Annotated in this window: 52 protein-coding genes and 4 pseudogenes (2 of these 56 cut by a window edge); 18 read left to right on the forward strand and 38 right to left on the reverse strand. The window is 69.3% G+C overall.

What is annotated here, in order from left to right; genetic code table 11:
* From FE633_RS05445 to FE633_RS49970, 7 genes and pseudogenes are all read right to left on the reverse strand, one after another.
* Positions 1-887, reverse strand: the 5' portion of a protein-coding gene (locus tag FE633_RS05445; protein WP_138044096.1) for an MFS transporter. The gene continues 481 nt to the left of window position 1, outside the view; only the first 887 of its 1,368 coding nucleotides appear in the window; it begins with the start codon at positions 885-887; its stop codon lies beyond the left edge, outside the window.
* Between the two features lie 482 nt (positions 888-1,369).
* Complete coding sequence (locus FE633_RS05450; RefSeq protein ID WP_246113434.1) at positions 1,370-2,308, reverse strand: carbohydrate ABC transporter permease; 939 nt, start codon at positions 2,306-2,308, stop codon at positions 1,370-1,372.
* The gene (locus FE633_RS05455; protein WP_138043939.1) at positions 2,308-3,192 is read right to left on the reverse strand and encodes a carbohydrate ABC transporter permease; all 885 of its coding nucleotides are present in this window, start codon (positions 3,190-3,192) and stop codon (positions 2,308-2,310) included. The genes FE633_RS05450 and FE633_RS05455 overlap by 1 nt, the downstream gene beginning before the upstream one ends.
* 10 nt (positions 3,193-3,202) lie before the next feature.
* Positions 3,203-4,534 (reverse strand): ABC transporter substrate-binding protein, encoded by a 1,332-nt coding sequence (locus FE633_RS05460; protein WP_138043940.1) that lies wholly within the window; start codon positions 4,532-4,534, stop codon positions 3,203-3,205.
* An 867-nt stretch (positions 4,535-5,401) separates the two neighbouring features.
* Positions 5,402-6,490 (reverse strand): LacI family DNA-binding transcriptional regulator, encoded by a 1,089-nt coding sequence (locus FE633_RS05465; RefSeq protein ID WP_138043941.1) that lies wholly within the window; start codon positions 6,488-6,490, stop codon positions 5,402-5,404.
* 311 nt (positions 6,491-6,801) lie between these two features.
* A pseudogene (locus FE633_RS05470) lies at positions 6,802-7,035 on the reverse strand (SRPBCC family protein); the annotation flags it as partial.
* Complete coding sequence (locus FE633_RS49970; protein ID WP_484422044.1) at positions 6,945-7,214, reverse strand: hypothetical protein; 270 nt, start codon at positions 7,212-7,214, stop codon at positions 6,945-6,947. The gene FE633_RS49970 and the pseudogene FE633_RS05470, both read right to left, overlap by 91 nt.
* Here FE633_RS49970 and FE633_RS49155 point away from each other — a divergent pair.
* The 4 genes from FE633_RS49155 to FE633_RS05485 all read left to right on the forward strand — a co-directional run bounded on the left by FE633_RS49155 (position 7,155) and on the right by FE633_RS05485 (position 10,642).
* On the forward strand, positions 7,155-7,289 hold the full coding sequence (locus FE633_RS49155) for a hypothetical protein (RefSeq protein WP_281291130.1): 135 nt from the start codon (positions 7,155-7,157) through the stop codon (positions 7,287-7,289). The genes FE633_RS49970 and FE633_RS49155 overlap by 60 nt on opposite strands.
* 214 nt (positions 7,290-7,503) lie before the next feature.
* The gene (locus FE633_RS05475; protein ID WP_138044098.1) at positions 7,504-8,697 is read left to right on the forward strand and encodes an acyl-CoA dehydrogenase family protein; all 1,194 of its coding nucleotides are present in this window, start codon (positions 7,504-7,506) and stop codon (positions 8,695-8,697) included.
* Positions 8,694-9,764: a phosphotransferase family protein gene (locus FE633_RS05480; RefSeq protein ID WP_138043942.1), complete on the forward strand. Its 1,071-nt coding sequence runs from the start codon at positions 8,694-8,696 to the stop codon at positions 9,762-9,764. Before FE633_RS05475 ends, FE633_RS05480 begins: the two co-directional genes overlap by 4 nt.
* Positions 9,765-9,883: 119 nt before the next feature.
* A complete protein-coding gene (locus FE633_RS05485) occupies positions 9,884-10,642 on the forward strand; it encodes an SDR family NAD(P)-dependent oxidoreductase (protein WP_138044099.1) in 759 nt (252 codons plus the stop codon).
* Between the two features lie 29 nt (positions 10,643-10,671).
* Here FE633_RS05485 and FE633_RS05490 read toward each other — a convergent pair whose 3' ends face one another.
* A complete protein-coding gene (locus FE633_RS05490; RefSeq protein ID WP_138043943.1) occupies positions 10,672-11,262 on the reverse strand; it encodes a TetR/AcrR family transcriptional regulator in 591 nt (196 codons plus the stop codon).
* Positions 11,263-11,416: 154 nt separating this feature from the next.
* On the opposite strand from FE633_RS05490, the gene FE633_RS05495 reads away from it, so the two are divergent.
* On the forward strand, positions 11,417-12,436 hold the full coding sequence (locus FE633_RS05495) for an aldo/keto reductase (RefSeq protein WP_138043944.1): 1,020 nt from the start codon (positions 11,417-11,419) through the stop codon (positions 12,434-12,436).
* 206 nt (positions 12,437-12,642) lie between these two features.
* Here FE633_RS05495 and FE633_RS05500 read toward each other — a convergent pair whose 3' ends face one another.
* From FE633_RS05500 to FE633_RS05585, 18 genes are all read right to left on the reverse strand, one after another.
* Entirely contained in the window at positions 12,643-13,683 is a 1,041-nt protein-coding gene (locus FE633_RS05500; protein WP_138043945.1) for an MBL fold metallo-hydrolase, read from the reverse strand.
* A gap of 90 nt (positions 13,684-13,773) precedes the next feature.
* Positions 13,774-15,372: a class I adenylate-forming enzyme family protein gene (locus tag FE633_RS05505; protein ID WP_246113435.1), complete on the reverse strand. Its 1,599-nt coding sequence runs from the start codon at positions 15,370-15,372 to the stop codon at positions 13,774-13,776.
* Between the two features lie 112 nt (positions 15,373-15,484).
* Complete coding sequence (locus tag FE633_RS05510; protein WP_138043946.1) at positions 15,485-15,805, reverse strand: EthD family reductase; 321 nt, start codon at positions 15,803-15,805, stop codon at positions 15,485-15,487.
* A 95-nt stretch (positions 15,806-15,900) separates the two neighbouring features.
* The gene (locus FE633_RS05515) at positions 15,901-16,278 is read right to left on the reverse strand and encodes a hypothetical protein (protein WP_138043947.1); all 378 of its coding nucleotides are present in this window, start codon (positions 16,276-16,278) and stop codon (positions 15,901-15,903) included.
* Positions 16,275-16,646 carry a nuclear transport factor 2 family protein gene (locus FE633_RS05520; protein WP_138043948.1) on the reverse strand — a complete coding sequence of 124 codons (372 nt, stop codon included), beginning with the start codon at positions 16,644-16,646 and terminating at the stop codon, positions 16,275-16,277. Before FE633_RS05520 ends, FE633_RS05515 begins: the two co-directional genes overlap by 4 nt.
* A 206-nt stretch (positions 16,647-16,852) precedes the next feature.
* Positions 16,853-17,476, reverse strand: coding sequence for a TetR/AcrR family transcriptional regulator (locus FE633_RS05525; protein WP_138043949.1), 624 nt, complete (start codon positions 17,474-17,476; stop codon positions 16,853-16,855).
* Positions 17,477-17,562: 86 nt separating this feature from the next.
* A complete protein-coding gene (locus FE633_RS05530; protein ID WP_246113455.1) occupies positions 17,563-18,720 on the reverse strand; it encodes an acetyl-CoA C-acetyltransferase in 1,158 nt (385 codons plus the stop codon).
* Positions 18,721-18,804: 84 nt separating this feature from the next.
* On the reverse strand, positions 18,805-19,599 hold the full coding sequence (locus FE633_RS05535) for an enoyl-CoA hydratase/isomerase family protein (protein ID WP_171059812.1): 795 nt from the start codon (positions 19,597-19,599) through the stop codon (positions 18,805-18,807).
* Positions 19,596-20,369 carry an SDR family NAD(P)-dependent oxidoreductase gene (locus tag FE633_RS05540; protein ID WP_138043952.1) on the reverse strand — a complete coding sequence of 258 codons (774 nt, stop codon included), beginning with the start codon at positions 20,367-20,369 and terminating at the stop codon, positions 19,596-19,598. Before FE633_RS05540 ends, FE633_RS05535 begins: the two co-directional genes overlap by 4 nt.
* Positions 20,366-21,163, reverse strand: coding sequence for an SDR family oxidoreductase (locus FE633_RS05545; protein WP_138043953.1), 798 nt, complete (start codon positions 21,161-21,163; stop codon positions 20,366-20,368). Before FE633_RS05545 ends, FE633_RS05540 begins: the two co-directional genes overlap by 4 nt.
* Positions 21,160-22,452, reverse strand: a complete 1,293-nt coding sequence (locus FE633_RS05550) for an acyl-CoA dehydrogenase family protein (RefSeq protein WP_246113436.1) — start codon at positions 22,450-22,452, stop codon at positions 21,160-21,162. The genes FE633_RS05545 and FE633_RS05550 overlap by 4 nt, the downstream gene beginning before the upstream one ends.
* Positions 22,453-22,489: 37 nt before the next feature.
* On the reverse strand, positions 22,490-23,464 hold the full coding sequence (locus tag FE633_RS05555; RefSeq protein ID WP_138043954.1) for a phosphotransferase family protein: 975 nt from the start codon (positions 23,462-23,464) through the stop codon (positions 22,490-22,492).
* Positions 23,461-24,723, reverse strand: coding sequence for an acyl-CoA dehydrogenase family protein (locus tag FE633_RS05560; RefSeq protein WP_246113437.1), 1,263 nt, complete (start codon positions 24,721-24,723; stop codon positions 23,461-23,463). The genes FE633_RS05555 and FE633_RS05560 overlap by 4 nt, the downstream gene beginning before the upstream one ends.
* A gap of 30 nt (positions 24,724-24,753) precedes the next feature.
* Entirely contained in the window at positions 24,754-25,899 is a 1,146-nt protein-coding gene (locus FE633_RS05565; protein WP_138043955.1) for a thiolase family protein, read from the reverse strand.
* Complete coding sequence (locus FE633_RS05570) at positions 25,896-26,303, reverse strand: Zn-ribbon domain-containing OB-fold protein (RefSeq protein WP_246113438.1); 408 nt, start codon at positions 26,301-26,303, stop codon at positions 25,896-25,898. The genes FE633_RS05565 and FE633_RS05570 overlap by 4 nt, the downstream gene beginning before the upstream one ends.
* Positions 26,288-27,076 carry an enoyl-CoA hydratase/isomerase family protein gene (locus FE633_RS05575; RefSeq protein ID WP_138043956.1) on the reverse strand — a complete coding sequence of 263 codons (789 nt, stop codon included), beginning with the start codon at positions 27,074-27,076 and terminating at the stop codon, positions 26,288-26,290. The genes FE633_RS05570 and FE633_RS05575 overlap by 16 nt, the downstream gene beginning before the upstream one ends.
* Before the next feature lie 272 nt (positions 27,077-27,348).
* Positions 27,349-28,503 (reverse strand): acyl-CoA dehydrogenase family protein, encoded by a 1,155-nt coding sequence (locus FE633_RS05580; protein WP_138043957.1) that lies wholly within the window; start codon positions 28,501-28,503, stop codon positions 27,349-27,351.
* A 182-nt stretch (positions 28,504-28,685) separates the two neighbouring features.
* Positions 28,686-29,489, reverse strand: a complete 804-nt coding sequence (locus tag FE633_RS05585; RefSeq protein WP_246113439.1) for an SDR family NAD(P)-dependent oxidoreductase — start codon at positions 29,487-29,489, stop codon at positions 28,686-28,688.
* 95 nt (positions 29,490-29,584) lie between these two features.
* Here FE633_RS05585 and FE633_RS05590 point away from each other — a divergent pair, with 95 nt between their 5' ends.
* The 6 genes from FE633_RS05590 to FE633_RS05620 all read left to right on the forward strand — a co-directional run bounded on the left by FE633_RS05590 (position 29,585) and on the right by FE633_RS05620 (position 38,421).
* Positions 29,585-30,625, forward strand: coding sequence for an NAD(P)-dependent alcohol dehydrogenase (locus FE633_RS05590; RefSeq protein WP_138044104.1), 1,041 nt, complete (start codon positions 29,585-29,587; stop codon positions 30,623-30,625).
* 57 nt (positions 30,626-30,682) lie between these two features.
* Positions 30,683-31,435: an SDR family oxidoreductase gene (locus FE633_RS05595; protein ID WP_138043958.1), complete on the forward strand. Its 753-nt coding sequence runs from the start codon at positions 30,683-30,685 to the stop codon at positions 31,433-31,435.
* Positions 31,436-31,441: 6 nt separating this feature from the next.
* Positions 31,442-33,898, forward strand: coding sequence for an FAD-binding protein (locus FE633_RS48090; RefSeq protein WP_246113441.1), 2,457 nt, complete (start codon positions 31,442-31,444; stop codon positions 33,896-33,898).
* Between the two features lie 414 nt (positions 33,899-34,312).
* Entirely contained in the window at positions 34,313-35,377 is a 1,065-nt protein-coding gene (locus FE633_RS05610) for an extracellular solute-binding protein (RefSeq protein WP_138043959.1), read from the forward strand.
* Positions 35,378-35,483: 106 nt separating this feature from the next.
* Positions 35,484-36,677 carry an ABC transporter ATP-binding protein gene (locus tag FE633_RS05615; protein WP_138043960.1) on the forward strand — a complete coding sequence of 398 codons (1,194 nt, stop codon included), beginning with the start codon at positions 35,484-35,486 and terminating at the stop codon, positions 36,675-36,677.
* A gap of 4 nt (positions 36,678-36,681) precedes the next feature.
* Entirely contained in the window at positions 36,682-38,421 is a 1,740-nt protein-coding gene (locus FE633_RS05620) for an ABC transporter permease (RefSeq protein WP_138043961.1), read from the forward strand.
* Positions 38,422-38,428: 7 nt separating this feature from the next.
* On the opposite strand, the gene FE633_RS05625 is transcribed toward FE633_RS05620, so the two are convergent.
* Entirely contained in the window at positions 38,429-39,730 is a 1,302-nt protein-coding gene (locus FE633_RS05625; RefSeq protein WP_138043962.1) for an MFS transporter, read from the reverse strand.
* A 206-nt stretch (positions 39,731-39,936) separates the two neighbouring features.
* The gene (locus FE633_RS05630) at positions 39,937-40,584 is read right to left on the reverse strand and encodes a TetR/AcrR family transcriptional regulator (RefSeq protein WP_138043963.1); all 648 of its coding nucleotides are present in this window, start codon (positions 40,582-40,584) and stop codon (positions 39,937-39,939) included.
* A 201-nt stretch (positions 40,585-40,785) separates the two neighbouring features.
* Between FE633_RS05630 and sthA the strand changes: the two genes are divergently transcribed.
* Together sthA and FE633_RS05640 are read left to right on the forward strand one after the other, a co-directional pair.
* Positions 40,786-42,189, forward strand: a complete 1,404-nt coding sequence (gene sthA, locus FE633_RS05635; RefSeq protein WP_138043964.1) for a Si-specific NAD(P)(+) transhydrogenase — start codon at positions 40,786-40,788, stop codon at positions 42,187-42,189.
* Between the two features lie 74 nt (positions 42,190-42,263).
* Positions 42,264-42,884, forward strand: coding sequence for an L-threonylcarbamoyladenylate synthase (locus FE633_RS05640; protein WP_171059814.1), 621 nt, complete (start codon positions 42,264-42,266; stop codon positions 42,882-42,884).
* Positions 42,885-42,923: 39 nt separating this feature from the next.
* On the opposite strand, the pseudogene FE633_RS05645 reads toward FE633_RS05640, so the two are convergent.
* A pseudogene (locus tag FE633_RS05645) lies at positions 42,924-43,439 on the reverse strand (MFS transporter); the annotation flags it as partial.
* Positions 43,440-43,501: 62 nt separating this feature from the next.
* Here FE633_RS05645 and FE633_RS05650 point away from each other — a divergent pair.
* The 3 genes from FE633_RS05650 to FE633_RS05660 all read left to right on the forward strand — a co-directional run bounded on the left by FE633_RS05650 (position 43,502) and on the right by FE633_RS05660 (position 46,800).
* Entirely contained in the window at positions 43,502-44,149 is a 648-nt protein-coding gene (locus FE633_RS05650; protein WP_212747162.1) for a LysR family substrate-binding domain-containing protein, read from the forward strand.
* Positions 44,150-44,209: 60 nt separating this feature from the next.
* Entirely contained in the window at positions 44,210-45,718 is a 1,509-nt protein-coding gene (locus FE633_RS05655; RefSeq protein ID WP_138043967.1) for a metallophosphoesterase family protein, read from the forward strand.
* A gap of 227 nt (positions 45,719-45,945) precedes the next feature.
* The gene (locus FE633_RS05660) at positions 45,946-46,800 is read left to right on the forward strand and encodes a hypothetical protein (protein WP_138043968.1); all 855 of its coding nucleotides are present in this window, start codon (positions 45,946-45,948) and stop codon (positions 46,798-46,800) included.
* A 65-nt stretch (positions 46,801-46,865) separates the two neighbouring features.
* Here the strand turns inward: FE633_RS05660 and FE633_RS05665 are convergent, their stop codons facing one another.
* The 4 genes and pseudogenes from FE633_RS05665 to FE633_RS05680 all read right to left on the reverse strand — a co-directional run bounded on the left by FE633_RS05665 (position 46,866) and on the right by FE633_RS05680 (position 48,803).
* Positions 46,866-47,633 carry an NPP1 family protein gene (locus tag FE633_RS05665; RefSeq protein ID WP_138044107.1) on the reverse strand — a complete coding sequence of 256 codons (768 nt, stop codon included), beginning with the start codon at positions 47,631-47,633 and terminating at the stop codon, positions 46,866-46,868.
* A gap of 206 nt (positions 47,634-47,839) precedes the next feature.
* Positions 47,840-48,049, reverse strand: a pseudogene (locus FE633_RS05670) (2-phosphosulfolactate phosphatase); the annotation flags it as partial.
* A gap of 11 nt (positions 48,050-48,060) precedes the next feature.
* A pseudogene (locus FE633_RS05675) lies at positions 48,061-48,546 on the reverse strand (alpha/beta fold hydrolase); the annotation flags it as partial.
* A gap of 95 nt (positions 48,547-48,641) precedes the next feature.
* Complete coding sequence (locus FE633_RS05680) at positions 48,642-48,803, reverse strand: hypothetical protein (RefSeq protein WP_171059807.1); 162 nt, start codon at positions 48,801-48,803, stop codon at positions 48,642-48,644.
* Between the two features lie 137 nt (positions 48,804-48,940).
* On the opposite strand from FE633_RS05680, the gene FE633_RS05685 reads away from it, so the two are divergent.
* On the forward strand, positions 48,941-49,978 hold the full coding sequence (locus tag FE633_RS05685; RefSeq protein WP_138043970.1) for a questin oxidase family protein: 1,038 nt from the start codon (positions 48,941-48,943) through the stop codon (positions 49,976-49,978).
* Between the two features lie 127 nt (positions 49,979-50,105).
* Here FE633_RS05685 and FE633_RS05690 read toward each other — a convergent pair whose 3' ends face one another.
* The 3 genes from FE633_RS05690 to FE633_RS05700 form a co-directional block, all read right to left on the reverse strand.
* Positions 50,106-51,311, reverse strand: a complete 1,206-nt coding sequence (locus FE633_RS05690; protein ID WP_138043971.1) for an MFS transporter — start codon at positions 51,309-51,311, stop codon at positions 50,106-50,108.
* 256 nt (positions 51,312-51,567) lie between these two features.
* A complete protein-coding gene (locus tag FE633_RS05695; protein ID WP_138043972.1) occupies positions 51,568-52,308 on the reverse strand; it encodes a class I SAM-dependent DNA methyltransferase in 741 nt (246 codons plus the stop codon).
* A 102-nt stretch (positions 52,309-52,410) separates the two neighbouring features.
* The gene (locus FE633_RS05700; RefSeq protein WP_119103277.1) at positions 52,411-52,653 is read right to left on the reverse strand and encodes a DUF6296 family protein; all 243 of its coding nucleotides are present in this window, start codon (positions 52,651-52,653) and stop codon (positions 52,411-52,413) included.
* A 327-nt stretch (positions 52,654-52,980) separates the two neighbouring features.
* Here FE633_RS05700 and FE633_RS05705 point away from each other — a divergent pair, with 327 nt between their 5' ends.
* On the forward strand, positions 52,981-55,797 hold the full coding sequence (locus FE633_RS05705; RefSeq protein WP_171059815.1) for a SpoIIE family protein phosphatase: 2,817 nt from the start codon (positions 52,981-52,983) through the stop codon (positions 55,795-55,797).
* Positions 55,798-55,989: 192 nt separating this feature from the next.
* On the opposite strand, the gene FE633_RS05710 is transcribed toward FE633_RS05705, so the two are convergent.
* Both FE633_RS05710 and FE633_RS05715 read right to left on the reverse strand, forming a co-directional pair.
* Positions 55,990-56,316 (reverse strand): MmcQ/YjbR family DNA-binding protein, encoded by a 327-nt coding sequence (locus tag FE633_RS05710; RefSeq protein WP_138043973.1) that lies wholly within the window; start codon positions 56,314-56,316, stop codon positions 55,990-55,992.
* A protein-coding gene (locus FE633_RS05715; RefSeq protein WP_138043974.1) for an MmcQ/YjbR family DNA-binding protein crosses the window boundary here: on the reverse strand, positions 56,313-56,399 show its end. It continues 309 nt past the right edge of the window; only the last 87 of its 396 coding nucleotides appear in the window; its start codon lies off the right edge, out of view; its stop codon occupies positions 56,313-56,315. Before FE633_RS05715 ends, FE633_RS05710 begins: the two co-directional genes overlap by 4 nt.

Below are 56,399 nucleotides of genomic sequence, written 5' to 3' on the forward strand. Positions count from 1 at the left end.
AACGGCTGCAACACCGCGAAGAGGGCGAGGGCGGTGAAGCTCACCAGCGTGGCGGTGGTCTTCGCCATGCCCGCGCTGCCGACCAGATACTTGGTCAGATAGGTGGTGTACGTGTAGTAGGCGACGGTGCCGCCAAGGGTGAGCGCCATGACCAGGCCCGCCTGACGGCGGTGCTGCCACAACGCCTTCAGCGTGCCGCGTGCGTCGTGGCCACCCTCAGCGGACGCCTCCTCAGCGAAGGCATCGGTCTCCTGCAGTCGGCGCCGCAGCCAGAACACCACCACCGCGAAGAACGCCCCGAGCAGGAACGGGATTCGCCATCCCCAGCTCTCCAGCTGGGCGGTAGTGAGCGTGTGCTGCATCGTGATCAGCATGCCCAGGCCCAGCAGTTGGCCGCAGGTCATCGACACGTACTGAAAGGACGAGCCGAGGCCACGCCGGTTGCGGGCCGACGCCTCGGTCAGATAGGTGGCGCTCGCGGCGTACTCACCGCCGATGCTCATGCCCTGAAGCAGCCGCGCCAGCAGCAGTACCACCGCACCGAAGTAGCCGGCCTGGCCGTAGGTCGGTGCGGCGGCGATCAGCAACGCGGCCACCGACATCATCGTGACGGTGAGGGTGAGCGCACTCTTGCGTCCGTGCCGGTCCGCGGCCCGGCCGAGCACCCAGCCGCCCACCGGCCGCATCAGGAAGCCGACTGCGAAAATCCCGGCGGTGTTCATCAGCTGCGTGGTCGGGTTGTCGCCCGGGAAGAAGGAGTCGGCGAAGTAGATCGCGAAGCTGGCGTAGACGAACCAGTCGTACCACTCGACAAGATTGCCGAGGGATCCGCCGACGAGAGCGAGGCGGCGTTTCCGGCGGAGGTCCTGTGGCGTGCTTCCGGGCATGACGGAGGACGGGGACATGGCGGCTCCAGAAGGAAGTCCCAGTTGGGAGACGGGGAGTTGCCCTTGAGTAGGGACGCGCACGAGCATGCGGTCGGCCTCCACGCCCGGACAAGGTCCGGCACACAGATCTAACCTCCCGCTAAGGAAGCTCGCCCCGTCGAGGAAGAACCGCGCGGCAACTCGGGTACGCCACGAGGTGAAGCCGGTTCCAGAGCTGTCGCCACCTGCTGCCCGGGCAGGCTCCGCCGGCCGCTGGGCCATCCCATGACGTCCGCCCCCATACAGGAGACGTCGGTCTCCGGGAGCACATCCAGGTCCTGGAGACCGACGTCGGGTCGGCATGAATCAACGGCTGGGACGAGCCGCCCCGCGGTGAGATGCCGTGTGAAGGTGCAGGTGCGCGTCGTCGACCAACTGGCGGGCTTACGCGTGCGGGTCGGGATCCGGGGCGAAACCACGAGTGACGGGGTCGCACGTCACGGTCACTTGAGAGCTCCCAGGGTGACGCCGGTCCGCCAGTAACGGCGCATCGCGACCATCATGATCGCCATCGGCACGATGGACAACAACGCGCCCGTGAGGACGAGACTGGTCACGTCGATGCCCGACTCCAGCCGCTTCCCGGTCCAGTTGTACAGACCCAGGTTGAGCGTCCAGTTCTCCTCGCCACGCAGGACGGTCAAGGGGAGGAAGAAAGCGTTCCAGGTGTTGACGAAGGCGAGCAGAAACACCGTCGCGCCGCCCGTGGTCATCATCCGCAGCACGATGCTGAAGAAGATCCGCAGCTCACCGGCGCCGTCGATACGGGCTGCCTCCAGCAGCTCGAACGGGATCGTGGCCTCGGTGTAGACCTTGGCCAGGTACACGCTGAACGGGTTGATCAGACACGGGATCAGCATGGCCCAAGGGGTATCGACCATCCCGATCGCCGAGAACAGCAGATACAGCGGCAGGGTGAGCAGCGCGATCGGGATGAGGAAGGACCCCACCACGGCCGCGAACACAGCACCCCGCCCTGGGAAGTCGAACCGGGCGAGCCCGTAGCCCGTGGCGAGGGCGATGAGGGTGCCGCCGAGAGAGCCGACCCCCGCGTACAGGAACGAGTTGGCGGTCCAGCGCAGGAAGATGCCGTCGTCGTACGTGAACACCTGCTGCAGGTTGTCCCACAGGTGCCAGCCGGAGAACCACAGCCCGTTGCTCTGGTACAGCCCCACGCGGTCCTTGGTCGCGGCGATGATCAGCCAGTACACCGGGAACATGCTGTAGGCGCTGGCCAGGGCCAGGCCGACGAGGAGGAAGCGCTGGCCGCCCCGGGAGCGTGCGGCCGGGTCCGGGCGGGTGAGCCGCCGCACGGTGCGCCCGCGGGGTGGCTCGCCACCGTTTTCCGTGCCGGTTTCCTTACGGTTTTCCGTCAGCGCCATCAGTCCGCCTCCCTCGAGGTCAGCCGGTAAAAGAGGAAGGACGCGACGCCGAGGATCAGGGCGAGCAGCACCGACAGGGCCGCGGCGTAGTGATAGTTGGCGGCGTTGAACGCCTGGTTGTAGATGATCATGATCGGGGTGAAGCTGTCGCTGACCGTCTCAGGGGTCACGTTCCGGAACAGTGCGGGCTCGTTGAAGATCTGCAGCATCTGGATGATCGACAGCAGAGCCGTCAGGACGAGCGCCCCGCGCACGAACGGGATCTTGATGCTCAGCGCGATGCGCAGCTCCGAGGCGCCGTCCAGCCGCGCGGCCTCGAACAGCTCACGGGACACGCCCTGGAGCGCCGCGTAGATGATCACCATGTTGTAGCCGATGCCGTGCCAGGTCAGCAGGTTGCCAATGGCCGGCCACACCATCGAGGGCGCGAAGAAGTTCCAGTCGAACCCGAACAGCTTGCCGATCGGCGTCAGCGGGCCCACATCGGGGCTGTAGAGGTTGACCCACACGATGGCCGCGACCACCCCGGGGATCATGTACGGGATCAGCAGGAGGATTCGGAACCTGCCGGCCACCTTGGAGGTGACCGCGTCCAGGAGCAGCGCCAGCACGAGGCTGATGAGCAGCATGAACGGGATCTGGACGCAGGCGAACACCACCACCCGCAGGATGGAGGTCATGAACGCCGAGTCGGTCAGGCCGTTCTGGTAGTTCTCCAGGCCGACGAACTCCGTGGTCGCACCGCCGAGACCGAGACCGGACTGTTTCTGAAGGAACAGCGACTGGTAGACCGCGTAGCCGATCGGAAGCAGGTAGAGAAAGACGAAGCCGAGCTGGAAGGGCACCGTGAACGCGGCACCCTTCCAGCGCAGTGAGCGAATCATCGAGTGTGCCTCAGCCCTTGACGCTGATGCCGCGCTGCTTCAGGTCATTGACCGTCCACTCCTGCATGTGTGCCAGGAGGTCGGTGACCTTCTGCTTCTTGCTGACGACCTTGGCCCACTCGTCCTGCATCTCCGTGAACATCGCGGTCCAGTTGGGGCCGAACGTCCAGTCGGTGGTGACGGTGCCCAGGCTGTCCGTCACGACCTTCTTGGCCGGCTCATAGTTCTTGCCGAGCAGCTTCTCGGAGATCGCCTCTGAGACGTACGAATCGCTGTCGGCCAGCGCCGGCATCACACCGCTGCCGGTCTCCGGGCTCGCCATGGTCTTGACCGCTCCGGTGTCGGTGGACATCCACAGCGCCGCCTCAGCGGCCTGCTCCTTGTGCTTGCACTGCTCGCTCACCAGCGTCAGGTTGCCGCTCTGGTTGGTCCCGGCCGGCGTCTTGGGTGCCTCGCCCTCGAAGGTCGGCCAGGGGGACAGCGCCCAGTCGCCGAAGGACTTGGTGAAGTTCTGCACCATGCCGGACATCTGCCAGGTGGAGATCTGCCGGGTCGCGGTGCCGCCGTTGTCGTAGTTGCGCTGCACGGCGGCGTAGTCCGCGAACGAGAGCTTGGAGTTCAGGTCGTTGTCGACTATCTCCTGGATCACCTTCGCGGCCTTGAGGCTTCCCTCGTCCTCGAAGTTCACCTTCCACGCGTCGCCGTCGACGGAGTACCAGTGCGCCCCGGCCTGCATCGCGAGCACCTCCAGGGTGCTCGGGTCCTCACCGGCGTAGTTGGTGATCTTGATGTCGTGCTTCTTCAGTTTCTTGCCGGCGGCGATGAAATCGTCCCAGGTCGCGGGCGCCTCCAGACCGTACTTCTTGAAGATGTCGGTGCGGTAGATGGTGAAGGCGGGCGCCGAGGCGGTGGGGACGCCGTAGACCTTGCCCTGGACCTGGCCGGTGGCCCACGAGCCGGTGTTGAACTTGTCCTTGCTGGACTCGACGTACTTGGTGATGTCGGCGAGTGCGCCCTGCGAGACCCAGCTCGTGACGTACTCGCCGGTGTTCTGCAGCATGCAGGGCGCGTTGCCGGCCTTGACGGCGTTGGTCAGCTGCTTCTGCATGGTCAGCTGGTCGGTGACCTTGGTGTACTTCAGCTTGACGTCCTTGTGGCTGGCGTTGAACGCCTTGACGACGGCCTCCTGGCCGTTCGCCCAGCCCCAGAAGTCGAGGGTGACCGGGCCGGTGGACTTGGGGTCGTCGGAGCCCGATTCGCCGCACGCGGAGAGCAGGCCTGCCAGCGCCAGGGCCGCGGCGGCGGCACTCACGAGCTTTCTGCGCGGACTGGTGGAGTTCATGGAGCAGTCATCCTTCTGGCTGAAAGGGATCGCGGAGGAGGGCAAGAACGTGTCTTCGGGGCGTTCGCTGGGGGCCGACGCGGAAGCGCGGGGTGCCGGGTTTCCGGCACCGGGAGGGGAAACCGGTTGCTGCCTGCCCGACCCGAGGCACGGGGACGGCGCTGTCAACGCCGCTGGGCCGTGGCGTGGCGGTGCGGGCCTTCACCGTGGTGATCTAACCCGCACCCTCTGCCGAGGACGAGGGACAGGGACTGACAGGGCGGCGCCTGGTCCACATCGCCGCCGACGGAGGCGATCACCGAGTCGGTCGGGTTGCCGGGAAACGGCGCCAGGCAGGAGGTCTTCCCGGTGGGCGTCCGACGTGGGGAATCGCCCGGATACGATGGGCCGCCGACCGGGATCGTCGGGACGCTGCCGGATTCGCCCGGGCACGGCTCGCTCTTCATATGCGGGCTTCCTCCCTTCCTGGTGGCGCGGGTGGCGGTGCCACGCGCAGGGAAAGCGGCCAGGTGATCGCCCTCGGGGCCTACCTGCCGGTACAAGTGGTAGTAACCGGTTGCTGTGAAACGTAAGCCGGTCGCGGATCCCAGGCAAGAGTCACGAGACGATTTGTTGCGAGCGATTTTCTGCGATGTTGCCGCTCTCTGCTGCCCCGTCTGCGCTGACAGGCGGAGTGTTTTCGCATGTCAGAGGCTCTGGAGGCGCGCCACGTCCTGCGCTCGGAGTGGGCGGTGACGTCGGGGCCACACCCGCATAACGTTTTCGAAACCGGTTACTACCGATCCTCGGACATGGCTTCTGAGCTGCCACACCGCAGACGGCGCAGGTCAGGCGAAACTCATACGCCCCACCGCGCGTCAGGTCTGTCTACGGCCGACGGGCCGGAGGCTGGACGGACTGGCGCACGACGACATGCGTTCCCAGCACCACGTGGTCACCCTCCCTGGCCTTTCTACGGCCGCCGCGCTCACGCTGGTCGGCCACCGCGCGCACCGCGACGCGGCCCATCTCCTCATAGGGCACGTGGACGGTCGTGAGCTGCGGAAACAGTTGGGATGCGAGCGGAATGTCGTCGTAGCCGACGATCGAGACATCGCCGGGCACGGTGAGCCCGGCTTCTCGCACCGCCTGCATCGCGCCCGCGGCGACCACATCGGTACCGGCCAGCACCGCCGTGAAGCCCAGCTTGTGCCGCAGTCCCTCCTGGACCGCCTGGTATCCGTATTCCGGGGAGTACCCCCCGTGGTGGTTCACCATCCCGGGGTCGAAGGGCACGCCGTGCGCGGCAAACGCCCTGCGCGTGCCCTCCAGACGGCCTTGCGCCGTGGTGAAGTCCGAGTGGCCCGGCAGGATGAGGATCTTGCGGTGGCCCGCGGACAACAGGTGGCTGGCCATGGCGTAGGCGCCGCTCTCGTTGTCGTAGTCGACGGCGGTGGCCGGCACATCGCCGTCGAGCGGTGGCCTGCCGACCAGCACAAGACGCGAACCCGCCGCGTCCAGGGACCGGGCGAAACGGGCCATCCGCAGTTGGTAGTCCTCGACGTCGTACGCGCCGCCGAGCAGGATCACGGCGGCGACACCTTGCTGGCGCATGAGGTTGACCAGGGCGAGTTCCCGTTCGGGATCGTCACTGGTGGTGCACACCATCGAGAGCCAGCCCCGGACCGAGGCCGCGTTCTCGACGCCCTGGGCGATATGCGCGAAGGCGGCTCCGGTGATGTTGTTGATCAGGATCGCCACCGTCGGTGTTCCGCCTCCGGCGAGGGAACGGGCATGCGCGTTGGTGACGTAGTCCAGCTCCCGCACGACCTTCATCACGCGGGAACGCAACTCGTCCGACACCGGATAGTTGCCGGACAGGACGCGCGACACGCTGGCGACCGACACACCGGCCCGTTCCGCCACGTCACGGATGGTGGCGCGGCCGGAATCCGCAGACGCTTTGTGCTGACTCACCGCAACGGCTCCCTCTCAGGGCGGGCAGCGGACCGCCCGCGAGTGGGGAAACCGTATCCCATTGTTTCTTCCCACCGGCACCGGTGTGGGTCGGTGCCGGGCCGGTGCCGGGCCCGTGAGGCACGTACACGCCACCGACCTGCCCTGTTGGACGCGCTGTGCCAGGTCGGACGGGTGTCGGCGTGCGGTGTCCCCGCACGCGAGAAGTCCCGGCTCCGAGCTCAGGATCCTTGGCGGTGCCGCCGCGTTCGTGATCACTGTTTCGGAAACTTCGGAAACAGAAACAGAATCCCGGTCGGCGTTCGCGGTTTTCAGCGTGTGGGATTCTCCAGGGTCGCCGCCACGTCGGCTAGGTCCTTCGTGATCGTCCTCGCCACCGCCCTGGCGCCGATGCCGCCGAGGAACCTGGCCAACAGTCCGGTGACACCACCTCCGGAGGACGTGGCGGTGAAGGTCATCCGCACGGTGGTGGAACCGGGGCCCTCCTCGGACAGGGCCCACTCCGAGACGTAACGCGTGCCTTGCGCGTGGGCCTCGACCACGTAGCGGGAGGGTGGCTCGCACGCCGTGACGCGCATCTCCTCGGTCGCCTGCTTGCCGAACATACGGCGGGTCTCGCGCCAGCGGGTACCACGGTGAACGGGCCCTCGGTGAGGACCTCGACATGGTCCACGCCACTCAGTACCGACGGCATGCCGTCAAGATCGGTGAGCACTTCCCACACCGGCCCCGCGGACGCGGCGATCCGCCGTTCGACGACCACTCTCGTATCAGCCACGGCAACCTCCTGCTCCCATGAGAGCAGGAGGCCACGGAGTCCGCGTGCCATGCCGCCGCCGTGCCGCGGCGGGGTCGAGCGGGCGTCCGGATGCACGGACGAGCTCCCTACGAAGCTATTAATGATTAGCCAAGTCCCTCCTCACCTTCTCCGCGAGAAGCGCCATCCACCTTGACACGCTGCAGCCTTGCCCCTTGAGATGGCTAATGACTAGTAGCCGATTGCGAGGGTCATGATGTCCATCGGGTTCGAGATCGACGAGAGGGTCGCCGCCCTCGCGCGGCGCACCACCGAGTTCGTCCGGGACGTGGCGCTGCCCGAAGAGCAGGCGTGCGACGGGAACGTCCATGACGGGCCGGAGCCGTTGCGGCGCCGCCTGCAGCAGGCGGCGCGGGCCGCGGGGGTGTTCGCTCCGCATGTCGGCACGGAGTGGGGCGGGCTCGGGCTGGACCTCTGCGGGCAGGCGGTGGTGTTCGAGGCTGCGGGGCAATCGCTGCTCGGCCCGCTGGCGCTCAACTGCGCCGCGCCCGACGAGGGGAACATGCATCTGCTCGAAGTGGTCGCCACCGAGGAACAGAAGGAACGGTATCTGCGTCCCCTGGCGACCGGCGAAGTGCGTTCCTGCTTCGCGATGACCGAGCCGGCGCCGGGCGCCGGGTCGGACCCCCGTGCGCTGGTCACCACCGCGACGAAGACCGAGGGCGGCTGGCGTATCGACGGCCGCAAGTGGTTCATCAGCGGCGCCGATGGAGCCGCCTTCGCCATCTGTATGGCCCGCACCAGCGGCGGCCCCGGCGACCCGGGCGGCGCGACGATGTTCCTCGTCGACGCAGGCAACCCCGGCATGAAGATCGTCCGGAACATCGACACCCTGGATCGGGGCCTGTTCGGCGGGCACAGCGAGGTCGTCTTCGACGGCTGCGAGGTCGGCGACGGCGCCACGCTGGGCGAGGTGGGCCAGGGCTTCAGGCATGCACAGGTGCGTCTCGGCCCGGCCCGTATGACGCATTGCATGCGCTGGCTCGGAGTGGCGCGCCGGGCGCAGGACATCGCCCTCGAGCGTGCGGCGGATCGCTCGGCATTCGGCGGGCCGCTGTCCGAACTGGGCATGGTGCAGCAGCTGTTGGCCGACTCCGAGATCGACATCGAGACCAGTCGGGCGGTTCTGTGGCGGGCCTGCTGGGAACTGGACCAGGGCCGCTCGGCCGCCCAGCACACCTCGATCGCGAAGACGTACGTCTCCGAGGCGGTGAACCGGGTGGTCGACCGGGCCGTGCAGGTGTGCGGCGCGCTCGGTATCTCGGGGGACGCCCCGCTGTCGAGGCTGTACCGAGAGGTGCGCCCGTTCCGGATCTATGACGGTCCGTCCGAGACCCACCGCTGGGCCATCGCCAAGCGCGCGGTGCGGGAGCGGAGGAGCGCGCGATGACCACACCCGAGTCGCCCGCGACCCATCCGAAGACGGTGACGCCCCGCCAGGAGACGGCCGTGGTCGGCATCGACCGGCAGGCCCTGCAACGCTACTTCGCACGCCATGTGCCGCAGTGCGCAGGCCCGTTGGAAGTGAAGCCACTGCACGGTGGACGCTCCAACCTCACCTATGAAGTAACCGACGGGACACACCGGTGGGTACTGCGGCGCCCTCCGCTGGGCGTGCTCACACCGACCGCACACGACATGGACCGCGAATACCGCGTCGTCGCGGCGCTCGGCGCCACCGAAGTGCCGGTCGCCGAAGCCGTGCTGTCGTGCCAGGACCCGGCGGTGATCGGGGCGCCGTTCTGTGTCGTCGACTTCGTGGCGGGCACCGTGCTGCGCGACGGTGACGAGGCCGCCACCGTGCCGCGGGCCGACGCACGACGCAGTGCCGAGGCGCTGGTGGATGCCCTGGTGGCCCTGCACTCGGTCGACGCCGCCGATATCGGGCTCGGCGACTTCGGCCGTCCCGACGGCTACCTGGAGCGCCAGGTACGGCGATGGCGCAGCCAGTGGGACAAGGTCGCCACCCGTGCGCTGCCCGACGTCGACACGCTGCACGACCGGCTCGCGCGCGCCGTGCCGGTGAGCGCCACCCCGGCTATCGTGCACGGCGACTACCGCCTGGACAACACCATCCTGGCGCCCGGCGACTTCGGACGGATCGCCGCGATCGTCGACTGGGAGATGGCCACGCTCGGCGATCCACTCGCCGACCTCGGGATGCTGCTCATGTACTGGGATCCGGTCTGCGAGCCGGTGCTCGGGGCACGCCACGTCCCGACGGCCAACCCTGGTTTCCCCTCGGGCCGCGAGCTGATCGAGCGGTACGCCGCGCGATCCGGCAGAGACGTCGAAGACCTGGCCTTCTATCAGGCGCTGGGCTGCTTCAAACTTGCCGTCATCGCCGAGGGCATCCACGCCCGCTATCGCGCGGGGCAGACCGTCGGCGTCGGCTTCGACCGGGTCGGCTCCGCGGTTCCGGCGCTGCTGCGCTCGGGATTGGAGCTGCTGCCGTGACGGCCATGGACACCGACGACACCGATGACACCAACGACACTGGCGACACCACCGACACCGACCACACGGAGCACACCGACCCCACCGTCCACACTGACCCGCTCAGCGAAGGAGAACCCGTGCGAGACCGGCTGTCCGAAGAGATCGCCCTGATCACCGGCGCGACCGGCGGCATCGGCGACGCCATCGCGCGTCGGCTGGCCGCCGAGGGTGCCGCGGTGGTGGTGACCGACGTGGACGCCGGCCGCTGTCAGGCGCTGGCGAAGGAGCTGACGGACGGCGGGGGGCGGGCGCTCGGCCTGGCCCTGGACGTCAGCGACGAGGAGGCGTGGCGCAGCACGGTCGAGCGGGTGGTCGCCGAGCTGGGTGGCCTGTCGGTGCTCGTCAACAACGCGGGCATCGCCGAGACGCGGACCGTGGAGACGGAGACCCAGGAGTCCTGGGACAAGGTCATCGCGGTCACCCAAACTGGGGTCTGGCTGGGCATGAAACACGGCGGGCCCGCGATCGAGCGCTCCGGTGGCGGCTCGATCGTCAACATCGCCTCGATCTTCGGCACGGTCGGCGGCTTCGGCAGCCAGTTCTCGTACCACGCCGCCAAGGGAGCGGTCCGCCTGATGACGAAGAACGCCGCGCTGCACTGGGCCACGCGCGGTGTGCGCGTCAACTCGATCCACCCGGGCTTCATCGAAACGCCCCGTTCCCGCGAGCTGTGGCGGGGCACGCCCCGGCACACCGCCATGGTCGAGGGCACCCCTCTGGGGCGGCTGGGCCGGCCCGACGAGGTCGCGGGAGCGGTGGCGTTCCTCGCTTCGCAGGACGCGAGCTTCGTCACCGGCTCCGAGCTGTACGTGGACGGGGGCTGGACAGCACGCTGACCCGCCTGCATCCGCTGCCCGGCCCATGGTCAGTGCGGTCGGCGTAGTCCGGCGATGAGGAGTTCGACCAGTCGGCGTGCGTCGTAGCGGGGATCGCTGTCCGCGCCGATGCAGAGGTTCCCGACGCCGCGCATGAGTTCGTAGGCATCCGTGTCGGAGCGGATCTCGCCGGCGGCGGCTGCGGCTTCGAGCAGCTGGGTGCACACGGGCACGAGGCGGTCGAGGAAGTAGGCGTGCAGCGTGTCGAAGCCGGCGTTGTCGGACTGGAGCACGGCGGCGAGCCCGTGTTTGGTGACCAGGAAATCGACAAAGAGATTGATCCATTGCCCTAGTGCGGCGTGCGGAGTTGCGCTGGTCGCCAGCAGGGCTGGACCGGCCTCGGCGCAGGCGTCGACCTGGTGCCGGTAGACGGCGATGATGAGATCCGCCCGAGTCGGGAAGTGGCGGTAGATCGTGCCCAGCCCGACGCCGGCCTTGGCCGCGATGTCGCGCACCGGCGCTTCCACGCCGGACGTGACGAAGACCGCGGCGGCCGCGTCGAGCAGAGTTTCCTTGTTGCGCCGGGCGTCCGCCCGCTTGGACTGCGCCGCGCGCCCCGCACCCTCGTCGCTGTCGCTCACCGCGCCACTCCCTCCTCTACCGTGCTTGCTAAACGGAACAGCGTTCCGTATCGTTCCGGAACGGGGTTCCGCTTAGGCATGATGCCAGAGCAGGGGCCCCGCCACCAAGCCACGCATTGGCACCTCGCTTGATCCACAATGGAGGAACACGGTCATGCAGTACCGCACCTTGGGCCGCACCGGTGTGCAGGTGAGCTCCCTCGCGCTCGGCGCGATGAACTTCGGCAAGATCGGGCGCACCACCCAGGACGAGGCCACCGCCATCGTCGATGCCGCTCTCGCAGCCGGGATCAACCTCATCGACACCGCCGACATGTACAGCGACGGCGAGTCGGAAGAGATGGTCGGCAAGGCCATCGCCGGCCGCCGCGACGACATCGTGCTGGCCACGAAGGCGAGCCTGCCCATGGGCGAAGAGCGCAACCATCAGGGCAGTTCGCGCCGCTGGCTGGTCACCGAGCTGGACAACAGCCTGCGCCGGCTCGGTGTCGACCACGTCGATCTCTACCAGATCCACCGGTGGGACCCGAGCACCAGCGACGAGGAGACGCTGTCGGCTCTGACCGACCTGCAACGCGCGGGAAAGATCCGTTACTTCGGCTCCTCGACCTTCCCGGCATACCGCATCGTGCAAGCCCAGTGGGCCGCCCGCGAATACCACCTGAGCCGTTACGTCACCGAACAGCCCAGCTACTCGATCCTGCAGCGCGGCATCGAGACCCACGTGCTGCCCGTGGCTGAGGAGTACGGGCTTGGTGTGCTGGTATGGAGCCCGCTGGCCTCGGGGTGGCTGTCGGGCGCGATCCGCGAGGGCCAGGAAATCACCACCAGCCGCTCGACGTTCATGCCGCAACGCTTCGACACCACCATTCCGTCCAACCGGGCCAGGCTCGATGCCGTCGAGCAGTTGGCCAAGGTCGCCGACGGGGCCGGCCTGACGATGATCCAGCTGGCGCTCGGTTTCGTGACCGCGCATCCCGCCGTGACCAGCGCGCTCATCGGTCCCCGCACGCCGGCCCACCTGCACTCGCAGCTCGCCGCCGCCGACACCGTGCTCTCCGCCGACGTACTCGACGCGATCGACGCCATCGTCGCCCCCGGTGTCGACCTGGCCGCGGACGAGAAGTACGACACTCCGCCCGCGCTGCTCGACCCGTCACTGCGGCGCCGCTGACCGTCCGGGGACGGCTCCACGTCCTCTCCCGCAGCTCCCGAGTCCGCGGGAATCGCGCAGGTGCCCGGCGAGAAGCCGTTCTCCAGCTCGCCGGCGCCCGCCGAGATGGATGTGCCGCAGCTCGTCGCGGGTGAACGCCACGTCTTCGCTGCAATCGCCCAGGCGAACCCAGTCCCGCACCCTTCCGGAAGGGTGTTCCGCCGGCGTCACCACACGCGTGTGTACTGGTTCACGCCGCCCAGGAACTCAACCTCCACCTGCCCCCGCAGCACGAGGACGTCCAGGTGGGCCGCCGTCTCGTTGACCGCGAGCATCTGGTTGAAGGCGTTGAGTTCCCCGAACGGAACCGCCCGGCGCGTCCATCCGAGCTTGCGCGCCACAGCGTGGGCGTCGAGCGTGTCCTCCCCCAGCGCCGTCAGGCTCTTGGCCAGGCGGTCGTCGTGGTGGGCGAGCAGTTCGCCCACCCGGCTGTGGGCGCTGTCGGCGACCGGCCCGTGCGCGGGCAGCAGACGGGCGTCGGCGTACCGGGTCATCAGCCGCAGCGAGTCCAGGTAGTCGGCGAGCGGACGGCCACCCGGCTCGGCCAGCTCGAAACCGATGGACGGGGTGATGTGCGGCAGGACGTGGTCCCCGGAGAACAGCAACTCCCGCTGCTCGTCCAGGAAGACCACATGTCCCTTGGTGTGTCCGGGAGTCGGTACGACCCGCAGCTCGCGGTCGCCGAAGCGGAGGGTCTCGGCGCCGAGCCAGCGATCCGGGGCCTCCCACACGCTCGGGTCGTATCCGCCGTGGTCCATCGCCTCGATGCGGTCGGCGAGTTCATCGGCTCCTGCCCTGCGCAGGGTCCGCAGTGAGCCGACGGGTTGGTCGCTGCGCAGGCGGTCCAGCATTTCCAGGCCCGGGCGTTCCCCCGCGCCGAGACAGACGCGGGATCCCAGCAGCCGACGCAGTTCCACCGCCTGCGTGTAGTGGTCGCGGTGGATGTGGGTGACCAGGATGTGGCTGATGTCAGCGAGGTCGCGGCCGATGGCGGCCAGGGCCTCCTCCAGGGCCTTGCGTGCCTCGGGGATCGCCCAGCCGCCGTCGATCATGACGATGCCACCGTCGTCGGCCAGGTCCTCCAGAAGGTAGACGTTGACGGCATGCAGGCCGTCGTTGGGAAGTGGCAGAGGAACGCGGTGCACCCCGGGCTGTACGGTCTGGACTCCGGCTGCGGCCCACGGGCCCTGGTCGAACCGCGCTGTCATGTTCCTCCTCATTGATCCTTCATTGATGGACCGCCATGGATCAGGCCGAATGGCGTGCGTGGCGGCACAGTTGACGAATGTGTCGCCCAGTCAGGCCTGATCGATCTGTGGGATCTGATCGGCCTGGTGAGCCCGGTCGGGCTGATCGGGCTGACCGGGCTGACCGGGCTGACCGGTCTCGGCGGACGTACGGGCGTGGAGTCTCATCGCCAGGTCCCGGGCCCCGCCCCGGTCGAGTTTGCCGACCTTGGTCTGGGGCAACTCCTCGATGCCGTACACGTACTCGGGCCACTTGGTCTTCGACAGACCGACGCTCTCCAGGTGTCCGGTCACCTCGGTGAGGTCGATGCCACCGCCGTCCTCGGTGACGACGAGAAGCGCCACGCGTTCGCCGAGGACGTCGTCGGGAACCGCCGCGACACAGGCCCTCGCCACGCGCGGGTACCCGGCGACAGCGCGCTCTATCTCGGTGATGTCGATATTGCGGCCGCCGCGGATGATGATGTCCTTCTCGCGGCCCATGATGCTGATGGTGCCGTCCTCGTGTGTCATCAGCAGGTCGCCGGTGGGGAGATAGCCGTCCTCCGTCAACGTCGGCGGATCGACCTTGCCGTCGCGGGCGTAGCCGAGGAAGAGGGACGGGCCGCGCACCTGGGCCCGGCCGGTCACGCCCGGTCCGGCTACCTGCCCGTCGGGGGTGAGCGCGCGCACATCCGTGCCCGGGAAGGGGCGGCCGTCTCTGCCGAGCCGGATCTCCTCGGGATCGTCGGGGCTCGGCGAGGTGTGGCCGAGGCACTCGGACATGCCGAAGACGCGGAGAATCTTCGTGCCCAGGGAGCGTTCGGCCCTGCCCAGTGCGCCGCGGTCCATGGGCCCGCCGCCGACAGTGATCGCCCTGGTCCCGCGGAGAATGCCCGAGCCGGCCGCCTCGGCTCCCATCTGCAGCGCCATGGTCGGCACGCACATGGTCCAGCGGGCGTCGGCATCGGCCATCCGCCGCAGTGCGACGGCCCTGTCCCACTTGCCCGTCATGACGAGCGGCCCGCGCAGCAGCAGGGAGAGGTACACGCCGAAGCAGTACGCCGCCGTCGACGACAGCGGCACGATCGCGGCAACGGCATCGCCGGGCGACAGACCGTTGATGGCGATGGTGCTCCGGGCGGCATAGCGCAGTGCCTGCTCGGACTGTACGACCCCTTTCGGGCGCCCGGTCGACCCGGAGGTAAGGCCGATCAGGGCGCCGCCCGACCAGCGCGACACCTCACGCCTGTGGGGTGTCGACAGGCACTTCCAGCCGCCGAGAACCGTCTGTGCCGCTCCCGGCAGCCGTTCGGGCACTGCCCACTCGTCCATCGCCGAGGGCTCGGCGACCACGGCGTCCGGGCGGATGTCCTCCCAGGCCGCGGTGAACTCGGCGGGCGTGGTGTGCCGATTGACGACCGCGATGACACCGCCGTCCCCGCCGCTCAGACCGACGGCGAGGGTGGCGGCGACAGTACGCCATGAGTTGTCGGCCTGGACCATGACGGTGCCGACGGCTCTGTCGGCCTTTCCGGTGGACAGCGCCCCGGCCAGTAGCGTCGCCTCGTCGAGCAGCTGCCGTGCCGTATGGCTGCCCGCATCGTCGATGACGGCGACGAAGTCGGCCTCGTCCGCCCTCTGTTGGAACTCCCGCACTACCTGTCGCATCTCGTCCCTCGCTGCGTGCCGAATTGCGCTGTGCCGAACTCCGTCTACTGAACGCTGGGGTGCTTGCCATGCCGGAGAGCCGGGATCACCCGGCGAGAGGCCAGGGGAAACCTCAGGCGAGGAACATCTCCGCCTCGTGCCCCATGACCGCGATGCGGCGGCCTTTCATGTCGCCGACCTGTGCGACCGCGTCGGCCCACTCGGGGCTCGCGAGAGCCTTCCGCAGGTTCTCCGGAGAGTCGAAGCCGAGCACGGAGATCCCGTCCCAGCCTTCGGAGCGCGGCTCCAGAGCGGCGTCGATCTCGGTGTGCCGCCAGGCACGCAGTCCGGGCAGGCGGCAGGTCAGCTCGGCGTGGTCGCCCCGCCACCACTCGATGAACTGCTCATGCGTCCACTCCGGCGGCCGAGCTGCCAGCAGGACGAGGTTGTACATGGCGGTCCTCCGCACTGGGTCGGTTGAACGAACGTGGTCGGTGGGACATGCGTACTCGGCCGGGCGGACGATCACGCTCGGGCCGACGAACGTGATCAGGTGAAGCGGATCTCGGACGAGCGCCCGATCAGCAGGCGCTGCAGTCGGCCTTCGCCGTTCACGCGGCCGGCGGCGACGAAACTCGCTTCGGGGACACCAGCGCGTCGCACCTCCCCCAGGAAGAGCTCGTCCTGGCCGAGCGTGGTCGCCGACAGTCGATGGTGGGTGCGGGTGCCCTTCTCACGCTGCTCCAGGTAGCCCACGAGGGCGCCGCGGCCCCCGGCGAAGTCGGTGGCGTTGCCGTCGCCGGTGGAGAACAGGATGGACAGCGAGAAATCGTCGCTGATCAGGTCGAGGATCCGGGACGGCTCGTCCCCGTCGAGGATCTCGAACCATGCGGTGAGGAAGGGGGCCCCGGTCGAGGTGTCGGTCATGCCCGGCTCCTGTCCTGCCCGGACCAGTCGACCAGCTCGAACGAGGTGGTGAAGAAGGACTGGTAGCGCGCCATGAGTCCGCCGGGTGAGATCACCGCGGCCGAGAGGAAGGAGCCGGTGTACCGCCCGCCCTCCGTCACCACTCCGTAGACGGTCTCGAGGTCGCCGTCCCGGCTGTAGCGCAGGATCTCGTGCGCCCGGTCCACGGGATTACGGCCGGCGATGTACGCGGCGAAGTCCTCCTTGGACTTGCCGATGATCTCCTTGCCGGGCAGGGCTATGAGGAAGCGGAAGTCCGGTTCGAGCAGGTCCAGCGTCCGTTCCGGTTGCCGACTGTCCATGCCGGCCATGTACGCGCGCAACGCCATGAGTGAGCCCTTTCGGTCGGCGGCCGCAGTCCCTCAGATCAACCTGAGTCAAGTTCAATTCAGTTAGGATGGTATTCCGGTGGAAACACGCCTGGCAATAGTGCTTCACGGAGCTACCTCGACGGCAGGGGCGCCGGCACAATCGGCACGACAAAGCCCCCCGACGGAACCGCCGGGGGGTGGGAAGAACCGGGACACTCAGCGGGTCACGTGGCGACCATCCGCACGCAGGCGCCCTCGATCAGTTCGCTGACCTCCGACAGTGGGGTGGGCCCCGACGGCCGGTACCACCGCCAGACGCTGACGATCAGGCCGAGCACGCTCGCGCCCAGCAGTTGCGCGTCCCGCAGCGGGAACGCTCCCTGGGACATGCCCCTGACCAGCAGGTTCGTCCAGTCCCGCTCGACGAGCTGGACCAGCTGGCGGGCCGCGACGCGCTCGGCCTCCTCCCGCTTGGACTTGCGCGGGCCGGAGAGCAGGTCCATGTGGTTCTGCAGGATGCGCATCTGCAGGACCTCGTGGTCGGAGACGTCGTAGGCCGCGTGTACGGCCGCCCGGAGCGCCTCGACCGGCTCCGCGGTGTCCGGGGTCGCCTCCGTGAACTTGTCGTGGGAACGCTGGAGTTCCAGCCGCATGATGGTGAGCAGGCAGTGGGTCTTGGACTCGAAGTAGTGGTACAGCGCGGTCTGCCCGATGCCGACCCGCTCGGCCACGGTGGACCACTTGGTGGCCTCGAAGCCTGTCTCACCGAAGCAGTCGACGGCCGCCGCCAGAATGGCGGCGCGCTTCGACCTCGGTCCCGCTTCCGGTTCAACGATCCTTGTCGCCATGACTGCCCTGTCTCCTGGCTGCCGCCCGCCTCGTCCGTACCCGAGGGTAGCCCCAAGCTGAACTCAGTTGCCAATCGACTTTCAGGTCAAAGGCGCTCCAGCACGGTCGCGTTCGCCATGCCGCCGCCCTCGCACATCGTCTGCAGACCATAGCGTCCGCCGGTCCTGCGCAGCTGGTGGACGAGCGTGGTCATGAGCCGGGCGCCGGTGGCGCCGAGCGGATGCCCCAGCGCGATCGCGCCGCCGAAGGCGTTGATCCGTTCCTCGGCGGCGCCGGTCTCCTTCTGCCAGGCGAGGACGACGGAGGCGAAGGCCTCGTTGATCTCGACCAGGTCGATGTGGTCGATCGACAGCCCGGCCCTGTGCAGGACCTTCTCGGTGGCGGGGATCGGACCGGTCAGCATGTGGATCGGATCGGAGCCGACCACGGCCATGGTGTGCACGCGCGCGAGCGGCGTCAGAGCGTGGCGGCGCAGCGCCTCCCCGGAGGCGATCAGCAAGGCGGCCGCGCCGTCGGAGATCTGGCTGGAGACTGCGGCGGTGAGCCGGCCGTCCTCGGTGAGGGTCTTCAGGCCGGCCATCTTCTCGAGGGTGGTGTCGGCGCGCGGGCCCTCGTCGGTGGTGAGCCCGAAGGCCGGGGCGATCTCGTCGTCAAAGGAACCGGCGGCCTGGGCGGCCAGCGCCCGCCGGTGGCTGGCGAGCGCGAACCGTTCCATGTCCGCGCGGGAGATGCCCCATTTCTCGGCGATCAGCTCGGCCCCACGGAACTGTGAGACCTCCTGGTCCCCGAAGTGCTCGCCCCAGCCGTCACCCGCGTACGGGCTGCCCATGCCGGCCTGTTCGCCGACGTACATGGGGCTGGCGATGGGCACGAGGCTCATCACCTCCACACCACCGGCGACCACCAGGTCCGCGGTGCCGGAGCCGACCGCCTGCGCGGCGAAGTGCACGGCCTGCTGGGAGGAACCGCACTGGCGGTCGATGGTGGTGCCGGGGACGTGCTGCGGCAGCCCCGCCGCCAGCCAGGCGGTGCGTGCGATGTTGCCGGTCTGTGCGCCGATCTGGCTGACGCATCCGAAGTACACGTCGTCGACAGCGCCCGGATCGGCGCCGGTGCGCTCCAGCAGGGCCCGCAGTACATGAGCGCCGAGATCGGCGGGATGCACGCCGCTGAGCGTGCCCTTCCGGCGGCCGACAGGGGTGCGGACGGCTCCGACGATGAACGCTTCCGACGCGGTGGGCACGGTGGGCACGTGAGGCTCCATGAGGGCTCGGGGCTCGGGGGCTCGGGGGCTCGGGGGCTCGGTGTTACGGATGCGGGTACGGGATCAGGTCCTGCGCGAGGCGCGCGTGAAGTCGGGCGTCCGCTTGCCGAGGAAGGCGGCGACGCCCTCACGGCCCGCGTCGGAGGCGGCCGCGGCGACCAGCGCACGGGCTTCGCGGTCCAGGTGCCGGCCGAGGTCCGAGGTGAGCCCGGCGGCGACGAGGCGGCGGGTGGCGCCGAACGCGGCGGTGGGTCCACGGCGCAGGGTTTCCGCCGTACGCGCCGCCTCGCCGGCCAGCCGGGCGGCGGCGACGACCCGGCTCACCAGTCCGATGTCCGCCGCATCCGCCGCCGGTATCCGACGGTTCGTCAGCAGCAGGTCCAGGGCTCGCTTGGGGCCGATGAGACGGGGCAGGAACCAGCTGACTCCGGCGTCCGGTGAGTAACCGATGGCGGTGTACGCGGCGGTGAACGTCGCATCGTCGGCGGCGAGGGTCACATCGGCGGCCGCGGCCAGCCCGATGCCCGCGCCCGCGACGGCTCCCTGCACGGCGGCCACCACGGGCGCATCGCTCGCGGCGAACGTCCGCAGGGCATCGTGCAGTGCGTCGGTCACCTCGGTGAGGTGCTTCTCCAGCGCCTCGCCCGAGAGCCGGGAGAACTCCCTGAGGTCGCCGCCGACACAGAAGGACTTCCCCTCGCCGGTGAGCAGCACCGCCCGTACGGCCTCGTGTGCGCAGGCCCGTGCCGCGTCCAGCAGTCCGCGCGCCATGGTCAGGTCGATGGCGTTGCCCGCCTCGCCCCGGCGCAAGGTGATGCGGGCCAGCCCGCCGTCGTCGATCTCGATGGCGACGCTCATCGCGCCGTCCATCCGCCGTCGACGGTCAGTACCTGTCCGGTGCAGTACGAGGAGGCGTCCGAGGCGAGGAACAACAGTGCGCCGTCGAGTTCATGGCCGTCGCCGCCGCGCCGCAGCAGGGTGTTGCGCTCGACCCAGTGGCTGGAGCGCTCGTCGTCGAAGAGGTCCGCGGTCATCTCGGTGCGGAACCAGCCCGGGGCGAGCGCGTTGACACGGGTTCCGCTCGGGCCCCACTGTCCGGCCAACTCACGGGTCAGTCCGATCAGTCCGGCCTTGGACGCCGAGTAACTCGCGCCGCCGAGGGGGGCGGCGGTCACCAGGCCGAGGATGGAGGACACGTTGATGATGCTCCTGCCGCCGGCGTCACCGGGCGCCTCGGCGGTGAGGCGGGCCAGGTGGAAGGGCGCGGTGAGGTTGACGTCGAGGACGTCGGCGAAGGCCTCCGGCGGTTCGTCCTCGGCACGGGTCTCGCCGGAGGTGGCCGCGTTGTTGACCAGGATGTCGATGCGGCCGGTGGCGGTCAGCGCGGCCCCGGCCAGCCGCGTACGGTCGTCGGACCGCGAGACGTCGCAGGCCACGGGGTGGATGCGGGCATGGGAGTCGGCGAGTTCCTTCAGCCGGTCGATGCGGCGGGCCGCGGCGAACACGGTGGCGCCGGCCTGTGCGAGGACCGCGGCGAAGCGTGCGCCGAGCCCGGCGGAGGCGCCGGTGACCAGGGCTGTCCTGCCCTGGAGCGAGAACAGCTCGGCGGCGGATCGCGGCGCGCTCATTCGTCCACCCCGATCGGCAGGGCGGTCGCGCCGCCGTCGAGCACCAGCGTCTGGCCGGTCATCCAGGAGGAGGCGTCGGAGGCCAGGAACAGCGCCGCGTGCGCCACGTCCTCCACCGTGCCGAGGCGCCGCAGCGGCAGCTTGGCGGTGAGGAGGGGCTCGCGGACCTCCCACACCGCCCGCGCCAGCTCCGTCTTGATCAGACCGGGGGCGATGGCGTTCACCCGTACCCGCGGCCCGAGTTCATAGGCGAGCTGACGGGTCATGTGCAGCATGGCGGCCTTGGTGGCGTTGTAGTAGCCGATGTGCGGGTCGACGATCAGCCCGCCGACGGAGGCGATATTGACCACCGCTCCCCCGTGCTCGGCCATCCAGGCCCGCCAGGCGTACCGGGTCCAGGCGATCATGCCGTACTGGTTGACGCGTACGGTCTTCTCCGCGCGCGGCAGGTCCAGGTCGAGCAGATCGCCGTGGTACGGGTTGGTCGCCGCGTTGTTGACGAGGATGTCGACCCGGCCGAAACGGGCCATGGTCTCGTCGACGCAGGCCTCGGCCTGCTCGGGCTCGCCGGCGTTGGCCACCACCGTGTGCAGGTCGCCGTCACTCTTGACGCGCAGCAACTCCTCGCGCGCCTCGGCGAGTCCGGCCGCCTTGCGGGCCGCGATCACCACATGCGCGCCGGCCGCTCGGTAGGCGGTGGCGATGCCGAGCCCGATGCCGCGGGATCCGCCGGTGATGACGGCGACCCTGCCGTGGAGGGCGTGGGCACTGCCCTCTGGGGTGTTGGCGCTCACGCTGCCCCTGCCTTCGTGTCGGTCTTCCGGTGCGGGGCCTTCTCCTGCTCGGCCTTCCGCTGCGTGGCCGCCTTGTCCTGCGCGGCCTCCTTGTACTTGGCGAGTTCCTGGCGGGCCACCGTCCGCAGATGCACTTCGTCGGGGCCGTCGGCGATGCGCAGCGCCCGGGTGATGGCGTACAGCCGGGCCAGTACGGTGTCGTCACTGACCCCCGCCGCGCCATGTGCCTGGACCGCGCGGTCGACCACCTTGTGGGCGACCTCCAGCGCCGCGACCTTGATGGCGGCGACCTCCGTACGGGCGGCGGCGTTGCCGACGGTGTCCATCAGCCAGGCCGACTTGAGGACCAGGAGGCGCACCTGTTCGATCTCGATGCGGCTGCGGGCGATCCACTCCCTCACCACGCCACGGTCGGCGAGCGGCCCACCGAAGGCGACGCGTTCGGTGACGCGCTCGCACATCAGCTGCAGGGCGCGCTCGGCGAAGCCCACGGCGCGCATCGCGTAGTGCATCCGCCCCGGGCCGAGCCGCCCCTGGGCGAGGGCGAACCCCTCCCCCTCGCCCCTGAGGATGTTCTCCGTCGGCACGCGCACGTCCTCGAAGAGCACGTCGCCGTGTCCGAGCCGGTCGGTGTAGCCGAACATCGGCAGGTCGCGCAGCACCGTGACGCCCGGTGTGTCGCGGGGAATGAGCAGCATGCTCTGCTGCCGGTAGGTGGGCGCGTCCGGATCGGTCTTGCCCATCAGGATGATCAGTTCGCAGTCGGGGTCGAGGATCCCGGAGGTGTACCACTTGCGGCCGTTGACGACGTAGCTGTCGCCGTCACGGGTGATCCGGGTCCGGATGTTGCGGGCGTCGGAGCTGGCGACCTCGGGCTCGGTCATGGCGAAGCACGAGCGGATCTCCGCGTCCAGCAGGGGCCGCAGCCACCGCTCCTGCTGCTCGGGCGTGCCGTACAGCGCGAGCAGTTCCATGTTGCCGGTGTCGGGCGCCGAGCAGTTGAACACCTCGGGGCCGATGATGGAGCGGCCCGCCAGCTCGGCGAGCGGCGCGTAGTCGAGGTTGCTGAGTCCGGCACCCCAGTCGCCGTGCGCCATGAAGAGGTTCCACAGGCCCTCGGCGCGCGCCTTCCGCTTCAGTTCGGCCATCACGGGCGGCAGTGCGTGCGGGTTGTCGCCATCGGCGAGCTGCCGGTCGTAGACGGCTTCCGCGGGGAAGACGTGCTGTTCCATGAACGACCGCATGCGGCCTTGGAGTTCACTCGCGCGGGGCGAGAATCCGAAATCCACGATTGCTCCTGTCCGGGATTCGTGTGGTCGGTCCGGATCAGCCGAGGATGTCGCGTGCCGTGCGGATCATCGCGGCGATGGTGGGCGGCAGTCGCTCCTGGTCCGGGTCGTGGTGCTTGCCCTCGCGATGCCGACGCAGGTTGTGGCCCATGATCGCGGCCATCTTCAGGCGGCAGAGCGCACGGAACCAGTCCATCGCGGGCAGCGGCGGCCGGCCGTCGAGGTAGGCGTCCAGCAGTTCGGCCTCGCTGGGCAGGCCGGGTACGGCATGGCCCACCTGGGGGAAGTTGCGGTGGTCGGTGAAGAGCAGGAACCAGCCGAGGTCGATGCGCGGATCGCCGACGCTCCAGATCTCCCAGTCGACGACGGCCACCGCGCGCTCACCGGCGCACAGCACGTTGCCGAGCCGGAAGTCCCCGTGCAGCAGCACCGGTGAGCGGCCGGCGGGCACATCACGAGCGAGGCGTGCCAGCAACTCCTCGCCACCCGGGCGCAGTTCGGCGGGAACGGCGTGCAGGGTGCGGCTCCACCGCTCCAACTCCCCCGTCACGTCGAGTGGTTCGGGCGCGTCGAGACGTGGTGTGTGGATGTCGGTATCGTGCAGCCGCCGCACGACGCTGGCGATCTCCAGCATCCGGGCGCGGGCCGTCGCGGCGGGCACTTCGGACTCGTCAAGTACGGGTTCGACGGCCTCGCCGACCGCGAAGTCCATGGCGAACCATGCCGGTTGTGTCGTGTCGACAGCCACTACGCCCGGCACCGGGACCGCGGACCCGGTCAGCGCGCCCAACACCCGTGCCTGGCGCAGCACGTCGTTGCGTCCCACGGGCCGCTGCCCCGGGGGCACCGCCTTGACGACGTACCTGGCATCGCCTGCCGCAACCGAGTACGTCAGCCCCGAGTGGCCGCCCGGCAGCACCTTCAACTCGCCGATCGGAGCGCCCGGATGACGGCGGGCGAGCCGGTCGCGGACCCGGACGGCCAGCGGCGGCACCTGCGTGGCCGTACTCATCGGACGGGCTCCTTGGGCAGGCCGAGCACGCGTTCGGCGAGGATGTTGTGCTGGATCTCGTCGGTGCCGCCCGCGATGCTGTAGCCCGGGGCACCGAGCACGTGCTCCGTCCAGGCATAGGTACCCCACTCCCCCGTGTCCGCGACGAGGCGCGGTCCCAGGAGCTCGGAGACCAGGTCGCTGGTGCGCCGCATGGTCTCGGTGGCGTAGAGCTTGCCGACCGAGGCTTCCGCGCCGGGCTCGCGTCCCGCGACGAGGGCGGCGGTCACCCGCAGACCGATGAGCCGTTGGACGAGGGTGCGGAGGTAGAGGTCGGCGGCGCGCTGCTGTTCGCTGCCGGTGAGCGGGCGAGGCAGACGCCCGGCCAGTTCGAGCGCTCGGTCGGCGTTGTCCAGGCCGAGGTTGCCGGAGTCCAGCCGCTCCGCGGCCAGCACACTCAGCGTGACCCGCCAGCCCTCGCCGACCGGACCAAGCCGGTCGGTGTCGGGCACCACCACGCCGTCGAGGTAGACCTCGTTGAAGCTGGTGCCGCCGGTCATCTGCCGTATGGGCCGTACGGTCACGCCCGGCGCGTCCATGCGCACCAGGAAGACGGTGATGCCCGCATGCTTGCGTACGTCCGGGTCGGTGCGGCACACCGCGACGCCCCAGGTCGCCACGCGGGCGCCGGAGGTCCACACCTTGTGCCCCCGCAGCACCCAGTGGTCGCCGTCGCGCACCGCCCTGGTCCGCACCGCGGCGAGGTCGGAACCGGCCTCGGTCTCCGAGAACAACTGGCAGGCCAGCTCGTCGGTGCGCAGCATGGGCCGCAGCCAGCGCCGCTTCTGCTCCTCGGTGCCCCAGATGCCGATCGCGGGAGCGACCAGCTGCTGCGTCACCGGGAAGATCTCGGTGCGGTGCGGCACGTCGAAGGCCGCCTCTTCGGTGCGGTAGAGCTGCTCGTAGTACGCGGGCAGGCCCGGGCCTCCGTATTCCTCCCGCCAGTTGAGCGCACCCCACCCCTGGTCATAGCGGGCGCGTTCCCACTCCTGGGTGCGGGAGGTGTGCTCGCGCTCCTGCTCGTCGGTCCAGTTCTCGAACACGGCAACGGAGTCGGAGCCGCTGCCCCACTGCTCGTCGGCGGCGCGGGGCCTGGCGACTGTGGCGAGCCACTGCCGGGCACCGGCGCGGAACTCCTCGGGCTCCGGGACCGGTTCCGGGATGCGTTCCGAGACGGGTTCTGGCACGGGTTCTGGCACGGGTTCTGGAATGCCGCTCATCTCTTCTGCCACCTCCGATCGGCGAGAGGTTCAGCTGGACAGCACCGTGCAGGCGCTCACACCTGGGGCGCCGTACACATGGGTGAAACCGACTCTGGGGCGGCCCGGGACCTGGCGTTCGCCGGCCCGGCCGCGCAGTTGCTGGACGATCTCGTGGACCTGGCGCAGCCCGGAGGCACCGATGGGTTCGCCATTGGCGATGCAGCCGCCATCGGTGTTGACCGGCAGCGTTCCGCCGATCTCGGTGGCGCCGGAGGCGACCAGCCGCTCCTGCTCGCCGTCCTCGCAGAACCCGCACTCGGCCATGTGCATGACCTCGGCGCCGCTTTCGGTGTCCTGCAGCTGGCAGACGTCGATGTCGCCGGGGCCGATTCCCGCCTCCTCGAACGCGGCTGCCGACGCGTCACGGCTGACGCTGGTCAGCTCGCCGCCCGGGATCGAGGGGCTGAAGACCTCGAACGAGCCGAAGCGCCGGGTACGCACGGCCACCGAGCGCAAGGTGACCGGCGGGCCGTCCAGGGTGCGGGCGGCCTCGGGTGAGCAGAGCACCAACGCGACCGCGCCGGCTCCCGGGGAGCAGAACATGTAACGGGTCAGCGGGTCGCTGACCATGCCGGAGTCGAGGACCTCCTCGGCCGAGAGCGGCTTGCGGCGCCACGCCTCGGGAGTCAGGCCACCGTTGCGGTACGCCTTCTCGGCGACCATGGCCAGGGTCCGCGGGGTGATCGCGTGGTCGTACATGTAGCGCTGGATCTTCATGCCGAAGAACTGGGTCGTCACCATCAGCCCGTCGCTGCCGTACTCCGCTCCCAGCCCCCAGTCCTCGGGGCGGGGGTCGAAGGCGCCGCGCGGGTGTTTGTCGAAGCCGACGGCGAGGACGACGTCCGCCATGCCGGAGCGGATCGCGTTCACGGCGGAGACCAGTGCGCTGCCGCCGGTGGCGCAGCCGTTCTTGACATTGACGAACGGCAGCCCGGTGAGGCCGAGTTGGGTCACCAGAGTGTCGGCGAGGCCGGCACTGTCACTGCCGCCGAACGCCGCTCGCACCCGGGACCAGTCGATCCCGGCGTCCGCCAGCGCGGCGTTCACCGCGCTGACGGCGAGCTGTCGGCCACTCGCCTCCGACCGGCCGAACGGGGTGCGCCCGGCGCCGCAGATCAGGACGTCGGTACTCATGAGCGCTCCTCGCCCGGGGGCGTGGGACGGGCACGCGGAACGCCGTGGCCCGCGGTCACGGTGAGGGGCATGCCGATGCGGATGTCGTCGAGGTCGTCGAGATCGAGTACGGCGGCCACCCGCACGTCGTCCGCCAGCTCCACGTAGCCGACCGCGAACGGCTCGAAGCCGCCGGGCGGGGGCTGATAGGGCGGCGACTTGGGGGCGTACCTCTGTACCGTCCAGGTCCACAGCGTGCCCGTGCCCCGGAGGACCGTCCGGTCGGCCGGCCCTCCGCAGCGTGGACATGCGTCGTCCGCGGGGTAGACCGTCACCGAGCAGTCGGAGCAGCGTGCGCCCTGGAGCCCGGCGGTCCCGGTCGGACTCCGCGGATCCACGGCCACCCGGATCAGCGCCCCTGCCACTTGGGTTCACGCTTCTCCAGGAACGCCGACACACCTTCGTTCGCGTCCTCGGAGTTGAGCGCCACGCCGACGGCGAGGTGCTCCATCACCATCAGGGACTGGGTGTCGGCGTCAAGGCTGCGGTCGATCGTCATCTTCGTGAGCCACATCGTGAAGGGGCTCTTGTCGACGAGGTCACCGATGAAGTCCTCGACCGTCGCGTCCAGCTTGTCGGCCGGGGCGGACTTGTTGATCAGGCCGAACTCGGCGGCCTCGATGCCGGAGAGGAGCTTGCCGGTGAGCATCAGCTCCTTGGTCTTGCGGATGCCGATCATGCGTGGCACCCGGTAGATCGGGCCGGCTCCGCCGAACAGCGCGCGGCGGATGTGGAAGTCGCCGATCTTGGCGTCGTCCGCGGAGATGGCGAAGTCGCAGGAGATCATGATTTCGAAGCCGCCGGCCGTGACATGGCCCTCCAGGACAGCGACCGAGGGGGTCTTCATCGAGTAGAGGCGGTCGCACACCTTCGCGGATTTCACGGCGACGTCGATCGCGTTCGACTTGCCGACGTACTCCGCCTTCAGGCTGTCGAGGTCGAAACCCGAGCAGAACGTGCCGCCGCGGCCACGGACCACCAGGACCCGCAGTTCGGGGTCCTCGTCGACCTCGGTGATGATCTCGTCGAGCCGGTCCAGTATCGGCACGGTGACGCAGTTCTTCTTCCACGGGCGATTGAGCCACACACGGGCGACGTGGCCGTCACGCTCGAACTGGATCTCGTCTTCCACTGCCATGCCCTCACCCTTCCGAACCTGAACTGAATTGAATTCACTCCGAGTCTGGGAGGCGGAGGATGCCCTGTCAACCCCTTGATCGGGACAGGTTCAAGAGAGACTCACCGTCCGGACAGCAGGAGGATGCCGACGAATCACGAGTGTGACCGCGAACAGGGATCAACCGACGGCCACGCTCAAACCGAACCCGATTCAGGGGCAGCTGTCGACGACAGGTGAGGTCGAGATCTCCTGCGGCGCGAGCGAGTGCGTACGCGCGCCTCGCCTCTTCTTCACGCGGCGGGGCGGACGGCAAGGCCGATGAGTTCGGCCAGGCGAACCCGGTGCCGGTCGGTCGTGCCGAACAGCACCTCGCTGGTGCGCGCGCGGCGCACGTACAGATGCGCCGGGTGTTCCCAGGTGAAGCCGATACCTCCGTGCAGTTGCACATACTCGGCCGTCGCCAGGCGGAAGGTCTCGGAACAGACCACGGCTGCGGCGCAGGCAGCCACCGGCAACCGCGGCGAGCGGACGGCCGCGCAGGCAGACGCGTACGAAGACGCCGAGCGTGCCGCCTCCAGCGAGACGAGCACGTCGGCCAGCCGGTGCTTGACTGCCTGGAAGGAGCCGATGGGGCGCCCGAACTGGTGGCGCTGTGCGGCGAATTCGACTGTCGCGTCCAGCGCGTGCCCGCTGCCGCCGACCTGTTCGGCCGCCAGTGCTGCCCGCCCGGTGTCGAGGGTCGCCGAGACGATGTCTTCGGTGCCTTCCGTGGTGCCCACGGTGATGGCCGGGGCCCCTCGGAACTCCACCAGCGCCTGTCGCCGCGTCTCGTCCAGGACGCGGCGTGGAGTCCGCCGGCAGGCTTCCGGTGTGGGCTCACAGGCGAACAGCCGTGGCCCGGCGGGAGTCCGGGCACGTACCAGTATCAGGTCCGCGCCGGCCCCGTCGAGCACGAAGTCCGCCTGGCCGCGCAGCACCCAGCCCGAGGCCCCCTGCTCGGCGGTGACGTGCGAGTCTCCGGGGCCGTCGGCGTCGAACCCGGCCACCGTCGCCGTAAGCGTTCCGTCCGCGATCCGCGGCAGGTAGCGCTCGCATGCCGTGCGGTCACCGCTGTGCAGCAGGGCGGGGGCGGCGAGGGCCACCGTGGGCAGCAGGGGCGCGCAGTAGAGGGCACGCCCGGCTTCCTCCAGGACCACGGCCAGTTCGGCGAACGTGAAGCCCGACCCGCCGTACTCCTCCGGAACGGCCAGCCCATGGACGCCTATCTCGCCCGCGAGCCGCATCCAGAGCGCTTCGTCGTATCCGCGCGGGGTGGTCAGATGCTTGCGGACGCCCTCGGGTCCGCCGGCCTCGGTGTAGAAGTCCCGCAGAACGGTGCGCAGTTGCCGCTGTTCGTCGGTTTCGGACAGCAGCTGGGGGTCGATCTCGGGGTGGCGACGGTGCATGGGGTGGTCTCCATCGTGCTCGTACGACGCGGAGTGACCGCTGGGCAAGGTTGAGAATTGAACTCAATTCATGAACCGTAGGCAGCCACCCGTGAGCGGGCAAGACTGTCGCACCAGTCGATTCAGGCCCGCGACACACCCGACACTCCCGCCGGGGGCTGGGGCCCGCTCGCCGGGGCCGATCAAGTGGTGAACCGGCCGCCGTTGGCCAGCAGCACGGCGCCCACCAGGTTCGCCGCCGCATCGCTCGCGAGAAAGAGGGCGATGTCGGAGATCTCCTCCGGCGTCGCGTACGGGCGCACCCGCGGATCGGCGAAACCGGCGCGCAGCGCCTCGGGCGTGCGGGCCGCCATCCCCGTCTCCGTCGGCCCCGGAGCCACCACGTTCACACGGATCCCGGACGCGACGACCTCTTTGGCCACAGCCTGACTCAGGGCGTGCACGCCCGCCTTGGAGGCGGCGTAGTGCGGATAGCCGACGGGGGTGTCGAAGGCCGACGACGAACCGATCACCACGATCGCCCCGGCCCCGGCGGGTCGCATGGCCCGCACCGCGGCGCGCAGGACATGGAACGTACCGTCCAGGTTCACCCGCATCACGCGCCGCCAGGAAGCGTCGTCGAGGGAATCGGTCATCTCGATCGGCCGCCCCTCGACCAGCGCGTCCGCTATGCGTTGCTTGGCCTCGGGGTCATCGACCCCGGCCGCGTGCACCAGGACGTCCAGTCGCCCGTACCGGTGCAGTACGTCCCGCACGACCGCGTCGACGGCCGCCGCGTCCGCCACGTCGAGCGCGACCGCGCGAGCGGCGGGCAGCCCCACGGCTACAGCCGCGGCGCCTTCGCCGTTCACGTCCGCCAGGACGACGGCCCGCGCTCCTTCCGCGGCCAACTGGCGCGCGACCGCGGCACCCATGCCGGAGCCGGCGCCCGTCACCATCGCGATCCTGCCCGCGAACCTGCCTGTCTGCCCCTCGCCGCCCGTCAAGGCACTCTCCCTTCGCCATGCCTGGAATCTATTGAACTGACTTCACCTCTGTTACCGTGACGGCCGCGGGGATGACAAGACCTGGGACGGTGACGATGAGGGCACTGCGGCTGACGGCCTGGGGCGAACCCGCGACACCGACCGAGGTCGAGCGGCCCGTCCCGCACGGCACCGAGGTGCTGGTTCGCGTCGAAGCCGCTGGACTGTGCCACTCCGACCTGCATGTCATCGACGGGGCGCCCGGGGCGCTCCCTTACCGGCTTCCGTTCACCCTCGGCCACGAGGTAGCCGGGCGGGCCACGGCGCTGGGGCCCGACGCCGAAGGAGTGACGGCCGGTCAACGCGTGGTGGTTTACGGACCGTGGGGCTGCGGCGCCTGCGATCGCTGCGCCGCGGGCCGGGACAACTACTGCGACCGGCGCGACACCCTCCCCTGGCACGGCGTGGGACTGGGCCGGGACGGCGGAATGGCCGAGTACCTGCTCGTCCCGTCCGCACGCCATCTGGTGCCGATCGACGACTTGCCGGCCGTACAAGCGGCTCCGCTCTCCGACGCGGGCCTGACGTCGTATCACGCCGTGGCCGGGCTGCGAGACGCGCTCGGGGAGGGCAGCACCGCCGTCGTCATCGGTGTCGGCGGGCTCGGACACCTGGCGGTGCAGATCCTCCGAGCGACCACCGCGAGCCGCATCCTGGCGGTCGACGTCCGGGAGGATGCCCTGGCTCTCGCGGACCGCTCCGGCGCGGACTTCGGCACCCTGGTGCGGGCGGACACCGCGCGTGTCCTGCGGACGCGGAGCGGCGGCGCGGGGGCGGACGCCGTACTCGACTTCGTCGGCACCGATCGAACGCTGGAACTCGCGATCAGCATTCTGCGCCCGGGCGGTGTACTCGCCGTCGTGGGCAGCGGCGGCGGCCGGCTGACGGTCGCCAAGCCGGGCGTTCTCCCACCGGGGTTCAGGCTCTCACTGCCCTTCTGGGGAACCCGCCCCGAGCTCGCCGAGGTCATCGGGCTCGCACGCTCCGGGGCCATCCGGGTCGAGACGGAGCGGTTCCCGCTGTCCGCCGCACCGGAGGCCATCGGCCGACTCCGCCGGGGCCAGGTGCGGGGACGGGCCGTACTCGTCCCCGACTGACCACGTGCACGGGCAACCCAGTGCCCTCTGACCACTCCTACTGAAGGGAAGCTCGGGATGCGCTTCGACGGAAAGGTCGCGATCGTCACCGGAGGGGCCCGGGGCATGGGCGCCTCACACGTCCGCGGATTGGCCGCGGAAGGCGCCCGGGTCGCCGTCTGCGATCTGCTGGACGACGAAGGAAAGGCTCTGGCCGAGGAACTCCCCCACGCGCAGTACCACCACCTCGACGTCACCGACGAAGAGGCATGGCAGTCGGTCGTCCGCACGGTCGAGGACACTTTCGGCGCGGTGGACGTCCTGGTCAACAACGCTGGGATCATTCACTTCGGCGGCGTGGAAGAGCAGTCGCCCGAGCAGTTCCGCCGGATCCTCGACGTCAACCTGGTCGGTGCCTTCCTCGGTATGCACACCGTCCTGCCCGGCATGCGCGCCCGCGGTCAGGGGGCGGTCGTCAACATCTCCTCGGCCGCCGGCCTCATGGGCTTCGCCGACGGCATCGGTTATGTGGCGAGCAAGTGGGGGGTACGGGGGATGACCAAGGCCGCGGCGCTGGACATGGCGGGCACCGGGGTGCGCATCAACTCCGTGCATCCGGGCGTCATCCGCACGCCGATGGGTGTGGGTGCCTCACCCGAACTGTTCGCCCACCAGCCGGTACCGCGCATCGGGGAGCCCGAGGAGGTCACCCGCATGGTGCTCTTCCTCGCGAGCGACGACGCCTCCTACACCACGGGCGGCGAGTTCCTCATCGACGGAGGCCAGACCATCGGCCACGCCGGTCGGGCCCACGCGACAGTGGAGGGGTGAGTACGCATGCCGGACCACCAGACGGTCGACCTGCTCGTCATCGGGGCGGGAATGGCCGGACTGACCGCGGGCGCGAGAGCCGTACGCAACGGGCTGTCCGTCCTGGTCGTCGAGGTCAGCGGTGACATCGGGGGATCCGCACGCTACGCCGGTTACGCCTGGACCGCGCCGAGCCACGAGGTGATGGAGCGGCACAACCCGGGCGGCGAGGCCTCGCTCAAGCGCGCCCTCGTGGACCGCTTCCAGGACGGTATCGCGTGGATTCGCAGCACGGGGGTCGAGGCCAAGGACGCTCAGCCCATCCTCAGCTTCGGTCAGGGGCACCAGTTCGACACCCATCACTACGTCGACACCTGCCGGCGCATCATCGTCGAGGCGGGCGGCGAACTGCTGCTGACCACCGATACCGAGCGGCTCCTCCTGGAGGACGGGGCCGTGACCGGAGCGGAACTCGTCACGGGCGACGGCACGCGACGAACAGTGCGGGCCACGTCCACGCTCCTTGCCACGGGAGGCTTCCAGGGGGACGTGGCCCTCCGTAACCAGCTCGTCCATCCCCATGCCGACCGCATGGAACTGCGCTCCAACCCCTGCAGCCGCGGGACCGGCTACCGCCTGGCGACCGCCGCCGGGGCCTCCACCGGACTACCCGGGGCCGGCTTCTACGGACATCTGATCCCGAGCGGCATCCCGCTCGCGGACCCGTCGGACTTCGTCGACCTGTCGCTGTACTACAGCGAGCACGCGCTGCTGTTCAATCTGCTGGGCGAGCGGTTCACCGACGAGACGCTGGGCGACCACCTGACGACGATGGCGCTGATGGAGCAGCCCGAGAACCGCGGTCTCCTCATCGCCGACGCCCGCGTGTTCCGCGACTGGGTGGTGGGCTCGTATGTGAAAGGGGCGGTCGCCGTCGACAAGTTCGCGCTGGCCGGCAAACGGGGCGGTCGGGTCGGTTTCGCCGAGGACCTCGACGAACTCGCCTACCTTCCCGAGGAGTGGGGATACGACGGGCCGACCGTCCGCACGGCCGTCGAGCGGTTCAACGCCCGGACGGCGGCGGGTGAGGAGCCGGTGCCGGGCCGCCGGCTCGATCGCCTGCCGCTCGACGAACCGCCCTACTACGTCGTCGAGGCAGTACCGGCCATCACGTTCCCGTTCCACGGCATCCGCATCGACGACCGGGCACGGGCTCTGAGAGAGGACGGCGAGCCGGTCGACGGGCTCCTCGCCGCCGGTTCGGACACCGGGGGCCTGTGGTACCGGGCCTACGCCGGCGGCATCGCGTCGGCCCTCGTGTTCGGACTCACCGCGGCCGACACCGCGACGCTTCGTACCGCGCCTCATGGCAGGAGGCGCACCCAGTCGGTTGCGGGTCCCGTGTCCCGGGAAGGCACGGCGACGACCGGCCGTGAAGTCCGGCCGATCGCCCATCCCCGTGGCGAGGTCCGGGCGTCGGATTTTCGCGTCGTCGAGGTCGAGGTCCGGCAACCGCGGGCGGGTGAGGTGCTGGTCCGGAACACCTGGACATCCGTCGACGCCGCCCTCCGGCTGCGGCTCAGGGAGACGGCACCACCGGGATACTTTCCGGCCTTCCCCCTCGAAGAGCCGATGGAGGGGATCATGACCGTCGGGGAGGTCGTGGAATCCCGCGCCGACGGGTTCGCCCCCGGCGACACGGTGTGGCATGCCGCCGGCTGGCGCGACTACGCGGTCGTCGAGGCGGAGAAGGAAGCGCTCGGCGGTGTCGGCACGCTCACCAAGCTCGACGTGCGCGCCGCACCACCACAGTTCTACCTCGGTGCGCTCGGCGGCAATGGACTCACCGCCTATGCCGGCCTCTTCCATGCCGCGGGCCTGCGTGACGGCGACGTCGTGTGGGTTTCCGCCGCGGCCGGCGCCGTCGGCAGCCTCGCCGCTCAGATGGCGAAGATCCGCGGGCATCGTGTCATCGGCAGCGCCGGTTCCGACGAGAAGGTGCGCTACCTCCTGGAGGAGCTCGGTCTGGACGCCGCGTTCAACTACAAGCGCGGCGCCCTCCCCGACCTCTTGCGCGAGGCGGCTCCGGACGGCATAGACGTGTACTTCGACAACGTCGGTGGAGACCATCTCGAGGCCGCCCTCGGGGCGCTGCGGAGGTCGGGCCGGGTCGCGATCTGCGGCATGGTCTCGGAGTATGCGGCGGAGGAGCCCCAGCACGGCCCCGGAAACCTCATGTTGGCAGTGACGAAGGGCCTGACGATTCGCGGCTTCCGAGGCAGCGCCCACACCCACTTGCTACCCGAGATGACACGGCATGTGGGCGCATGGATCCGCGAAGGCCGCCTCCGCTGCCACGAAACGATCATCGATGGGCTGCCGCAGGCCCCGGCGGCACTGGCGGGGCTACTGCGGGGCGACAACACCGGCAAGACGCTTGTGCGGATCGATGGCTTCACGCATCGTGAGAGCGCCATCGCCTGAGGCTGACCCCGTGGGGGCCTGGGCGTTCACCGAGCCCAGCGCCGTTGCCGACGTCGCTACCCTCATCGGTGCACACCACTCATGACGCACGCCCGGCGCACGGCACCTCGATCGAGCCGATACTGAACTGAAATAAGTCCAACATCTGCCCCACCTGGCGGCGGCCCGGCCGTGCGAGACCTGCCTCTCCACCGCACTCCCGCACCCTTGCCTGGCCACCGCTCACTACTGCGGCGCCACCCGTGCCAACCCCGTCAACCCCTCTTCCAGCGCGCGGCTGCGCATACTATTGCCTAACCGAGTTCAGTTTGGTAATTTCCACGAAATCTTGGCCATCCAGCCACCGTCCAGCGCTAAATCCGCTCGGTTGTGCGCCGGTTCGGCCGGAGCCGGTTTCACATAAGGGAGCCGAGAATGAGATCAGATCCGCGACGGCGCGGGACTTTGCTCATCCTGCTATCGATCACCACACTCCTGCTCGCCGCGTGCGGCGGCGGCAATGACGACAACGCCGAATCCAAGGTCGTGCCCGCATCGGCGGGCATGGACGAACTGGTCGCCGCAGCGAAGAAAGAAGGAAAGATCACGGTCTACTCGGCCCAGGATCTGACCGCCCTCAACAACCTCGCGAAGGCCTTCGAGTCCAAGTACCCGGGCATCGACGTGAAGACCGTCCGAGGCACCGACGGTGACCTCGGAGTGAAGGTCGAGACGGAGTTCAACAGCGGCAAGGGGATCGCCGACATGTATGTCAGCGCGAGCCTGTCCTGGGTGAAGCCGCAGGCCGAGGCCAAGCGGTTCCTGTCGCCGACCGGTCCCGAACTGACCGGCAAGGGCGACTACGACACCAAGAAGTACGTCCACGACGGCAACTACTTCGAGACCAACTCCGCAGTGCTGACATTCGGTTGGAACACCAAGCTCTACCCCGAAGGGCTGACCGACTACACGGACCTGCTCGACCCGTCGCTCGCCGGCGGAAAGATCGGCGTCATCGAGCCGACGGCGCCGTCGATCGTCGACTTCTACCTGTGGCTGGAGGAGACGTACGGCGCCGACTTCGTGAAGAAGCTGGCCGCCCAGAAGCCGCGCATCTACCCCAGCGCCCTGCCCATGGGTGAGGCGCTGCAGTCCGGCGAGATCGCCGCCGGCAGCTTCGTGGCGCCGATCGCGCTCGATCCCGCCAAGAAGAAGGGCGCGCCGGTCGACTACCGCATGCCCCCCAACGGCGCGTGGGGTGCCCGGTATTACGGCATGGTGCTGGAGAGCGCCCCGCACCCAAATGCCGGCCAGCTGTTCGCCAACTTCATGGTGACCGCCGAGGGGCAGAAGCTGATCACGCCGTCGGCGGGCTCGGTGCTGCCCAAGGTCCCCGGCACAGTGATAACCAACGACAAGGTACGCGTGCAGGATCCGGCCAAGCTCACACCGGATGCCGTGGCCGCGTACCAGAAGAAGTGGAAGTCCCTGTTCAAGTAGGGCAGTGGGCGGCATCTGCCAGGACCGACGCACAACAGTGTGGGCACCCGCGCCGACGGGTGCCCACACACCTGATCTTTGGATATCTGGATATAAGGAGTCCCCCGTGTCCCACGTGCGCATCGAGGGTCTGACGAAAAGGTTCGCCGGCAAGCCACCTGCGGTCGCCGTGGACGACCTGTCGCTGGAGATCGAGCCGGGCGAGTTCATCGTTCTGCTCGGCCCGAGCGGCTGCGGGAAGACCACGACTCTGCGCTGCCTGGCCGGTCTGGAGACGCCCGACGAGGGACGCATCTCGCTGGGCGACCAGATGGTGCTGGACGTACGCGGGAAGGTGAACCTCCCCCCGAACAAGCGCCGGATCGGAATGGTGTTCCAGTCGTACGCGCTGTGGCCGCACATGACGGTGCGCCGCAACATCGGATATCCCCTGAGGACCCGACGGGTTGCCCGTGAGCAGGCGCGCAGGCGGATCGACGAGGCGGCGGAGCTCGTCGACTGCGCCGCCCTGCTCGACCGCTATCCGGCGCAGCTCAGCGGCGGCCAGCAGCAGCGGGTCGCCCTGGCCCGCGGCCTGGCCGCCCAACCCGACCTGGTGCTCTTCGACGAGCCGCTCAGCAACCTCGACGCCCGGCTGCGCGATCAGGTACGCGCCCAACTCCACGAGCTGCACGCACGACTGGGCTTCACCGCCGTATTCGTCACCCACGACCAGAGCGAGGCGCTGGCGCTCGGGGACCGACTGGCCATCATGAAGGCGGGGCGGATCGAGCAGCTCGACACACCGGAGCGGGTCTTCGAGGAACCCGCCACCGAGTACGTCGCCGGGTTCATCGGCATGTCGAACCGGCTTCCGCTCCGGCGTCAGGGCACGGGATGGATACTCGCCGGCGGTCCGGGCACCAACGAACAAACGGGCGAGGCGAGTTCATCGGGTGGCGCGAGCCGGCCGGTGGCCGACGAACTCCCGGTCCCTCGCTCGCACAGCGAGATCGCCGTCAGGCTGCGCCCCGACGACCTTCGCCTCTGTCCGGCCGAGGAGAAACCGCCGGCCCACGGCGTCGCCCTCGCGGCGGAAGTCGTCGACGCGCAGTTCGGCGGGCGGCACATGGACGTGGTCGTCGCGATCGCCGACAGTCGCCTGCACGCCCAGGCGCCCCTGACCGGCAAGCCATGGGCCCGGAGTCTGGCGCGCGGTCAGCGGGTGACCGCGTGGTTCGCCAAGGACGCGGCCCTCTACTACGACGCCGACGGGGCACGGGCAACCGCGCACGCCCCCGCCGCCGCAGTGGGGGCGTGACGTCATGGCCGCACCCGCCGTACCCGCCCCCTCCACCACGACGACACCGCCGCACCCGAATCCGCCGCGCCCGGCGGCGCTGGCCCGTGCGCGGCGCCACCTGCCGCGGCTCGGCGCGCTCGTCTTCCTGGCCGCCATCGGCTACCTGGTGATCGCCCCGCTGGTGGGCCTGCAACGGCTTGCCTTCGAGGACGACGCCCGTGGCTACAGCGCCGCCTTCGACAACCCGGACATGGCCGGGACGCTGCGTACGACGGCCGGTCTGGCGCTGGGCTCGCTGACCATCGCGCTCGTGCTCGGCACGTTCCTGGCCTGGGCGGCGACGCGTCTGCCGCCCCGGCTGCGACTGCTGCGCGTCCTGCCCATCCTGCCCATCGTGATCCCGGCCGTGGCGGCGGTGACCGGCTGGGCGTTCCTGTTCTCGCCCCGCCCCGGCTACCTCAACGCGGCGCTGCGCACCCTGCCCTGGTGGAACCATCTCGACGAGGGTCCCGTGGACATCTACACCCTGCCGTGGATCGTGCTCATCACCGGCTTCGGCCTGACCGCCTTCGTCTACCTGTTCGTCAGCGCCGGCTTCGGCAACATCAACGCGGAGCTGATCGAGGCGGCACAGGTCAGCGGATCGTCGGCCGCCGGGGTGTTCTTCCGGGTGACGCTTCCCCTGCTGCGCCCGACCCTGGTGTACGGGGGCTTTGTGGCCCTGCTCCTTGGACTCGGCCAGTTCACGGGACCGCTGCTGCTCGGCAGGAACAACGGCATCAACGTACTGACCACCGACATGTACGTCGCCGTGTCGCAGAGCCCGGTCGACTACGGCAGGGCCGCCGCGATCGGCTCACCGCTGCTGCTCTTCGGCATCGCCGTCGTCTTCTTCCAGAAGGTCGTCCTCGGCGACCACAGCCGCTTCGTCACGCACGGCGGCAAGGCGTTCCGGGCCGGCGGGCGGCCCTCGTGGGTGGCGGTCACGGGCATCGTCCTCTACAGCCTGGTGGCGCTGGCGCTGCCGCTGGGCGCGCTCACGGTGGTGTCGCTCTCCGCCTTCTGGAGCGGGAAGATCCAACCGAGCGGGTTCACGCTCGACAACTTCCGGCGCGTGTTCCAGGAGTCGGGGATCACCGACGCGATCGTCAACAGCCTCACCACTTCGGTCATCTCCGTCGCGATCGCGCTCCCGCTCGGTTTCATCGCCGCCTCGCTGCTGCTCAAGGGGCGCCGGTTCCGCATCATCCGGGCGGCGGTCGACTTCATCGTGGCGATGCCCCTCGGGATCCCCGCGGTGGTCTTCGGCGCCGGTTTCCTGCTGACGTACAGCCGCGAGCCGTTCATCCTGTACGGCACCCGAACCGTCATCGTGCTGGTCTATGTGACGCTGATGCTGCCCTTCGCCACCAGGATGCAGCTGTCCGGGATGGTGGCGCTCGGCGACACCTACTTGGAGGCGTCGCGGACCAGCGGGGCGGGCGCGCTGCGAACCAACACCGAGATCGTGCTGCCGCTGCTGCGCCCCACGCTCGCGGGTGCCGGAGCGCTGATGTTCGTGCTGCTCACCCACGAGTTCACCGCCTCGCTGCTGGTACGGGCGCCCACGACGCAGGTCATGGGCACCATCCTGTTCGACTACTGGTCCAACGGCTCGTACCCGCTGGTGGCGGCGATCGCACTGATCATGACGCTGGTGACGTCGGCGGGTGTCTTCGTGGCCATGTCCGTCGCGGGCTCCGACATCTTCGAGAAGCTCTGACCACCGGCTACACATCCTCGCGGACGGTGAGGAGGGCACCGATCCCGATCACGCAGACCAGCATGACGAAGAACGCCGGGGAGAGCAGGTTCCCGGTCCGCTGGACCAGGAAGGCCGCGATGTACGGAGCCGTACCGCCCGCCAGGACGGTGCCGATGTTGTACCCGATCGCCATGCCGGTGTAGCGGACCCGGCGTTCGAACAGACGCGGCCACAGACTGGCCGCCGGAACCTGCACGAACGCGCTGCTCAGCATGAAGATCAGGTAGGCCACCCCGGCCAGGGCCAGGCTCTGCCGGCCCATGAGGACCATCGCGGGGTAGGCGGTCACCAGGAATCCCAGCAGCCCGAGAAGCAGGACGCGACGGCAGCCGAACCGGGCGGCGAGCCAACCGGCCGGCACCATGAGCAGCACGGTGAAGAGCACGACGCCCGCGGTCATCCACAACACCAGCGTGGGGTCGTAACCCAGGTTGGTGGACAGGTAGATACCGATGTACGTCAGCCCGAGGAAGATGGCGCCGCCCTGTGCCATGGCCAGGCCGATGGACTGCAGGAGCGCCTTGCGGTGGGTGGACAGGACCTCTCGGATCGGAGCCGCGGGAATGTCGGCCTTTCGTGCGGCATCCTCGAACTCCGGTGTGTCCTCGATCCGTAGCCGGGCCCACAGGCAGAACAGAGTGAGCGGCACGGCCATCAGGAAGGGCAGCCGCCAGCCCCAGTCGGCCATCTGGTCCTTGGTGGTGACGGCGGAGATCACCCCGGCTGTCGCGGCGGCGAGCATGAACCCGAGATTGGATCCGATGGGTGTGACAGCACCGAGGAAGGCCCTGCGCCGGGGAGGCGCCGACTCGTAGATGTAGGTGTAGGCGCCGACCGACTCGCCACCCGTGGAGATGCCCTGCACCAGCCGGGTGAGGAGGAGCAGCACCGCGGCGGTCACACCGATCTGACTGTAGGTCGGCAGCAGCCCGGTGATGCTGCTGGCCACTCCCATGCACAGCACGGAGGAGACCAGCGCCTTGCGACGGCCCCACCGGTCACCGAGCCACCCGAAGAAGACGCCGCCGAGCGGCCGCACCACGAGGCCGGTGGCGAACACCGCGAGCGCCGCGAGCATCGAGGCCGCCGGATCGGCGCTCGGGAAGAACTGTGGCGCGATCACCACGGCGAGATAGCCGTAGACGCTGAAGTCGAAGTACTCGATCAGGGTGCCGAGGCTCCCGGCGAGCATCGCGCGACGCACCGTACGTGGTTCGTACGACGCTGATTCCGCCCCCTGTGCGGCGGACTGCTGGGTGGTGCTCATGATCCGACTCTCCTTCCCACGGCACGGTCCCTTGGCCTGTCGACGCCCGGAACGGTACCGAACTGAATTCAGTCCAGCTACCCTTGGCGCAGGCCTTTCTGCGGAACGCGAAGGGAGGAAGAGGGTGCGGAACTCGACGCCGTCGAGCTGTTCAACCAGGCGGCTCCAGCAGGGCTGGAGCCGCAACCGGCCGGGCTCTCACGGGCTCAGCGCGCGCCTGCCAGCCGCAACGCGAAGTCGCCGTACTGGTACACGACCTGGTCTTCCGTCAGGTCGCCGTGCTCGTGGTACCAGACGGGTACGCCCATCCCGAGGTCCAGGATCGCGTAGGAGGTCAGCTTCACCGTGGTGATGCTGAAGCGGTCGGCCTCCACGCCTTCGGTGAGCAACGTCCGGAAGGCCTGCTCGTAAGCCGCACGCCGCCGCAGGACCTCCGTGCGGTGGGGCTCCTCCAGACTGCGGATCTCCCGCGTTCCCACGAACGCTTCCAGCCGGTGCCGGGCGTGGTAGCGGACATGAGCCTCGGCGGCCCGGCGCAGGCGTTCCACGACGTCCTCGCAACCGGCCACCGCGATGCGATGGTTCCGCAGCAGGTCGTCCATCGTGCCCGTCATGATCTGGGTGAGCAGCTCCTGTTTGGACCCCACGTGCTTGTACAGACTCGGCCCGCGCATCCCCACCGCTTCGCCGATGTCGGCCATCGTGGTGGCGGCGTACCCGCGCTCGGCGAACAGGACGAGGGCCGCGTTCCGGATCTCCGCCGCGCGCGGTCCGGGAGCCCGGCCGGCCGTCGTACGACCAGTCGTGCTGCCCCGGGCAGCTGCCGCCGACTGGCTGCCGCGCTCTGACGTCACGCTTCCCCTGCCTTGTCCATCGGCCGGCGCCCCGTAGCCGCATGCGTTCAGCGCCCCGCCCAGCTCACCGTAACGCATCCGGGGCACGGTGATCCTCAGAGAGTGCCGCAGGTCGGCAGGTCGGCGGCTGCATCCAAGATGCGCCCCGGACATGAGTGTTCGCCCTTTCGGGTGAGGGCGTCGGGCTGTCAGACTCCGGAGGTGCCCGACTTCGACATGCTCGTCATCGGATCCGGCCCGGGCGGCCAGAAGGCCGCCATAGCGGCCGCCAAGCTCGGCCGCCGGGTCGCCGTCATCGACCGCCCCGACATGGTGGGTGGGGTCTCCATCCACACCGGAACCATCCCGTCCAAGACGCTGCGTGAGGCGGTCCTGTATCTCACCGGCCTCAGCCAGCGCGATCTGTACGGCCAGAGCTACCGCCTGAAGGAGGACATCACCGTCGCCGACCTGACCGCGCGCACCCAGCACGTGGTCGGACGTGAGGTCGACGTCATCCGCAACCAGCTCTCGCGCAACCACGTATCCCTCTTCGCCGGCACCGGCCGCTTCGTGGACGACCACACCGTCGCCCTGCGCGAAGTGACCGGCAATGAACGGTTGTTGAGCGCCCAGCACATCATCATCGCCACCGGCACCCGTCCCGCCCGGCCCGCGAGCGTCGAATTCGACGAGCGGACGATCATGGATTCGGACAACGTCCTCAATCTGGAACGGGTGCCGCGCTCCATGGTCATCGTCGGGGCGGGTGTGATCGGTATGGAGTACGCCTCCATGTTCGCCGCCCTCGGCAGCAAGGTCACGGTGGTCGAGCAGAGGCCGGGGATGCTCGACTTCTGCGACGTCGAGGTGATCGAGTCGCTGAAGTACCACCTGCGGGACCTGGCCGTCACCTTCCGTTTCGGGGAGACCGTCGCCGCGGTCGAACGTCATCCCCGGGGCACCCTGACCGTCCTGGCCAGCGGCAAGAAGATCCCGGCGGACGCCGTGATGTACTCCGCGGGCCGGCAGGGCCTCACCGACGACCTCGACCTGGACAAGGCCGGCCTGTCCGCCGACCGTCGCGGCCGGATCACGGTCGACGAGCACTACCGCACCGAGGTGCCGCACATCTACGCCGTCGGCGACGTCATCGGTTTCCCGGCGCTCGCGGCGACGTCGATGGAGCAGGGGCGTACGGCGGCGTACCACGCCTGTGGCGAGCCGGTGAGCCGCATGCACGGCCTCCAGCCGATCGGCATCTACACCATCCCGGAGATCAGCTTCATCGGGCGCACCGAGGACCAACTCACCGAGGACTGCGTGCCGTTCGAGGTCGGCATCTCCCGCTATCGCGAACTCGCCCGGGGGCAGATCATCGGCGACTCGCACGGCATGCTCAAGCTGTTGGTCTCACCGGACGACCGCACCCTGCTCGGCGTGCACTGCTTCGGCACCGGAGCCACCGAGCTGATCCACATCGGCCAGTCCGTCATGGGCTGCGGCGGCACGGTCGACTACCTGGTCGACGCGGTGTTCAACTATCCGACGCTCGCGGAGTCCTACAAGGTCGCCGCCCTGGACGCGACCAACAAGATCCGGCAGATCGACCGGCTCAGGGACTGACCTGAGGCCCGACCCGAACCGGCCGGTGGTGGTGCCTGCGCGGACGCCACCGGCCGAGGGCATAAGCTCGACGGATGGCGAAGTACTTCGACGTGCACCCCGACAACCCCCAGCCGCGCACCATCGGCCAGGTGGCCGAGAGCATCCGCTCGGGCGCCCTTGTCGTCTACCCCACCGACTCCTGCTTCGCGCTCGGATGCCGGCTGGGCAGCCGTGACGGCATCGACCGGATCCGTTCGATCCGCAATCTCGACGACCGCCACCACTTCACCCTGGTGTGCCAGAACTTCGCGCAACTCGGCCAGTTCGTCCACGTCGACAAGGACGTCTTCCGCGCCATCAAGGCATCGACACCCGGCAGTTACACCTTCATCCTCCCCGCGACGAAGGAAGTACCGCGCAAGCTGCTCCATCCGAAGAAGAAGACCGTCGGAGTCCGTATCCCCGACCACGTCGTCGCCCAGGCCCTGCTGGCCGAACTCGGTGAACCGCTGCTCTCGAGCACCCTGCTCCTGCCCGACGAGGAGGAAGCGATGACCCAGGGCTGGGAGATCAAGGAACGGCTCGACCATGTGGTGGACGCGGTGGTCGACTCCGGGGACTGCGGCACCGAGCCCACGACCGTCATCGACTTCTCCGGCGGCGAGGCCGAGATCATACGCCGGGGAGCAGGCGACACCACCAGGTTCGAGTGACCCTCCCTCCCGTCCGCGAGGCGCTGGTTGCGCTGATGGTCAGCTCGCCCGCAGTCGGCTGACGGCGATGCCCGCTGCCGCGGCGCCGCACGCCAGCGCCGTGACCAGATGGGCCACGTGGTAGCCGGCCGGCGTGTCCGAGGCCGCCGTGCTCGCCGCGACCAGGGCCGCGACACCCACGCTCGCGCCGATCTGCTGGGCGGTGACGTTCACCGCTCCGGCCACGCTGTGCCGCTCCGGTGCCACGCCGGACAGCGCGGCCGCCGTCATCGTGGGGAAGGTGAGGCCCGTACCGACGCCCATGACGAGCAATCCTGGCAGCATGGTCAGCCCGTACGAACTGTGCTCCGTCGTCGTCATCCACAGCGCACTGCCCGCGCCGAGCAGCACAAGGCCGGTCACCAGGAGCGGCTTGTGACTCCATCGGCCCAGCAGTCGGCCGGTGAAGAAGTTGACGGTGACGAAGACCGCGAGCGACAGCGGCAGTACGGCGAAGCCGGATGCCACGGCTGAGTAGCCGAGCATGTCCTGGAAGTACAACGGCGCGAAGAAACTGGAGCCCCCTGCTGCCCGTCGCCCGGCAGATCGTCGAAGCGTGGGAGGGTGCGCTACGCGCCGTGACTCGGACCGCGGCGGCGCAGCAGAAGGCTCTGACGGTGGGGTTCCAGACCCGCATCGGCCGCGGCCTGATCCCGACCACCACGGCCCGCCTTCAGGAGGTGCTGCCCGACTGGCGGCTGCACTTCCGACAGGTGTCGTGGGAGGACCCGACCGCCGGGCCGGCCGGCGGGGAAACGGATGTCTCCATCGCCTGGCTGCCCGTGCCGGACAGCGGGCTGTCCTGGAAGGTGGTCAGCGAGGAGGAACGATGGGTGGCCCTGCCGGTCGGCCACCGGCTCGCGCGGCTTGATGTCGTGCCGTTCGCAGACCTCGCCGGTGAGCCGTTCATCGCGCTGCCGCTCTCGGCCGGGCCATTGCGGGACTTCTGGCCGGCGACGGCCGAGCGGACGCGTCCCGCCCGGATCGCCGCCGAGGCAGAGACGGCGGAGGAGACGTTCGAGGCAGTGGCGTCAGGCCTGGGGGTGGTGCTGGTCGCGGCCGGCAACGCGAGCATCTACGAACGGGAGGACGTCGCGTTCCGCCCGGTGACCGGCCCCTCGCCCAGCCGCCTCGCCGTTGTCTGGCGGACGGCGGACGAGCGCAAGGCCGTACGGGTCTTCGTGGAGGCCTGTGTCCGATGCCTGTGCGACGGGGCACCGACATGAAGTCCGTGATCAGTGGGGCCCGCCCTCCCCCGCGCTCAGCAGCGTTGTTACGGTTCGACGATGTCTGACTCCTCACGCGATACGGCCGGGGGCGCCGGCTGGGACGCCGAAGAACGCGGCAGCTACAAGGAATTGATGCCACGTCAGGTCGAGAAACTCTACTGGCTCAATCCGAAGACGATCTGGCCCGCCCGCAACGGCGTACTGGCCTCATGGTTCGGGGACCCCACCGGCCGGACCCGCAACCGCTGGGTGGAGCAGCAGACAGCGGCCGGCGCGCCCCCCGACAAAGTGATGCGGCGCGATGACGGGGATCGTTTCTCCTTCATGGTCATCGGCGACACCGGCGAAGGGGACGAACCCCAATACGCAGTGGTCCCCGGCTTTCTGAAGGCGAGTGAGGGAACCGACTTCTCCGTTCTCGCCAGTGATGTCATCTACCCGGTGGGCAGCACCGACGACTACGGCACGAAGTTCCACCGGCCGTACAAGGACTACCAGGCCCCCATCTACGCGATACCCGGCAACCACGACTGGTACGAGGACCTCCACGGTTTCATGCGCGTCTTCTGCGACGCGCCGCCCCTCGCGCCCGAGGCCACCCCGGCCACCCCTCGACGGTCGGTGCGCGAGCGGCTCCGCTCCCTGCTGTGGCACAAGCCGCGCGCAACCGACGAGCAACGCCTCGCCGAGGCTCGACAGTTGCGCTCCTCCCCCGCCCAACAGGCCCTCCAGCCGGGCCCGTACTGGGCCATCGACTCCGGCCCGGTGCGCATCATCGGCATCGACACCGGCCTGCAGGGAACCATCGACACGGAGCAGGGCCGATGGCTCCAAGAGGTGTCCAAGGGGCCCCTTCCGAAGGTCCTCATCACCGGCTCGCCCCTGTACGTGGACGGCGAACACCACCCCTGCGCCATCGACGGCGGTGGCACGGTCGACGACATCGTCCGCGACCCCGAACACCACTACATAGCAGCGATTGGCGGTGACATTCACAACTACCAGCGCTACCCGGTGCCGGTGAACGGCCGCACCATCCAATACGTGGTCTCCGGCGGGGGCGGGGCCTTCATGCACGCCACCCACACCATCCCCCGTATCGGCCTCGGCCATGTCACCGAGGAGGACTTCCGCTGCTACCCGCTGCGTGGCGACTCCCTCGCCTTCTACAGCAGGCTCTACGGTCGCCGTCTGCGCATGCGCCGCCTGTTCACCCTCACCGAGGCCCAGGCAACTGCCGTCATCGCGAAGCGACTTGGCATAAAGCCGACCCGCTCCCAGGGCCAGCCGGCCCGGGTCACGCTGCGCACGCGCTTGGTGGCCGGCCTGCTGGGCGCGGGCGGCCGACCCGACCGCACGGCGCGGTTCCGTCTGCCCGTACGCAAGGTGTACACCCAGCTCTTCTCCCCCGGTTCCGCCACGTACAGCCCGCCCTTCTTCAAGAGCTTCCTGCGCCTGGACGTCACCCCGGAATCGGTCCGGCTGCGCTGCTTCGCCGCCACCGGCAACCGAAAGCAAGAGCTTCACCCGCCCGTCGAGGACGACGTCACGATCCCGCTGTCCTGAGGTCGCGGCCACCGCGGGAGTTCACCCGACACTCAATTGACGACGTCACTCGAAAGAAACATCCCGAACAACCAGCGCTTCGCAGACGTACCATCTCTACGCCGGGACACCCGCAGCAGGTGCGACCCGCCACAACTCACCAGACAGCAGCGGGAAGCAATCTTCCGCACCGTCGGCAGCACCGCAGGTCCTTCACCCGCGGTAAGGAAACGAGAAAGGTCGGCACCATGCCTGAAAGCACCATCCCCGCCACCGAACTGACATCGCAGTACATTGCCCAGGTGGCCAGCGACCTCGAACGCAACGCCAAGGAACAGGAACGCCTCAGTGCGGAAATCACCGCGCTGCAGGAACAACTACTCGCACTGCAACATGACCACACGGTGCTGCAGACCATGCAACAGGCGCTGGGCGGCGCCGCAGGCGCACCCACTCAGCCCGCTCCCCAAGATGCCGCGGCGCCCACTGTGCCCCGGCAGAAAGCCTCCACTGAGCCGGCCGCCGGCAAGCGCACCCCGACGAAGAAGACCGCTGCCCCACAGGGCGGCAAGACGGCCAAGAAGACAGCGACCAAGAAGTCAGCCGCCAAGACGGCGACGTCAAAGGCAGTGACTCCCAAGGCGGCAAACTCCAAAGCAGCGACCTCAAAGACTGCGACCCCCAAGGCAGCAAACTCCAAAGCAACGACCTCAAAGACTGCGACCCCCAAGGCAGCATCCTCGAAGGCTGAGGCTCCCAAGAAGTCCGCATCCAAGGCCGAGGCACCGAAGACGGCGCAGCCCACGCTCGTCGAGCTGATCCGTCGTCACCTCACTGAGCAGAGCGAACCGCGTTCCGCTGCCGAAATCGCCACCGCGCTCGGCCAGGCCCAGCCCGACCGCAGTATCAAGACCACCGTCGTGCGCACCTCGCTCGAAGGACTTGTGGCCAAGAGCCAGGCCCAGCGCACCAAGCAGGGCTCATCCGTCTTCTACACCGCCCCGGAGGCATCGGACGCCCCGAAGCCGACGGCATCGTCCCAGACGGAGACGCAGCCCGAGAAGGCCGGGAAAGCCGAGCAGACCAAGCAGGCCGACAGCTGAGGCTCTGAGCGGCAGAACCGTACGTGCTGTGCGGTGCCGGTGACCACGATCACCGGCACTGCCTGTCACGCGTTGGGGTCGAAGGTGATACCGGCCGGCTTGGCAGTTGCGAGGTGGGAGTTGAAATTCCCGTCCTTGAGGCCGAAGTTGGCACTGCCGAAGTCGGCCTGGCTGAGCTTGTCGCGCAGACCCGCGGGGTAACCGTTCCAGCCCACCAGCGCGGGGAACTGCCAGGTTCCCTTGTGGTTCTCCGGCGGCTCGTCTCCCGCGTTCGCGGGTCGGAAGGCGTGGGTGCTCGCGCCGTCCTTGTGGTAGACGATCTTGGGGTGCGTCCCGTCCCAGCGGATCTGGTCACGGCTGTAGGTGGTGAAGCCTCCGTGGGCCGAAGTGGAGACGTACTTGGCCTCGTTGTTCTGCACCCACAGCACGACATGCTCCCAGTCGTGCCGGTGGCCGCCGAGACCGCTGCCGGCCACGGCCTGGTCCTTCTCGAAGTACAGGCCGTACATGATGGCGCACCAGCCGTTGTTGCACTTGTAGCGGGCGTATCCGTTGGTGTTGTCGAGGTCCCAGGAGTCGCGGCACTGGCCGTTGAGGGCACCGCCCGGCTTGAGGCCGCCGTTCAGAGTCCCGTCAGGGCCGATGGCAGGTGTCGGGTAACAGCCGTCCGTGTCGTAGTCGTACGCCGGCTGGTACGTCTGCTCCAGCCCTTCCGCGTTGGCGGGCAAGGCCGTTGGCGGGTCCGCGAGAGCACTGCCCGGGAAGGCGATGACGAGCGCCACGGCGCTGCCGAGGGTGAGGGATGCTCTGCGGATACGCGAACTCGTCTTCAATGCGTCCTCCTGGTCGACCGCGGTGTGGGGCACACGGCAAGCAAGATTGACATGCCCAGATCAGCATCCCTGAATCTTGTTGACACACCGAGGTCCACTGAAGGGTGCGGTGATGAAGGGTCAACCAACAGACAGAAAAGGAGACTTGCGAAATCACGGACGGTTTGCGCTCAGCAGCGACGCGTCGGCCAATGTATTTCGTTCGCCACCGCCAGGGCGCCCACGGTTCCCGCCGTCGTCTTCTGCACCACCGTGCGTCCGGCCAAGTCGGCCGATCTGATCAGGCCCGGTGAGTTCACCGCATCGAAACCGGCTGCCGGAGCTCCGTCCTTCAAGGCCGGCCATCCCGGGTGCTGTTCCTTCAACTCCAGGGCTCCATGCTCGGAGGCCGGCAGGACAATCCGCTCGGCATCGCGAAGGGCGATCGTCAGCCGGCACCGTCGAGGACCTCGCGCACCTTGCGCGCGAAGGCCTCAGGCTGCCCGGCATAGCCGAACTCGCCGTCGAGGAAGCCGCCGTGGTGGCTCGGGAACACCGTCGCCTGCTGACCGAGCAGCTTGGCTGTCGTCGGCGAGGTGCGTCCGGTGAAGGTGTCCAGGGACTCCTCACCCACTGCGATCACGATCCGCGTCGGCGCCGCGGCAAGGGCGTGGGCGTGGGGCTGGTGGCTACTGACCGCCCAAGACCGGTCGGACAGCAGCGGATCGTCACGGGAGCCGTCGTCCTCGGCAGGCGCCTTCTCCTCGTACGCAGCCCGGACGCCGGCCCGGACGCGCTCGGTAGCCCGGGCGTCGGGGAGCACGGGAATGAGCGGCGGCTCGTGCGCCACCAGGGTGGTCACGTCATCGGGGTACGCCGCCACGAGGGCGAGCGCGGTCCCCGCACCGCCGCTGCTCGCGAACATCTCGACAGGCGCCCTTGGCGGCCTGTTTGTCCCCGGCTGGGGGGGGCGAACACCCGTGGCCGGGCTGAGCGTTCTCCGCCGGGTGGGGCATCAACGAGACATGGTCATACCTTGCCGCCGAAGAAAACCTGCACCTCCTGGATGAGTCCGTCCGGGACGGTGATCGCCTCGACATTGCGGTGCCTGTCGCCCGTGGTGAGCTCGTACTCGTAATGGACGAAGACGAGTTCCTCGTCTGCGGGGGTGACGTGCAGCAACTGCCGCATGGTTGAGCATCCTGCGGTCATCCAGCCGCTTGCGGCCATGCATCATTCGGGGCCACAGGTCCTAAGCCCGGTGTAGGAGCGCTTCTCGGTCCCTGGTCCGATGGTGGCACATCAGGGAGCGGTTAGCGTCAGGTGGCATGAACATCGACGGCACGCTCGACGAGGCTTACGAACGGCTGCATCGGACGGGACCGGAGTTCGAAGGCTGGTTGAGCAATCACGGTCCCATGGCGGTGGAATCCATGGTCAGACGCGGACACGCGCGACAGGTCCACCGCTGGTTGGACCGCTACACGCGCCGACTGGACGATCGGCCACGCGGTACCTCGCCCCTCACCGCCGACGGATGGCGTCCGGCGCTTGGGGACCCCCAACGTCTCGGTGACTGGCTTGTGTTCTTCGAACGCGAGGTGACCGAACAGCCCTGGCGGGCGGTGCTGGAAACGTGGTGGCCACGGCTTCTGCCCGGCATCGCGGCCGGCGCCACCCACGGGGTGATCCGTACTGGCCATGCGGTCCACGCCCTCCTGGACCACGAGGACGGGCCACGCTTGGCTGAGCTCGGCCAAGCCCTCGGTTACTGGGCGGCGCGCTGGCAGCGCGTCCCCTTCGCTCCCCCCTCCGGAACCGCCGACCCGGCATCCGCTCTCGCCGATGTTCCGCGCGTGCCCGACCAGACCGCGGGCATCAACCACCGGCTCGACCAGCTCACCAGCCTGACAAGCTGGCCAACCGCGCTGGCCGCGCTGAGACCCGCCACAGACGCCGGGCAGGCCCGGAAGCTGCTGACCGATCTGACGACTGCTGCCGGCGTGCACTACCTCCCGAACGCGCACGGCTCGCCCGTCATGCTGGTTCACGCCGTGACCGCGCCCATGGCCGTCCTGCGCACCCTGCCCGCACTCCCCAGCACCCAGTGGGTCATGAGCCTGCACGCGGCCTGGGCGGCCGGCGCGGCCGTGACTGCGGCCTACGCTCCTGCCGCACCTACACCTCGGCACAGCCTCCCGTCCGCCCCCGAGTCGGCGGACGAGGTGTTCGACCTTGCCGTCCGTCACCAGGACGAACACGTCATCAAGCTTGCTGACACCTGCCTCGACATTCACCAACACACGGGTCGCCCCGACGCGCTTGCCGCAGTGATCCGTGCGACCGAGCTGATCGACGAGTTTTGACGACACACGCCGCGGTCGGGCGGAGGCGCAGCGTTCCGCCTCTGCCGACACCTCGATGAACCGCCGTTGTGGACAGCGCCGTTCACCAGGCTGAGCCCACGTCAGTTCGGCAAGCTGATCACCGCATTCACACGCAGTGCTCAGCCTGCTGCGCTGGTGACCTGGCCTGGTGTGCGGCAACGACCATGACGATGACGGACGTCAGGGCGATGCCGGCGCCGACGAAGAGCGGCGCGGTGTAGCCGAGACCCGCGGTGATGGCCAGGCCCCCGAGCCAGGCGCCAAGGGCGTTGCCGATGTTGGACGCGGACACGTTGGCGCTGGCGGCCAACGCCGCCCCGTCGGCGAAGTCGGTGACGCGAGTGATCATGCCGGGCACGCTGGCGAACCCGGACAGCCCCATCAGAAACACCAGTATCACCGACGCGGTGGCGCTGCCGGCCAGCAGACCGAACACGGCCAGGGTGACGGTGAGTCCGAGCAGGGCGAGGACCAGGGCGCGGTCACGGTCACGGTCGGCCGCTCGCCCGCCGATCAGGTTCCCGACGACCAGGCCGACGCCGTACACCATCAGCAACCAGGCGACATCCGCCGAGGAGAAGCCGCCGACCTCGGTGAACGTGTAGGCGATGTAGCTGAACGCACCGAACATCCCGCCGTAGCTGAGCGCGGTGGCCGTCAGAGTCAACCAGACCTGCCAGGACCGGAACGCACGGAACTGCGCCCGCAAGCCGTCGGCCGGTATCGGATCGGAGCGGCCCGCCACTTTCGGCGGCCGCGTCTCTCCCGCCCCGCCGGGGACGAGGGTGACGATTCCCGCCAGCGCGAACACGCCGATCGCGGTGACCGCCCAGAAAGCCGCCCTCCAGCCCCAACGCTCACCGACCAGCGCACCGAACGGCACGCCCAGCACGTTCGCGAGCGTCAGCCCGGCGAACATGACCGCCACCGCGCGGGACTTCTTCTCCGGCGCGACCAGACTGCGAGCGACCAGCGAGCCGATGCCGAAGAACGAACCGTGGCATAACGCCGCGACGATCCGTCCGAGCAGCATCACCGGATAGCTCGGCGCGAGAGCGGACAACAGGTTGCCGATGACGAACAACGCCACCAGGCCGACCAGGATCCCCTTGCGGGGCAGCCGCGCCGTCGCCGCGGTCAGCGCGATCGCACCGATCGCGACGCTCAACGCGTACCCGGAGATCAGCCAGCCGGCGGTCGCCTCGGACACCGCGAAACTTGACGCCACCTGCGGCAGCAGCCCGGCGATCAGGAACTCGGTCAGACCGATGCCGAAGCCGCCGAGTGCCAGCGCGATGAGTCCACTCGGCATGCGTCGCTCTCCGATCGACCGCCCAACGAGGCACGGGGGTAAGGGACTTCCCGCCGCGGCGTGTGGATCGCCCGGATCCCGAACCGCACACGCGCGGCCCGATGCCGAACCGCTCAGCGCCGAGCCACCACTATGCCATTGGGCGTAGGGAGTTCGTACGGGTGTCCGTCGCCTTGCGATGCCCACGCGCCCAACTCCTCCCGTTCGGCCGGGATGGTGCTCACCTCGGGTGAGCGAACGCGGGCCTTGGCCGTCATCAGTCGGCGGGCTTCTCCCAGACCGAGACGTGCCGTCGGCTCTCGCTGGTGAACGGTGCCCGGGTCCACGTCTCCCACCGGTCGCGCAGCCGCAGCCCCGCGAGCCGAGCCATCAGATCCAGCTCGGCCGGCCACACGTACCGGAACGGGATGGACCAGTGCTCGGCGCGCCCGTCGACGATCGTGACGTAGTTCGAACTCATTGCCTGATTGACGACGTCGTACGTGTCGAAGGCCCACTGTGTCGGGCTGATGTGGAACGGTACGGCGCTCTGCCCCGGCGGCAGCCGACGTAGTTCCGGAACGGTCACTTCGACGACGAAACAGCCGCCGGGTCGCAGATGGTCGGCGGCATTGCGGAAGCAGTCCACCTGAGCGTCCTGTGTCGTCAGATTGTTGATCGTGTTGAAGACGAGGTAGGCGACGGCGAACGAGCCCGGCACCCGCGTCGTCGCGAAATCGCCGATCGTCACGCCGATGGTGTCGCCGCCGGGCTTGGCGCGCAGTCGGGACACCATGGCCCGGGACATGTCGATGCCGTGCACCGGGACCTCGCGACCTGCCAGCGGCAGAGCGATCCGTCCGGTGCCGATGCCGAATTCGAGCGCCCGGCCGTCGCCGGCCAGCTCCGCCAGGACGTCCACCGCCGGGTCCACCATGTCCGGGCTGAACATGTCCGCCGACGACTCGTCATAGCTCGCCGCTACGTTCTCTCCGAAGTAACCGTCCTCATCATGCATCCCGGGACCGTACCGGTCGCGGACCGGTCGGCGCCCGCGGTTTTCCGCTCACGGCCGACCGGCGGCCCCACCTGGATGCGCAACGGCAAACGAGCCGGACACTCAGGGCAGCGGTTCGGCGGAGGGGAACAGGGGGGACTGGTAACCGCCGCTGGCCAGCATCCGCACCTCCCCCGCCGGGCTGATTTCGGCACGGAGGATCCCGGTGGAGTCGCAGTACACGGGGTTGTCACCCGGGCCGAGGGTGTCGGTCCGTTCGACGACCACCTCGTCCGTCACGACGCCGGTACCCGATCGCCGATGGGTGAAGGTCAGCCGATAGCGGTCCGGGGTTTGCGTCTGCATAGCGACCTCCCGCGCTTGGGACCCAAATCCGAGTAGGTGGTCCTTTCTCCCATAATGTGCCCAGATGGTCCCATCCGAAGCGCGGCACCGCTGTCGTGGCTGTCGCGCTCGGTCAGCCATGGCGCTTCAGCCGCCGCATGACATCGCTGCCGCCACATGACGTTTCAGCCGCCACACACAGTCACAAGCAGCAGGTCGGCTCGGGGAACCCCTCCCTCGCGGAGAGTCCACGACCATCCAGGGCCGGGGCCGCACGGCCGGGACGGCTTCTTTCACAGTGCGTGACATCCCTCGCCTCCTGGCACCGGGCAGTGTAGACATGGGCACATGGTCCGACTCTTGGGTCGATCCTGGGCTGAGTCGACCCCCTCTCCCAACGGCCTGCGCACACGGCGCAGGCCCGACAGCGCTCGCCGATCGCACAACGGCCCGCGAGATGAGCAGCGGGCACGGCGCGGACCGTACAGACGGCGCGAACGGGGGCCGGACGACGGCGGGCCTCGGTGGGCGCCGGCCGCAGCCCTGCGGTCGGCGCTCAGCGGGCGGAGCGTGGCCGGCCAGGTGTTCGTTCTGCAAGTGGTGATCGTGCTGCTACTCGTCGTGGCCGCGGTGGTGGCGCTGGTGCTGCAGGTGCGCCACGACAGCGCGCAGGAGGCCCGCAATCGTTCGCTCGCCGTCGCCGAAACGTTCGCCAACGCTCCGGGCACCCGCGAGGCCCTGCGCGGTTCCGATCCCACGGCTGTGCTCCAGCCGCGCGCCGAAGCCGCGCGCGAGCAGTCCGAGGTGGACTTCATCGTCGTCATGAACACCGACGGGATCCGCTACACCCACCCCAAACCGGACAGGATCGGGAAGCGGTTCGTCGGGAACATCGAACCCGCGCTGGCGGGCCGCTCCATCACGGAGGAGATCGAGGGAACCATCGGGCCGCTGGTGCAGGCCGTGGTTCCGATCAAGGCGCCCGACGGCTCGGTCGTCGGCCTGGTGTCGGCCGGCATCACGACCGCCAATGTGGGCGGCGTCGCGGACCGGCAGCTGCCACTGCTCCTGGGCGCCGCGGCGGCGGCACTCGCCCTGGCCACAGCCGGGACGGCACTCGTGAGCAGACGGCTGCTGCGCCAGACCGGTGGACTGGGGCCGTACGAGATGACGCGGATGTACGAGCACCATGACGCGGTGCTGCACGCCGTCCGGGAGGGAGTGATCATCGTCAGCGGGGAGGGGCGGATGCTGCTCGCCAACGACGAGGCGCACCGGCTGCTCGACCTGCCCGACGACGTCGACGGCCGGCATGTCCTCGACCTCGGCCTCGACTCGGACACCGCCGAACTGATGGCGTCGGGACGTGTCGCCACGGACGAGGTGCACCTGGTCGGCGACCGGCTGCTGGCGATCAACCAACGGCCCACGGACCGCCAGGGTGGCCCGCCGGGCAGCGTCGCGACGCTGCGTGACTCGACCGAGCTGCGTGCCTTGTCCGGCAGGGCCGAGGTGGCACGAGAGCGCCTCAAGCTGCTGTACGACGCCGGAGTCGGCCTCGGCACGAGCCTGGACGTCACCCGCACCGCCGAGGCACTGGCGGAGGTGGCCGTCCCGCGGTTCGCGGACTTCGTCACCGTCGATCTGGTCGACGCGGTTCTCGGCGGGGAGGAGCCGGACACGGCTACTGATCTTCGTCGCACGGCGTTCAGCGGGATCCGGAACGACGCCCCCCTCTTTCCCGTCGGCGAGCAGATCAGCTTTGTCCCCTCCTCGCCTCAGGCCCGCAGCCTCAGCACCGGCAAGGCCGTCGTCGAGCCCGACCTCACAGACGCCCCCGGGTGGCTGGCGCAGGATCTCGATCGCTCCGCGCAGGTGCTGGAGTACGGAATCCATTCGCTGATCACCGTCCCCCTGCGCGTGGGAGGCCTGGTGATGGGCGTGGCCAATTTCTGGCGGTCCCAGAAGCCGGAGCCCTTCGACACGGAGGAGGTGGCCCTGGCCGAGGAACTGGTCGCCCGGGCGGCGGTCTCCATGGACAACGCGCGCCGCTACACGCGCGAGCACGCCATGGCCGAGACGCTGCAGCGCAGCCTCCTGCCGCGCAACCTGCCCGAGCAGAGCGCCCTGGATGTGGCCTACCGCTATCTGCCCGCGCAGGCGGGGGTGGGCGGTGACTGGTTCGACGTGCTGCCGCTGCCCGGCGCACGCGTCGCCCTCGTGGTGGGCGACGTCGTCGGCCACGGTCTGCACGCCGCGGCCACCATGGGGCGGCTGCGTACGGCAGTGCACAACTTCTCGGCTCTGGACCTGCCGCCGGACGAGCTCCTCGGTCTCCTCGACGAGTTGGTCGCCCGCATAGACCAGGACGAGGCGGCTGAGGCCGGCCGTGCCCCCGTCACGGGCGCCACCTGCCTGTACGCGATCTACGACCCCTCCACCCGGCGCTGCACCGTCGCCCGTGCCGGACACCCTCAGCCGGCGCTGGTGGGCCCCGACGGCCGCGTGGAGTTCCCCGAGGTGCCCCCGGGGCCGCCGCTCGGGCTGGGGGGCCTGCCGTTCGAGACGGCCGACCTCGAACTGGCCGAGGACAGCCGGCTCGTCCTGTTCACGGACGGACTCGTCGAGGACCGGGAACGGGACATCGACGCCGGGCTCGAGCAGCTGCGCACCGCCCTGGCCGGGGCCGACAGGTCGCCGGAGGACACCTGCCGGGCGGTTCTCGACGCCATGCTTCCGGCCCGGCAGAGCGACGACATCGCCCTGATCGTCGCCCGCACACGTGCGCTCGGAGCCGACCGGATCGCCGACTGGCAGGTGCCGTCCGACCCGGCCGCCGTCGCCGAGGTGCGCTCCTCGGTCGCCCGGCAGCTGGCGGAGTGGGGACTGGACGAGATGGCGTTCACCACGGAGCTAGTGCTCAGCGAGCTGGTCACCAACGCGATCCGTTACAGCAGTGGCCCCATACGCGTCCGCCTCGTCCGCGACCGCAGCCTGATCTGCGAGGTCTTCGACAACAGCAGCACCTCACCCCACCTGCGCTACGCGGCCACCACCGACGAGGGCGGACGCGGCCTCTTCCTCGTCGCTCAGATCGCGGAACGCTGGGGCACCCGCTACACCCTCTCCGGCAAGATCATCTGGGCGGAACAGGCCCTGCCGTGAGTGACCCTGCTGTGCGGCGCGACGCGTCCACAGCAGGCGACGGCAGTACGGCAACAGAGCTCTCAACCCGTACGGCACCTTCCGCCTGGACATGGACAAGCGCCTGGACCTGGGGCCAGCTGCTGCCCTGCCCCCTCCCTCGAACCCCGGCGGACGCCGACCGGTCGGCCACGGAGACGCGATGAGGCGACGTCATCGCCCAGCTCCCAGAGCTGCCTGGCTGACCTGAGGCCGGCCAGTGTCCAAGGGGACGCGGCCAACGTTCACCTGGCGGCCGCGTCCGGGCCAGGGGCCCGAGGCGATCGAGGCGTAGCCGCGCTCCAGTGCCCGCGCGTGCTCGGGCTCGCACTTGACCGTGATGATCTGTTCCTCCGGGTCGTCGGTGACGATCAGGAACACCTTGTCCGCGACCTTGTACACGTCGAGTCCGGGGGTGAAGGGGCGGCCGTGGCTGACGTCGGGGAGGGCGAGGGCCGCCTTGCGGGCGGTGTCCTGGAGGCGCTCACCGGCCGTGCTCACCGGGCCGCCCGCGTGCTGGTGCCGTAGGTGTGCGGGTCGACGGGCTGCTCGGCCTTGGGCAGGTGGGAGACGACGAGCAGGTA

It is taken from the genome of Streptomyces montanus (genome assembly GCF_005786655.1).
GTDB lineage: Bacteria > Actinomycetota > Actinomycetes > Streptomycetales > Streptomycetaceae > Streptomyces > Streptomyces sporangiiformans.

What these genes read in the sequence shown, in the direction of transcription:
- FE633_RS05450 (WP_246113434.1), bottom strand. Translation starts at nt 2,308, where the DNA reads ATGGCGCTGACGGAAAACCGTAAGGAAACCGGCACGGAAAACGGTGGC.
- FE633_RS05455 (WP_138043939.1), bottom strand. Translation starts at nt 3,192, where the DNA reads ATGATTCGCTCACTGCGCTGGAAGGGTGCCGCGTTCACGGTGCCCTTC.
- FE633_RS05460 (WP_138043940.1), bottom strand. Translation starts at nt 4,534, where the DNA reads ATGAACTCCACCAGTCCGCGCAGAAAGCTCGTGAGTGCCGCCGCCGCG.
- FE633_RS49155 (WP_281291130.1), top strand. Translation starts at nt 7,155, where the DNA reads ATGGTCCACGCCACTCAGTACCGACGGCATGCCGTCAAGATCGGTGAG.
- FE633_RS05475 (WP_138044098.1), top strand. Translation starts at nt 7,504, where the DNA reads ATGTCCATCGGGTTCGAGATCGACGAGAGGGTCGCCGCCCTCGCGCGG.
- FE633_RS05480 (WP_138043942.1), top strand. Translation starts at nt 8,694, where the DNA reads ATGACCACACCCGAGTCGCCCGCGACCCATCCGAAGACGGTGACGCCC.
- FE633_RS05495 (WP_138043944.1), top strand. Translation starts at nt 11,417, where the DNA reads ATGCAGTACCGCACCTTGGGCCGCACCGGTGTGCAGGTGAGCTCCCTC.
- FE633_RS05500 (WP_138043945.1), bottom strand. Translation starts at nt 13,683, where the DNA reads ATGACAGCGCGGTTCGACCAGGGCCCGTGGGCCGCAGCCGGAGTCCAG.
- FE633_RS05505 (WP_246113435.1), bottom strand. Translation starts at nt 15,372, where the DNA reads ATGCGACAGGTAGTGCGGGAGTTCCAACAGAGGGCGGACGAGGCCGAC.
- FE633_RS05510 (WP_138043946.1), bottom strand. Translation starts at nt 15,805, where the DNA reads ATGTACAACCTCGTCCTGCTGGCAGCTCGGCCGCCGGAGTGGACGCAT.
- FE633_RS05515 (WP_138043947.1), bottom strand. Translation starts at nt 16,278, where the DNA reads ATGACCGACACCTCGACCGGGGCCCCCTTCCTCACCGCATGGTTCGAG.
- FE633_RS05520 (WP_138043948.1), bottom strand. Translation starts at nt 16,646, where the DNA reads ATGGCGTTGCGCGCGTACATGGCCGGCATGGACAGTCGGCAACCGGAA.
- FE633_RS05525 (WP_138043949.1), bottom strand. Translation starts at nt 17,476, where the DNA reads ATGGCGACAAGGATCGTTGAACCGGAAGCGGGACCGAGGTCGAAGCGC.
- FE633_RS05535 (WP_171059812.1), bottom strand. Translation starts at nt 19,599, where the DNA reads ATGAGCGTCGCCATCGAGATCGACGACGGCGGGCTGGCCCGCATCACC.
- FE633_RS05540 (WP_138043952.1), bottom strand. Translation starts at nt 20,369, where the DNA reads ATGAGCGCGCCGCGATCCGCCGCCGAGCTGTTCTCGCTCCAGGGCAGG.
- FE633_RS05555 (WP_138043954.1), bottom strand. Translation starts at nt 23,464, where the DNA reads ATGAGTACGGCCACGCAGGTGCCGCCGCTGGCCGTCCGGGTCCGCGAC.
- FE633_RS05560 (WP_246113437.1), bottom strand. Translation starts at nt 24,723, where the DNA reads ATGAGCGGCATTCCAGAACCCGTGCCAGAACCCGTGCCAGAACCCGTC.
- FE633_RS05565 (WP_138043955.1), bottom strand. Translation starts at nt 25,899, where the DNA reads ATGAGTACCGACGTCCTGATCTGCGGCGCCGGGCGCACCCCGTTCGGC.
- FE633_RS05575 (WP_138043956.1), bottom strand. Translation starts at nt 27,076, where the DNA reads ATGGCAGTGGAAGACGAGATCCAGTTCGAGCGTGACGGCCACGTCGCC.
- FE633_RS05580 (WP_138043957.1), bottom strand. Translation starts at nt 28,503, where the DNA reads ATGCACCGTCGCCACCCCGAGATCGACCCCCAGCTGCTGTCCGAAACC.
- FE633_RS05590 (WP_138044104.1), top strand. Translation starts at nt 29,585, where the DNA reads ATGAGGGCACTGCGGCTGACGGCCTGGGGCGAACCCGCGACACCGACC.
- FE633_RS05595 (WP_138043958.1), top strand. Translation starts at nt 30,683, where the DNA reads ATGCGCTTCGACGGAAAGGTCGCGATCGTCACCGGAGGGGCCCGGGGC.
- FE633_RS48090 (WP_246113441.1), top strand. Translation starts at nt 31,442, where the DNA reads ATGCCGGACCACCAGACGGTCGACCTGCTCGTCATCGGGGCGGGAATG.
- FE633_RS05610 (WP_138043959.1), top strand. Translation starts at nt 34,313, where the DNA reads ATGAGATCAGATCCGCGACGGCGCGGGACTTTGCTCATCCTGCTATCG.
- FE633_RS05620 (WP_138043961.1), top strand. Translation starts at nt 36,682, where the DNA reads ATGGCCGCACCCGCCGTACCCGCCCCCTCCACCACGACGACACCGCCG.
- FE633_RS05625 (WP_138043962.1), bottom strand. Translation starts at nt 39,730, where the DNA reads ATGAGCACCACCCAGCAGTCCGCCGCACAGGGGGCGGAATCAGCGTCG.
- FE633_RS05640 (WP_171059814.1), top strand. Translation starts at nt 42,264, where the DNA reads ATGGCGAAGTACTTCGACGTGCACCCCGACAACCCCCAGCCGCGCACC.
- FE633_RS05655 (WP_138043967.1), top strand. Translation starts at nt 44,210, where the DNA reads ATGTCTGACTCCTCACGCGATACGGCCGGGGGCGCCGGCTGGGACGCC.
- FE633_RS05660 (WP_138043968.1), top strand. Translation starts at nt 45,946, where the DNA reads ATGCCTGAAAGCACCATCCCCGCCACCGAACTGACATCGCAGTACATT.
- FE633_RS05680 (WP_171059807.1), bottom strand. Translation starts at nt 48,803, where the DNA reads ATGCGGCAGTTGCTGCACGTCACCCCCGCAGACGAGGAACTCGTCTTC.
- FE633_RS05685 (WP_138043970.1), top strand. Translation starts at nt 48,941, where the DNA reads ATGAACATCGACGGCACGCTCGACGAGGCTTACGAACGGCTGCATCGG.
- FE633_RS05690 (WP_138043971.1), bottom strand. Translation starts at nt 51,311, where the DNA reads ATGCCGAGTGGACTCATCGCGCTGGCACTCGGCGGCTTCGGCATCGGT.
- FE633_RS05695 (WP_138043972.1), bottom strand. Translation starts at nt 52,308, where the DNA reads ATGCATGATGAGGACGGTTACTTCGGAGAGAACGTAGCGGCGAGCTAT.
- FE633_RS05700 (WP_119103277.1), bottom strand. Translation starts at nt 52,653, where the DNA reads ATGCAGACGCAAACCCCGGACCGCTATCGGCTGACCTTCACCCATCGG.
- FE633_RS05705 (WP_171059815.1), top strand. Translation starts at nt 52,981, where the DNA reads ATGGTCCGACTCTTGGGTCGATCCTGGGCTGAGTCGACCCCCTCTCCC.